Consider the following 57671-nt stretch of genomic DNA (forward strand, 5'->3'; position numbering starts at 1 on the left):
ATTTCTGGAAACCCAGAGAAGGTTACTACACCTGGACTTAAAAAAGTCTACCGTATTATTAACCTGACGAGTAATAAGTCAGAAGGTGATTACATCGCAATGGATGATGAAAAACCAGAACAACAAGAAAAGTTGAAAATGTTCCATCCGGTTCATAAGTATATCAGTAAGTTCGTAACGAATTACGAGGCTAAAGAACTTCATCATGACATATTTGTGGATGGTAAACAGGTATACGAATTACCAGGAATATTAGAAATCCAACAAGATGTGAAAGAAAACTTGTTGTTCCTATGGGATGAATATAAAAGACTTCTGAATCCCGAAGAATACCCCGTTGACTTAAGTCAAAAATGTTGGGATAACAAAATGGTTAATATTCAACAGGTGAAAGAAAAAGTAGAGGCACGCTAAATAAAATATGTTAAGACAGTTTAACTACTATTGAATATGTGGAGGTAATCTAATGGCTAAGATAGGAATTTATGGTTCGTCTTTTGATCCCATTACCAATGTCCATCTTTTTACAGCAAGTACAATAGCAAATCGTTGCAAGTTAGATAAGGTCATCTTTTTACCTTGCTCCAACAAAAGAAAAGATAAAACGATGAATACAGAAGACGAACATCGCTGGAATATGCTAGAAATGGCGATTAAATCGGATGAAAAATTCACTTTAGATAATTTTGAAATGAAGCAAGATGCCTGGAAAATCTCCACCTATGACACAATGAAGCACTTAAAGACAGTATACCCAGAGGATGATTTATATTTCATTATGGGAGCAGACTTATTAGTGGATATCGGAGATGGTAAGTGGGGAAGTGCAGATAAACTAGTGAGTGAAAATAAATTTATTGTCATGGCTAGAGATGGTATTGATATGCTGAAAGCGATAAGTGGTTCTCCTTTGCTGCGAAATAACGACGATGGGAGCACTTTCCACTTAATCGATAAGGGTATTGCCATGGAAATTAGCTCTACTTATATTCGTGATGAATTTGCAATTGGGGGAGAAGCAAAATACCTCTTGCCTACAAGTTGCTATAAGTACATTAAAGAAAATGAATTATATGGATGGAAAAATTCGTCAAAGGAAATTGGATCAAAATAAATTATAAAATTTATGCTGATCTTAATAGTTAGCTTGTATAAAAAAGTAGGCTCGGAAAAGTATTTCCGGGTCTATTTTTCTTTACCAATGTATTTTTAATCTACTATATCCCAAAATTGAGCGGCCACTTTTGAGGTAGGTGCATTTTTTAGTTTTAAGATGATAGGTTCCACACTATGGTTAAACTGTTTCAATTCGAAAAGGGTGAGATTTTCTAGAAAGGTAGATGCATAATCCATATTTGGAATAATCGATACTCCTAAATCTTTACTAACAAGTGAGGCTACCATAGCAATATCTTTACACTCAATTATAATATTTGGTACTACATGATGTTCTTCAAACGCTCTATGTATTTCTCCATGAAAAGAATGTCCTTCTATTGCACCCAACATGATAAAAGGTAATTTAGCAATCTGATTAAATGTTATATGTGAATCTAAAAATGATGTCGACCAGTTAGTTGGGACAATTACAACATAAGGTTGTTTTTTTAATACTTTTATCTCATATTGTTCACTGGTGCTCAGACGTAAAAGAAATGCCAAGTCTATTTCTCTTTGTTCGAGTCGTTTTAATAATTCATCGGAGTTACCGTTAACAATACTAATTTTAACGTTAGGAGATTGTGTTCTAAATGTTCTTACGTAATCAATCATCATATTCGAGCATGCGGAAGAAACACCGATACGGATCGTTCCGGCTTTTCCTTGTTCTACTTCTTGAATTCGTCGCTCAACATCCTGTCTTTGCATTAGTGTTTGCTCCGCATATTGATACAATATTTCTCCTGTTTCAGTCAGTTCCCATTTTTTTCGATATCGATGGATTAAAGTTGTGCCAAGGTCATTTTCTAGTTTCTTTAAAAGTTGACTGAGTGGTGGCTGTGCTATATGTAGGGCTTCTGCAGCTTTAGAAATACTGGAATGCTTTACGATTTCTCTAAAGTAATGTAATTGTCGAATATCCATCCGTACACCTCATTATATGTATTTTCATATGAATAGTTTACCATATATATATTTTTAGTATCTTGAATTGGATGATATGATGGATAGGAGATTAAAAAAGGAAGCGAATTACTTATGAATCATAAGAATGTTACGATGAAGCGCCTTACTTTATATATAGGTGGCTTATTTTTTTTGACACTTGGTGTTAGTTTATCAATTCAAGCAGGACTTGGTGTATCACCTGTTTCTTCTCTGGCATATGCACTTGTCTTAACGTCAGGCTTATCAATCGGTATTACCACAGTCCTTGCAAATATATTATTTATACTTGTTCAAATCATTTTAAGCAAACGTATGGATATAAAAGATTTAATGCTTCAATTAATTATTTCGGTTGTATTTGGTTTCTTTATGGATGCTACATTATTCCTCGTGCAATTATTGCCTACACCTGAATCTATAGTATTGCGTTGTGTATATTTGATTATTAGTTTATTTGTCGTATCAGCAGGATTAATCGGATATTTCACCGCAAAACTCCCTCTAATGCCCTACGATGCGTTAACGTATGTTATTAGCGAACAGTTTAAAATCAAGTTTAGTAAAGCAAAGATTACGGGTGATTTAATAAATGTTTTTGTCGCAGCTATAATGGGTTTAGTTTTTATACAGTCCTTTGGAGCAATTGGTATCGGTACTATAGTTGCCGCTTATTTTATCGGAAAAATATTGGGGTGGATGATATCACGCTTTCAAGAACCTCTGCAACAGTGGGTAAGTCAAAATGAAAAAGTAATTCTCTAATTGAAAATTTGAAAAAACGGGCATCATCAGAATAGGTGTCTGTTTTTTGTATTCAATTATTTATTGTTTGAAAAGAAAAGTGATATATTGCTCAAATATATATTAGAGTTAATAAGTTATTATGACTCATATATTAGTACTTTATTTCTAAAAATAATAAAATTTCTATTGACCTAGTTCCTTGGAAGTAATAAAGTTATTTTAGTGAGTCTTTTTATTTATTTTGGAAGGGGAATAAACTAGGTGAAAGTATCTATAAAGAAGAAAATGTGGACAGGATTTGGATCTGTTCTTATTCTATTAATTGTTGTTGGGTTAATAAGCTTATACTCAGTAAATCGGATAAGTGGGGAATATAAATCATTAATAGAGGATCGAGTGGAACCAATACTATTACTCGATGAACTTACTGGTTTTCAAAAGGATATGACAACGGTAAGTCTAGCTTTAGCCTTGGGTGATACTAAAGTAGAAGGTTTAACGGATCAATTCGACAAAGGATTCCAAGAAACTGCTAGCAGAATTAATGACATGAAATTAGCGGCGGATGGCCAAGTCCTGCTAGACAGAATAATAGAATTAGAGAATCATTATGCCTCATTAAACAAAGCTATTACTAGAGATGCAATACCTAGCGATGACGCAGAGATTGCAAAGCTTGATAGCAAAAGTGTAGTAGAAGAGTTAATGGCTGCTATTGCAGACATGAAAGAATATATGATGGAATCAGTAGAAAAAACAACCATAGAACTTGAAGAGTTAGCAAAACTAACCCTTACTTTGATACTAGCTCTAATAGTAGTAGCAATTGTGGTAGGAGTTATTATTTCCTCTGTCATAAGTCAAGGTATAGCTAGACCGGTTAGTAAAATGACAGCTTCGATGAAAGAAATTTCAGAAGGAAACTTACAAATTGATCACGTCATCATTAAAAATAATGATGAAATTGGTATATTAGCTAGTACGTTCAACAAGATGTTAGAAGACCTAAAAGGAATGGTTACACGAATGAGAGATTCATCTGTAGAACTTGCATCGAGTGCTGAGCAACTTTCAGCAAGCTCAGAAGAGAGCCTTGCATCTTCTCAAATGGTAGCAACAGCTGCTGAACAACAAATGATGGGTAGCGAACAACAACTACGCATCGTAGATAAAAACAATGATTCACTGTCAGATATGAGTCACATTGTTGACCGAATTTCTGTGAGCAATGATGAAATGGAACATGCTGCAAATACAGTTATAGAATTGGTTGCAGATGGATCAGAGGTAGTTTCCAAAGTATCTGATCAAATGAATACCATTGATGCAACTATTAAAGAGTCATCTGATATTATTAAAGAAATGGAACAGCACTCGAATGAAATACAGAAAGTTACTGCATTAATCACCGAAATTTCAGAGCAAACTAATTTACTTGCGCTAAATGCAGCGATTGAAGCAGCTAGAGCTGGGGAATACGGTAAGGGCTTTGCAGTAGTTGCTGAGGAAGTGAGAAAACTTGCGGAGCAATCCAAAAATTCAGCCTCGGAAATTGAATCAATGGTTGGTGTTATACAATTGGCAGCGGGAAAAGCAGTTAAATCGATTGATATAGGTGGAGAAAAAGTAAAAGAAGGACTAAATGCATCCAATCAATCTCGTCAAGTTTTTGTAGAAATTGAAACTGCGGTTGGAGTAGTGGGATCCAAGATTGAATCTGTCTCAACTGCGATAAAAGAAATACAAACTGTGTCTGAAGCAGTGACAGTAGCTTCAAAAGAAATACAACTCCTAGCACAACAAACTGCTGACGGTGCAAATGATACGAGCGCTGCAACAGAAGAACAACTGGCTGCAAACCAAGAGATTTCTTCTAGTGCACAATCATTAGCAAACTTAGCAGAAATATTACAAAATGAAGTAAGTCATTTTAAAATAAATTAAAGTATATATAGTGAAAAAAGGGACACAACTAAACGTTGTGTCCCTTTTTGGCATCCTTCAATTAGTAAGATCTATCCCTCTCACTCATATCACGTCGATTTGGAGACATTGAACCTTGCTTTGGTGTTAAATAACCAAGTTCAGCCAACTCTAGAGAAATCTCTTCTTTCTTACTAGTTGCAGGTCGTCTCGCCATAGAACCTCTTTTATTAGCCCCTAGATGAGTACCATTTCTCATAAGAAAACCCCTCTCGACGTTTTTTGATGCCTACTTAATATGGTTTGAAATACAGGGAAAATACAATTTTTACGATAAGAATAAATATAGTTATTCTGATTCTTTATATATAAAGTAATCAAAATCAGCAGGGATACTTTGACCAGAAGTATCCTGACATTGCATGCCGACGAATGCCCCCGTGAAGAAACCACCGCCTTGAATATAATCATCTGATAATTTATGTGATGCGAGTTTAATAGGAATTAGTGTCCAATTTTCACCATCAAATGAATAGGAATATTCATAAATAGATGTTTGGACATCTACTCTAAGATAAACATATTCCTGCTCAGCTGGAATTACAATTTCATTTCCTTTAAGTGGTTGGTCGAAGGTGAAGTTATCACATGTGCTTAACTCAAGAATTTTTCCTTTTTCCTCATGCCAGGAAATCTGAAGTGCCGTCCAGTTTTCGGTATTATAATAGTTGACCAGGCCAGCAGATTGCTGAAATGTATTTGGATTAAAAGCTACTTTTGTTTCTGCAGTAAAGTTGAAATGCTGCCAACGTCTTGCTATAAATGCTTGAGTAAATTTAGAAGTAAGAGATTCTTTCCCATATAGTCGTAAATGACCAGGCTTGTCTTTTAGCGAAACAATCTGTTCACCAAGAGGTATACGCAATGATTGGAAATGATTGTTTAATCGTTCTTCATTAAAATCATCCTTCTCTTCAAACTCCTTTTCCCAAACAACTTCCTCCATAGAAGGTCCTTCGATTTCAAGTGATGGGCCATTCCCGTTTACAACATATGGCCAGTCATTTTCCCATTCGACTCTTTGGATAGCAGTCTCTCGTCCAAGTGGACAATATCCTCGTGGATCCAATAACGCTTGGTTGTCTTTAGGTAGTGGACGACCAGTTAAATGAACTAAAAACCATTCATTTGTATGTGTTTGGACGATAGAAGCATGACCTGCCTTTTGTAAAGGGTTTCTCGGATAGGGAAAAGACGTGATTAACGGATTATCCGGATGTACCTCGTAAGGACCCTCTAAGTTTCTGGAGCGTGCAATAGTAGCAGCGTGGTCGTATTTTGTGCCACCTTCAGCAGTTAGCAAATAGTAATAGTCATTTATTTTATATAGATGAGGAGCTTCCACTAATTTAATATCTGTACCTTTAAAGATAATAGTAGAGTCCCCAACTAATTTCTGCTGTTCCACATCATATTCCTGAAGTGCAATACCATAAAAATTATGATGGTGGAGACGATGATCCCACTTCATATTCACTAAATACTTCTTACCCGATTCATCATGATACAAGGATGGGTCAAAACCAGAGCTGTTTAAATAGATAGGCTCTGACCATTCCCCATCAATGGTATCGCAGGTTACTAGGTAATTATGACAATCCTTCCACTGCCCCTCAGTAACCTTTACATCGGTGAATATTAACCAAAACTGTCCATCACTGTAGGACAAGGCAGGTGCCCAAACCCCACCTGAGTTAGGATTTCCCATCATGTTCAATTGACTAATACGATTAAGTGGGCGAGAAACTAACCGCCAGTTTTTTAAATCCTTGGAATGATAAATACCAACACCGGGGAACCATTCAAAAGTGGAAACGGCAATATAATAGTCTTCCCCAACTCTGCAAATACTCGGATCGGGGTTAAAGCCAGGTAATATTGGATTTCGTATAATCGTCAATTGTCATCATCCTTTGCATCTAGTTTTTCCCCATTTTAAGTTATATAGTTGCTAACAATACAAGCTAAATAATAGATTTCACAGTATTATTAATGCTCCTAATAATTCCTAAAATAGAATTTTTTTCAATATGTTAATACATATAACACTAGATTAAATAAAATGGCAAGTTATAATTTTTAGGTAATTTCCTATATTCTATTCCATTGCAGTATCTTGCTGTATACTGACGGACAAAAAGTTTTCGATGGGAAAAGCAGCAACACCTAATGCTGTAGACCTTGTTGATAATTCGGAAAAATCGATTTGAAGATCATTTTGTTGGAACCAAAGAGCTTGATTTGAAATTCTTTTGTTTAACGAATCCTTTAACCATTTTTCAGAGTAAGCTAATCTATTACCGATAATAACTTGTTGCGGATTAAATATATTTATGATGTTATTAATCCCGATGCCTAAATAGTCTCCAGTTTGTTCAAATAACGCAATGATTTCATCATTTCCACTCTCTGCGAGTGTCACAAGACCTTCTAAATCTTGCATATCCGAAGGGATATCTAGCTTTTCAGCCTGTCTAACAAGCGCTTGCTCTGACGCATATAACTCCCAACAACCTTCGTTTCCACAGCGACATTTAGCGCCTCCTGCTTGTATCGTCATATGACCTAGTTCTCCAGAAAATCCATTAGAACCTTTATAAAGAGAGTCATTAAGTATCAATCCAACACCAATACCAATACCTGCACTCACGTAAATAACATTTTCAAAATCTTTTCCTGCACCAAAGTTTTTTTCGCCATATGCACCAGCATTAGCTTCGTTTTCTATAATTATTGGAATATTATACCTTTCTTCCAGAACTTCTTTTAGGTTTATATTTCTCCAGTTTAGGTTCGGTGCTAACAGAATATTATCATCCTTATCGACAATACCGGGTACTCCAACACCAATTCCTATTACACCATGTGGAGATTCAGGAGTGGACTTCAGAAGATATTCTATTGTCTCAAATAACTTAATCTCAATCTCTTCATAATTTAAATTTTTAAATGTTATTTGCTTCTCAGTGTGAATATTTCCGTTAAGGTCTGTTAGTACTCCGAGTAAATAGTTTACGCCTAGATCTATTCCAATGGAGTAGCCAGCTTTTTCATTGAACAGCAACATAACTGGTCTTCTTCCTCCACTAGATTCACCCGGTCCAGATTCATAGATGAGATGTTCCTCTAGTAAATCATTTACTAAAGAGGAGACAGTTCCTTTGTTTAATCCGACTTGGCTTGCAACTGAAGCTCGGGAGATAGGGGAGTTGTATTTTATTTTATCGAGAACTAATGATTTATTGCCTTTTTTTACAACATGGTGATTCCATGTTTGATGGGTACTCATTTTCATCCTTCTTCAGCTCTTTCTCTCTTTTTCATCATTCTAACATATAAAACATGAATAAAAAAACTTTGTTCATCCACTAGACTAACTTAGTTTTGTTTGCTACAATGAAAACGCATACAATATTCAGAATATTGTTGTAAAATAATTGGGGTGGGGGAAATAAGAATGAAAATCAACAAGATGATTAAAATTCTACTATTTGCTTCTGTATTTTTTTTATTGGCAGGGTGTTCAGATTCAGGTGACTCGTCATCAAGTTCAAGCGGTGACAAAGAAATTAAGTTTATGCATTTATGGCCAGAAGGAAGCTCCAAACAGCATTATGATGTTGTAAATGAAATTATTGCTGATTACGAAAAAGAACATGATGGAGTTAAAGTAGATTTGGAAGTGTTGAGTAATGAACAATATAAAGACAAACTAAGAGTTTTATCAACATCTAAAGAACTTCCAGATGTAGGTATGACTTGGGCAGCAGGGTTTTTAGAGCCTTATGTTGGTGGTAACATGTTCGCTCCATTAGACGATGTTATTGAAGAAGAACTTAGTGATAGCTTTGTATCAGGAACTGCAGAAGCTTATGCACTAGATGGTAAGACATACGGTTTACCATTAGAGCTTAACATTGTGACACTTTACTATAATAAAGCAATGTTTGATGAACAAGGTTTAGAAGCACCAAAGACTTTTGAAGAATTAGAAAGTGTTGTAAAAGCTTTTAAAGAAGATGGAATTGATCCGATCGCTTTAGGAAACAAAGATGCTTGGACGGGATCACTTTGGTATATGTATTTAGCAGACCGTTTGGGTGGAGCGGATGTTCTAAATAAGGCAATCGATCGCTCAGGAACATTTGAAGACCCTGCATTAGTAGAGGCAGCGCAAAAGGTTCAAGACCTTGTTGATATGGGTGCTTTTGTAAACGGATTTAATGGACTAGCAGATGAAGAAGCAAAGAGTATGTTCATGAGTGAGCAAGTGCCGATGTATTTAATCGCAACTTGGGATTTACCGAACTACACAACAAACGAAACTGTACCACAGGAATTTAGAGATTCTGTAGAATACTTAAAATTCCCAACGGTTGATGGAAACGGCGATATGAATAGCTTTGTTGGAGGTCCTGGAGTTGGACTATTCGTAGCAGAGAATTCTAAAGTAAAAGAAGAAGCGAAAGATTTTGCTGCATACTTTGTGAAACAGTGGGGTGAAAAAGCGGTTACTCAAGCCGGCGTAATACCTGCTACTAAAGTGGATGCTGATTCTTTAGATCTTCCAGAAATGTATATTGATATTTTAAATGAATTAAATGAAGCAAGTAATATTACGTTATTTGCTGACGTTCAAATGAGTCCAGATGTCGCACAAGTGCACTTAGATTCGATTCAGGCTCTTTTTGGAAAAGAAATGACTCCAGAAGAATTTGCAAAAGCGCATGAGGAAGCTCTTTCAAAATAGAAATGAACGAGTCAATTTCATAATTAATTTATTATAAAGTAGACTTCGTTGATTGAAGCGGTGCCCACGTAAAGCATCCGCCTGGAGCGAAAATCAACTTTGTTCGAATTTTACTGTTATTAGCTTCTTTATGAAATTGGCTTAAATAGAAGGAATGTAATGAAAAACAGAGGGTTATCCTGCCTAGTTGGATAGCCCTTCTCTACCTGGTAAGGAAGGAGTTGAATGTTATGAACAAGGTAATGTCTAACAAACTACTAATAGCATTATATATTTCACCTGCGCTGTTACTAGTTCTAGTATTAGTATTCATACCACTAATTCTATCAGGCTATTATGGCTTAATGGAGTGGGATGGAATAGGAGATAAAACATTCATTGGATTAGAGAATTATATAAATGGGCTTCAGGATATGAAGTTTTGGAGTAGTGCCTATCATTCGTTTTTACTGGCTATATTCTCGACACTGAGCTTAGGTATTTATTTGGTAATATCCTTTATATTAGCATCCAAGATAAAAGGATCAGATCTACTGAGAAAGATATACTTAATACCGATGTTACTGTCATCCGTTGCGATTGCACAGCTATGGATTAAAGTGTATAACCCGTCGAATGGTATTTTAAATGTATTTCTGAAACAAATAGGAGTGGAAAATCCTCCTGCTTGGTTAGCGGATCCATCCTTAGTTTTATTTGCAATTTTCATTCCAATTTTGTGGCAATATGCGGGCTTTTATATTTTGATTTACTATGCTGCATTAAAGAATATTCCAGAGTCATTAATCGAAGCTGCAAGAATCGATGGTGCTTCTGCATTCCAAATTGCTACGAAGATTAAGTTGCCTTTGATCAAGGAAGTCGTAAGTGTAACTGTCGTATTAGCAATAGTTGGGTCGTTAAAATACTTTGATCTAATCTATGTGATGACTTCTGGTGGACCGAATGGTGCAAGTGAAGTAATGGCGTCTTATATGTATAAGTTAGCCTTTTCAAGCTATAACTTTGGGTACGGAAGTGCGATTGGGTTCCTTCTATTAATCATTACATTAATCGTAACTTTTATCGTTCGTAAACTAACTACACCCAAAGAGAGAATAGAATATTAAAGGAGGTTTGTATATGAAGCGCGTAGGCTACTTTTTTCTATATTTTAGTCTATTGGTTGTAGCATTGTTTCAAATCGTCCCGCTATTATGGTTATTCATCTTCTCCTTAAAAGACAATAGAGAAATTTTTGCGGGTTCACCGTTCGCATTGCCTTCGGAGTTTAGATGGGAAAACTATTTAAAAGTATGGGATGGCGGTATAGGTATTTACTTTTTTAATAGTGTTTGGATTACCACGCTAGCGATCGTATTAACCGTTCTTTTCGCAAGTATGGCTACTTTTGCAATTACGCGCATGAGATGGAAACTAAGTGGGGCCGTTCTTAGCCTGTTCATCATTGGGCTTATGATTCCTATTCATTCGGCATTGATTCCACTGTACAGTATGTTTTTAAGTGTGAATTTAATCGATAATCCGCTCGGAGTAGTTATTACATATACAGCCTATAATTTACCCATAACGATGATGATTTTGCTTGGATTCTATTACACGCTACCAAAAGAAATTGAGGAAGCTGCTGTTATCGATGGTTGTTCCGTCAATCGAATGTTTTTCCAAGTTATTCTTCCGATGACAACACCAGTAATGGCTACCACTGTAGTGATTAATATGATTTATAACTGGAATGAGTTTGTGTTTGTTAATACGTTTATCAGCTCTGAGAAATATAAAACATTAACAGTTGGCATCCAAAATTTCATTGGTCAATATATGACCGATTGGGGTGCAATAGGGGCAACTCTAATCATTAGCGTTCTACCAATTATTATTGCTTTCATTTTCTTTAGCAACAAAGTAGTGGAAGGTATCTCTGCAAGTGCGGTAAAAGGCTAAGAAGACTGGGGCAAGTGGAAAGTTAGGCCATGGAGTTAGACAATAAAAATAGCTTCCACAATGGGAAGCTATAATTCACTGCTCACTTTTAAGGCTTCTTGCTTGTCGCTCACTTTCTGAAATGCATGTAGGCTAAACCTCATCGATATAAAAGCGTAGACACTTCCGCCAAATATAATTCCAATGGCTGGAAGTAGGCTTATTAAGTAAAAGAATGGCAACAGGCATAGGAAGATTAATAGAGTTGTAATTGGATTAATAAGCATAATGAAAAAGGAATTTTTTATAATCGGTCCTAATTTTAAATTAAAGTGGACGAAGGACGGAAACAAATAAAACAGGAACATGATGAATAATAACATAAAAGCAAATAATGGTAAGTATGTCCAAGTTAACAAATCACTATTAGTATATTGTATGTAAATAATATCTAATCCAATAATGACTATAATGAGCGTAACAAGGACTCCTAACAAATTACTTTTCATGAATTCCTCTTTAAAATGTTTCCAAAAGGTACTAAACAATGGTATTTCTGTTTCACCTTTCAACCATTCTCTCACTATGGCGAACATTGAAGTAGTAGAGGGGAAAAATCCGAAGATTACTCCACCCAGCAATGTAAAGAAGACCCATAGCAAATTTAAATAGGCAAGTCTTGTAATCCATTCAAGTGCATTATATATAAAACTACTTATTGCATTCATGAAGAACCATCCTTTGTTTTCAATTTATTTGAAAGAATTGGAGAATTATTAATAGCATACACTTTTTAATTATGATAATACAACTTTGTTCGGTTAATTAACAAACAAATTAAACAGTTGAATCTCATGCAAAAGCCATTGGCCAATTTGTAGAGATAAAATTCAGGAGGTCAAAATAATGGTGTATTTCCAAAATGTCGAGAAAATTAAATTTGAAGGTGCAGCTTCCAAAAATCCTTATGCGTTTAAATTTTATAATCCACAAGAAAAAATTGGCGGTAAAACGATGGAAGAGATTTTGAGATATGCCGTTTCATATTGGCATACGTTTACGATGGATGGATCAGATCCTTTCGGCGCAGGGAGTATGAACCGACCTTGGGATAAATTTAGTGGATTGGATCTAGCAAAAGCAAGAGTAGAGGCCTCATTTGAATTTTATGAAAAGATGGATGTCCCGTTCTTCTGTTTCCATGATATTGATATTGCTCCAGAGGGAAGCAACCTTAAAGAAAGTAATCAAAACTTAGATGTAATTGTTAGCATGATAAAAGATTATATGAAAAATAGTAAAGCTAAATTACTTTGGAATACGGCGAATAACTTTACGCATCCACGCTTTGTGCACGGGGCAGCAACTTCAAGTAATGCAGATGTTTTTGCCTACTCGGCGGCTAAAGTAAAAAAAGGTTTAGAAATTGGTAAAGAGCTTGGTGCTCTAAACTATGTATTCTGGGGTGGACGTGAAGGTTACGACACTTTACTAAATACAAATATGAAACTAGAATTGGATAACTTATCTCGTTTCTATCATATGGCTGTAGATTATGCGAAAGAAATTGGTTTCGAAGCACAGTTCTTAATCGAGCCAAAACCAAAAGAGCCTTCCACACACCAATATGATTATGATGTTGCAACAGCTCATGCATTTTTACAAAGTTATGGCCTGGAAAATTCATTTAAATTTAATATCGAAGCAAACCACGCTACACTTGCTGGTCATACGTTTGAACACGAACTGCATTATGCGAGGATTAATAATATGTTAGGATCCGTAGATGCAAACCAAGGTAATCCACTTCTTGGCTGGGATACAGATGAATTCCCAACAGATTTATGGACTACAACTCTTGCGATGTACGAGATTTTACAAAATGGTGGATTAGGCAAAGGTGGTTTAAACTTTGACGCGAAGGTTAGAAGAGCATCATTTGAACCAGAGGACCTGTTCCACGCACATATTGCTGGAATGGATGCTTTTGCCGTAGGTTTACGAGTTGCACAAAACTTGATTGATGATAAAGTGCTTGAAAATGTGGTGGACGATCGCTACAAGACGTACAAAGAAGGTATTGGATTAGATATTGTAGAAGGTAATACTGATTTCCATAAGCTAGAAGCGTATGCCTTTGGACTTCAAGATATTAAACAGACTTCTGGCCGTTTGGAGCAGATCAAGGCGACGATTAATCAGTACTTATTGCAGTCATTCAACAAATAATTGGAATGCATTTGGTAGGAGCTGAAGTGATGAAATATGTTATTGGGGTAGATTTAGGAACTAGCGCTGTGAAGATATTGCTAGTCGATACTAGTGGGGAAGTCATTCAAAGTGTATCGAAACCCTATCCTTTAATACAGGAAAAAACGGGTTATAGCGAACAAAATCCCGAGCACTGGGTGGAACAAACAATAGTAGGTTTAAAAGAGTTATTAAAGGATTTTCCAAGCGATATAGCGAATATTGAAGGGATGAGTTTTTCGGGACAAATGCACGGCCTTGTTCTGTTAGATGAACAAAATGAGGTATTACGTCCTGCAATTCTTTGGAATGATACACGCACTACAGCTCAGTGTCAGCAAATCTATAATGTAATTGGTGAAGATAAACTGCTTCAAATAACAAAAAACCCTGCTTTGGAAGGTTTTACGTTACCCAAGATATTATGGGTGAAAGAACATGAGCCGCAAGTATTTGAGCAGGTAAAGACTTTTGTACTCCCAAAGGATTATTTACGGTACAGATTAACAGGTCAGCTTCATATAGATTATTCGGATGCTGCGGGAACTCTTTTATTAGATGTTGGTAGAAAAGAATGGAGCACAACTATATGTGCTTTATTGGATATCAACCCAAGTATTTGTCCGCCATTGTTAGATTCCGATGACGAAGTTGGTACTATTTCTTTAGATATTGCACAAGCAACTGGTCTATCAGCTACAACTCGAGTGTTTGCAGGTGGTGCGGATAATGCTTGTGGTGCAATTGGCTCTGGAATTTTAGAGGATGGAAAAACGCTTTGTAGCATAGGGACATCGGGTGTTGTATTATCTTATGAGGCAACCCCAGATAAGAATTTTAATGGGAAGGTTCATTATTTTAATCACGGGGTCTCGGATGCTTTTTATACAATGGGTGTAACGCTTTCTGCGGGTCATAGCTTGACGTGGTTTAAAGAGGTTTTCGCAAGTGAAGAATCTTTCCAACAATTATTGTCTGAGGTAAATACTGTTCCGGTAGGTTCAAATGGATTGTTGTTTACCCCTTATTTAGTTGGAGAAAGAACACCTCATGCAGATGCAATAATTCGTGCTAGTTTCATAGGAATAGATAGTTCGCATCAGCGCAAGGATTTTGTTCGTTCTGTTTTAGAAGGAATAACATTCTCTTTACATGAATCTATTGAAATCTTTCGGAAAAACGGGAAGTTGATAGATACTATTGTATCAATTGGTGGTGGAGCTCAAAATGATGATTGGCTTCAAATGCAAGCAGATATTTTCGATGCGAAAATTGTCCGACTAACTAGCGAACAGGGACCAGGAATGGGAGCAGCGATGCTAGCAGCTTATGGCTGTGGATGGTTTAATTCATTAAAAGATTGTGCAGCTAACTTTTTAAATGAAGATAAACAGTTTAATCCTATTCCCGTAAATGTGGAAAAATATAAAAAGTTATTTCTTATTTATCAACAGGTTTATGGTCAAACAAAAGTTCTAAATAAAGGACTTTTGGAATTCCGCAAGTAAGTGTTATAACGAGTCTCAACTACATAGTTGAGGCTCTTATTTACAAAGGGAGAGGAGTGGCGAAATGAATTATCGTCAAATTGGTAGCACAGATTTAAAGGTAAGTGAACTTAGCTTCGGAACTTGGGCAATAGGTGGAGCATGGGGAAAAACAAATGACGAGGAGTCTTTAAAAGCATTAGATTATGCAATTGGCAACGGGGTTAACTTTTTTGATACAGCCGATGTATATGGGGATGGTCATAGTGAGGAGCTTTTGGCCAAAGCAACGAAAGGAAAACATGGAGAGATTCATATAGCTACGAAATTTTGCAGAGCGGGTGATGTTTATGATCCTAAAACATATTCCATGGAAAGTGTTACAAAGTACTGTGATGATAGCTTAAGACGTCTTGGTAGAGATCAAATTGATTTGTTGCAAATTCATTGTCCACCTCTAGAAATTTTAAAAGATGGTCAAGTATTTGAAGTGCTGGATCTCTTAAAGAAACAAGGTAAAATTCGCTATTATGGTGTTAGTGTGGAGACGGTTGAAGAAGGGCTACTATGCTTAGAACAACCAAATGTTGATAGCCTACAAGTAATATTCAACATTTTCCGCCAAAAACCATTGGATCAATTATTTCCAAAGGCTAAGGAAAAGGGTGTCGGAATCCTTGCGCGTGTTCCGCTTGCAAGTGGACTACTAACTGGAAAATTTAATATAGGTACTAAATTTGAATCGGATGACCATCGTAACTTTAACCAAGACGGAGCTGCATTTAATGTGGGTGAAACTTTTGCAGGATTAGGGTTAGAAAAGGGTGTGGAGTTAGCGGGTAAACTAGAATGGATTGCGGAAGGTAGAGAAAATATGACTCGAGCTGCATTAAAGTGGATACTGGAGCATGAAGAAATTTCATGTGTCATACCTGGTTTTAAAACAGTTGCTCAAGTAAAGGATAACCTACAGGCAGTTAATGTTAGTGCTTATACAGGAGAGGAAATGCAAAAATTAGCAAAGTTTTATATGCAAGAAGTCCATAGTGAAATTAAAGGAGTTTACTAGTATTACTTTTGTTAATAATTTGAGTCTGAAGGTAAAGGGAGATGACTGAATGGAGAACATTAGATGGGGAGTATTAAGTACGGCAAATATTGCGCAGCAACAACTAATACCGGCAATTGGACGAGCAGATAATGCGGAGTTAATAGCTATCTCGAGTAGGGGAAGTCAAGTGCATCCATTAGCTTCTAAGCTAGGTATCCCTAAAGCTTATGAAAGCTATGAAGAACTTCTCAACGATTCCGATATTGAAGCTGTTTACATCCCGCTTCCTAATCATTTACATAAGGAATGGGTATTTAAAGCAGCTAAGCAAGGTAAGCATATACTATGCGAAAAGCCAGTAGCTTTAACAGCCCAAGAAGCAGAAGAAATGGTGGAAGTATGTCGAGAGAGCAATGTAAAGTTTATGGAAGCCTTCATGTACCAGCTACATCCACAGCATCAGCGCGTAAAAGAAATAATAGCATCGGGTGAAATTGGGGACATAAAGCTTATAAAATCGAGTCACTCCTTTCACTTACAATCCCGTGTAGATAAATTTAGAATGGACAAAGCAAAGGGGGGAGGCTCTCTTTATGATGTGGGTTGTTATAGCATTCATGCGATTCGTTATTTGTTAGATGCCGAACCAGTTTCTGTGCAATGCTTTGCGGAACTTGACCCTGAAACAGGTATAGATTTGAGCACCTTTGGATATTTGAACATGGGCGGTGGAGTACGTGCCATATTTGACTGCAGTTTTGATATGACTGGAAGAAATGAATATGAAGTAATAGGTACAAAAGGAACGATCAAAGTGCCTTTTGCCTTTCGACCAGATAATAACGGTGGAGTAGGGAAGGTAATAACACAAGTGGCAGACATAGTGCGTGAAGAGAATATATACGGAGATCTATACCGGCTAGAAGTGGAGCACTTTTCGGAAGTGATACAAATGAATAGTAATCCAGAAATTACAGGAGTTTCTACTATTAATAATATGCGAGTGATAGAAGCGTGTTATCATTCTATACAAACCGGAGAACTTATAGAGATGAAGTAATAATAAGAAAGGATTGGGTTGCTAAGTGTCAGTGCAAGAAAAGCTATTTGGGTATATAAATGGACTACCGGTTACTTTATTTACAGTTAGAAATAATAATGGTTTTGAAGTATCCTGTATGAATTATGGATGTGTAATTACAAAAGTTTTAGCTTCTGATAGAACAGGACAATATGAAAATGTTGTTCTCGGATATGATACGTTAGAGGAATACGATCATAATCCAAAGTACTTAGGAGCAGTTGTAGGTCGAGTTGCTGGTCGCATCCGTGGAGACTCTTTTTGTATAGGAGAGGATATCTACAGTCTCCAAAAAAACGATAAAAATAATCATATACATGGAGGTCTCAATGGATTTAGTCATACAATATGGAATGCTACTGTGCTGGAAGGAGACCAAGATACTACAATTGAGTTTACCTATTTAAGCGCAGATGGGGAAGAAGGATACCCTGGTAATCTAGAAATGAAAGTAAATTACACCATTTTACACGAGGAAGACACGCTATTAATTACATACACTGGTATTTCTGATAAAGACACATTAGTAAATGTAACGAATCACTCATATTTTAATCTTAGTGGGAATTTGAAAAGGGATGTATTAGGCCATGCACTAACGATGGGTAGTCCTTTGTATTTAGAGTTAAATGAGGAGTTTCTTCCAACCGGAAATATAATACCGGTTGAGAACTCTGTATTTGATTTTAGAGAAGGCCGTAAAATAATGGATGGAGTGGCCTCTGTTCATCCACAAAATGTATTAGTCGGAAACGGTTACGACCATCCATTTTTATTTACTGAAAACGAACTTAATGCAATGTTATTAACAGAAGCAGAAAGTGGTCGTAAACTAGTAGTAGAAACTACAGAGTCTGCAGTCGTTTTCTATACAGGAAATAACATGGGCAATACGGAAACTATGAGAGGCGAAGAGCTAAGAGATTATTTAGGTTTATGCCTGGAAACGCAAGGGCCACCTGATTCAATTCATCATCCTCATTTCCTTTCGTCTATTCTACGAGCAGGGGATGAGTACAAGACTACAACAATTTATTCTTTCGGAGTTATAGCAGAAGAATAATACATGAAAAAAGCCGAGAGAAGTTTAAGACACTTCTTCCGGCTTTTTTTATTAGAATTGAATTTCGTCTGGGTCAGGACCCATACGAACATTTGTAGCTAGTTTAGCAATTGCGTCCATATCTTCAGACGATAATTTGAAGTCAAAGACATTAAAGTTTTCTTGAATACGACTAGGAGTAATCGATTTTGGTAAAGCAACTCGTCCTAATTGTAAGTGCCAACGAAGCACAATTTGTGATGGAGACTTCCCATATTTTTCAGCCAACTGGTGGAATAAATCAAAATCTAAGAATTTCCCTTGCATAAGGGGACTCCAAGCTTCTACATGAATACCTTTGTCGGATAAATAATTCACAAAGTTCTGCTGTGGTAATTGGGGGTGTAGCTCGATTTGATTGATCATAGGCGTCATCAATCCAGCTGCCTCTAATTTCTCCAAGTGATGTTCTTTGAAGTTAGACACACCAATTGACTTTATTTTTCCTTCATTGTAGAGCTCAACCAGCGCACGCCAAGCTTCTACAATACCGTCAACTGGCCAATGGATTAAGCATAGATCTAGATAGTCCGTGTTTAAACGGTTAAGGGACTCTTGAAATGCTTCTTTTGTACGGCCTGCACGAACGTCATCGTTCCAAATTTTTGAAGTTAGGAAGATATCTTCACGAGCAACACCAGAAGCAGCAATTCCTTTTGCCACTCCTTCTTCGTTACCGTAAGTAGCTGCAGTATCAATATGACGATAGCCGACGCGAAGAGCCTCTTCTACAGCAGCTGGAGCTTCTGTTTCGTTATCAACTTGCCAAACACCAAAACCAATTTGAGGGATTTTCAATCCATTACTAAGTGTTAGAAATTCCATGTATATATCTCTCCTCTCTAAAAATATAATATTACCATTCGGATTCCTTTGTATCCAACAATAAGTGCATCAAACACCAAATCTCTGTCTATATCCACACTTTCTGCACATTTCTTCAACTGCTTCTCTTCTAGTAAATCCATCATACAAATTATTTGCTCGTTCACTCTCAATAATATCAGAGAAAGAATTGTTATGAATATTACCTAAGTCAATCACACCTTCACCATCTAGACAGCATGGTACAACGGTTCCATCTACAAGAATAGCCGCTTGGTTTCGAAGAGCGTGGCAGAATCCTTTTCCATCATCCTCCGGTGCAAGTAAACTTGGCCATTGAAACTCATGATCCTGGTTCAAATATATATTATGTGCAATTTTGATGCCTTTGCCGGGTTGAACTTTTTCTTCAATTTTATAGTCTAAGTTATATTCTTTCTCAAGTATTTCCAACGTTTCGCGATTTCTACGTTGTGCAATTTCTGAAACCTGTTCTCTCTGTAAGTTCCATAATCGGAAGGAAATAATGATATTATGTTCCTTGGCTTCTCGAACAAAATCTAGAATATCACCTAAATATTTTTCTCGATTTTCGGATCCCTCATGACCATCGAAACTATGTAAAGAGAAATTGATTTGACGAAGTGCTGGTTTACCTAATAGTTTATGTCGATTTTTATTGATAAGCGTACCATTGGTTGTAATATTAACTCTAAATCCCTTGGCATGGCTAGCTTCTAATAACTGATCGACTCTTGGATGTAAAAGTGGCTCTCCTTTAACATGAAGGTAAATATATTTTGTATGTGGTCGTATCTGATCTAATGTTTTATTAAATGCATCTAGTTTAAGGATATTCTTTGCTCTACTTGTCGGTGGACAGAAACTACAAGCAAGATTACAAACACTCGTAATTTCAATATACATTTTTTTGAAGGTTTTCAAGGTATGTTCTCCATTTCATTTCTGTTTACTTTCATTTTATCAGAATATCCCCTTTTGTTAATGTCTTTAAGCATAATAAAAACCCTCAAATGGCAACTTGACCATTTAAGGGTAAAAATCATAAATCTATAATTTCATCGTATCCGACCATTCTATCCATATGACTAGCAATCATAGCTATAATAGTACTGGCTTCGTCCTTCTTAAAAGTGAAGGTGCTTTCGTCCTCAAGGACGTCATCGTCTGTCCAAAGCCTATTTACTCTTCGAAGAACACCATCGCCATTAGCGTTATCTACCCCGAACTGATAGGTAACTTCAACGTTATCTTCAATTAGAAAAGCGGTAACCTCAGGAGTTTCCCATTCTACATCGATTTCCTCAATAGTAATTTCATCATCCTCGTCATCACTATCATCATCCAAATAAACTAACTCACTATCACTATCGTGTGTAAGAAACTCGTGAAAGCTTTCATGAACAGCTTCTATAATATCCGTAATATCGTGCAATATAATTCTGGTAGGTTGAAGAAGTTCGACATCGAAGCTTTCTACATAGAACTCTTCGTTATATGGATCAAACAGAATGGTACAAAAATAATCTCGATCATCATCTTCAGTACTAACAAAAAATTCAATTCTTGGATGCTTAGAAGCACGATTAATATTCATATGCCCAATTTGGTCATACTCCTCACAAATCGAATTTAAGTGATCCTGTAGCTCCTCTGTTACTCTGTCAAACCATTCTGTAGTAATAGTCATTACCGCCCTTCTTCTTTTATTCCTATTTATCTTGTCCTAAATGGACAAGATTATTCCATTCATTATAAGAAAAGTTAGTGGAGTAAAATTTTAGAGAGGTATGCGACAAATGAAAGAACATTAGAAATCCTTAATGAAAGTTCTACGAAGATTAAAGGAAATATTGGATATTCTGTAAGATCAAATTGTCATTTGAAGGACCTTTTCTTCAAGAGCGAGTAAAGCACATCAAGGCTTTTCATCATTTAGCTGTTGGTATGAATTAAACATCTACTAATAAGTTTGTATAATGTTTGTATAATTGTTTTAAATAAACTTTGACATTTATTGTTTTTTTATGTTAAATAGTAACTAGGCCATGACGTGATTCCTAAGTTCTATAAAAGAGCAAATTATAGACTGTAAGATAAAATTCTTGCTCCTTTAGAATGAGGAAAACTTTTTGTGGATGAACGGATTGTATTGAAATCGTTAATAACTGATAAACAAAGAATATTCTACAAGTGTTGATAGAAATAGATAAAGTAAATGGGATGGGGCATAGACGAATATGATAACAGTAAATAATAATGTGACGGACGAGCTTGTAATGAATGCGATTAAAAATAATCTAGCTATTATTAGGTTTGATATGAATAGGAAGGTTGCATATGTCAATGATCTGTTTGCGCAAACCTTAGATTATACAATAGAAGAACTGTATGAGAAGAGTCATGAAGAGTTTTGTTTTCCAGCTTTTGCGAAGAGCACCGATTACGAAAAGTTTTGGAGGAATCTGTTATCCGGAAAAAGTTTTCAGGACAAAGTGGAGAGAATGGATGCTTCAGGAAATCGTGTTTGGTTAGAAGCTACTTATATGCCTGTCTTTGCAGAAGGAACTAGAAGAAAAGTCATTGGAGTTTTAAAAATAGCAACCGATATTACTAACCGACAAAATTCAATTGTACAAGTTGCAGATGACTTGAAACAAATGTCAGCGGAGTTATTCAATCGCTCGGAAGTTGGTATAACAAGAAGTGAAGAATTAGGAGATACGATCAAGCGAATTGCCGCGGATTCTCAAGGGAATCTAGATAACTTGGTAGGATTACATAACCAGACTGATTCAATAAAAGGAATTGTTAAGACGATTCGACAAATTGCTTCGCAAACTAATCTATTGGCGTTGAATGCTGCTATTGAAGCTGCAAGAGCAGGGGAATTTGGCCGAGGGTTTGAAGTAGTAGCAAAGGAAGTAAGAAAACTCTCCGTTCAAGTAGAGCAATCTATTTCAGAAGTAAAAGAAAATATTGAAGGGATTGTACGAGAAATCGAACAAGTGACTGAGAATATCACACGTGTATCTGATAACGTAGAAAAAACGCATCAGCAAATTCATTTAGCTATACAAGATTTTGCTGAAATTTCTTCGTCTGCTGAGGCTCTTGATGACCGTGCACATAAATTCCAGGAGCTCATTTAAAGTCAAGATCTCCAACTCCTGAAGCCTTTAGCGATATTTAACTGCATATGTACTTTGTTCCCCATGCAGTTAACGAAGGATAGGAAAAAGCCTGGAAGTGCTCCTCCAAGCTTTTTTTGAGTTTTAACAAAATTACCTATGATTTACCTACCTCTGAATAATTTTAGAAATATAGGAGACGATAAATTATGTGTGAAATAACAAGGAGGAATTGAAGTGACTAATACCAATAAACCTAACCCAGATGACCGATCAGATAATGCGAAAAAACTGAAAAAAATGGTGAAGAATACAATTGAAAATATGGAGGCTGCCGAAGAGACAATGGAACACACCATTGGAAATAATCAGGAAGCCATCCGGGAGAAGAATGAGCGTCGAAAAGAAAGTATCGAAGGTTTCCGAAAAGAAATATTAGATGAAGCAGAAAATAGAAATAAATAATAAAAGAAGACCTATTGATCAAATGATCAATAGGTCTTCTGCAATTCAAGAAGCGGGTGAAGAGAATCGAACTCTCATCATCAGCTTGGAAGGCTGAGGTTTTACCACTAAACTACACCCGCATAATATGGTGGCTCAGGACGGAATCGAACCGCCGACACAAGGATTTTCAGTCCTTTGCTCTACCGACTGAGCTACTGAGCCACATCAGTTTGCACTAAGCTTCGCATCTCTTCGTCAACTTCAGTCGTTCAATTAGTCACGTACTTGAGTACGCTCCTTCTTTCACTCGTTCGTTTCCTTGACCTGCTTGCTTATTCCAAACTTCTAGTTTCAAAAAAAAATGGCGGTCCCGACCGGGATCGAACCGGCGATCTCCTGCGTGACAGGCAGGCATGTTAACCGCTACACCACGGGACCATTTGGTTGCGGGGACAGGATTTGAACCTGCGACCTTCGGGTTATGAGCCCGACGAGCTACCACTGCTCCACCCCGCGACAATAATATACTTACAAACACCATGATACTGCCCTCAAGAAAAGTAGGACACCTGCGACAATAAAAAGTTACAACTACCAACAATAAAATAAAAATGGAGGAGGAAGAGGGATTCGAACCCCCGCGCGGTATGACCCGCCTGTCGGTTTTCAAGACCGATCCCTTCAGCCGAACTTGGGTATTCCTCCGTGATTAACAATTGACTGGATAAGTTCCGAATCATTTGCGACTTTTATATTATATAGCATTATTAACTAGAAAGGCAATAGTTTTTTATGAAAAAAATAAATTAGTTTCTAAAACAGTAGATTTTCTAGGTTATTTTTTCAATTAGATTTCAAAAACATCGCGTGTCTAAAGGATTGTTAAGTCAATTTCTCTTTATTTAGAAACTTAATCATACACTTCTACTTTTGGGACATCCTAAGGAAAAGTATTCTGAGGTGATGGAAATGATTATAGAAAAGTCATCGGAATGGGCAGAGGGCTTGACTAAGCGATTAGAAGGTATTGAACCGTGGGATAATTGGACATTTTATAATATGAGCTATCGTATTGCGCAAAATAACTTAATCACGGAGTTCACAGGACTTCAATCTCCGAAGTATTTAACTAATTTAAAGCCACTTGAACATCAATTGAAGGTTGCAGAAACAGTTATTGAAAGAATGAATGGAAAAGCAATTTTGGCTGATGAGGTGGGACTTGGTAAAACCATAGAAGCTGGCTTGATATTGAAAGAGTATTTAGTTCGCGGGCTAGTAAAGAAGGCTTTAATATTGGCTCCCGCTTCACTTATCAATCAATGGGTGGAGGAGCTGCATTATAAGTTTTATATACCCGCTGTAGCTTATAAGAAAAATACTCCTTTAGAACATTGTGAAGTTGTTGTTCTGAGTATGGATACCGCCAAAAAAAGTCCTCATAGAGAACTTATCTTTGCACAGGATTATGACATGATCATTATTGATGAAGCACATAAGTTAAAAAACCACAAAACTAAAATCTACGAGTTTGTGCAAAGTTTAAAGAAGAAATTTTGCTTATTGTTAACTGCTACTCCTGTTCAAAATGATGTGTTTGAACTATTTAATCTTATTTCACTATTAAAACCTGGACACCTAGGAAATTATGAGACGTTTCAATCAGCGTTCTCTGCAAGCAAGCATGATTTAGAGCATGATGACTACCTGAAAGAGCTGGTAAACCAAGTGATGGTCCGAAACCGAAGACAAGACACGGGGATAGAATGGACGAATCGTCAAGTGAATATTATTCCCATACAGTTTACAGCGGAAGAAAAAGAAGTGTATGAACTAATCTTAGACTTGAAGAATATTTCTCCTGTTTTTTCAGGAGCTTTTTCGATGATTACACTACAGAAGGAAATGTGTAGCAGCAAGGAGGCAACATTCCTTACATTAAATAAAATGCGGCAAAATTGTACAAGTTTAGAGGAAAATAATTCTGTAGAAAATGTTATGCAAAAGTTAATGGCATTAGATATAAACTCAAAAGCAGAGAAAGCATTTGAGATAGTATCTAAAGCTCAGGATAAAGTAATTATTTTTACGGAATATAAAGCAAGTCAAGCATACTTGCAGTGGTTTTTACACACAAAAGGTATTACAAGCGTGCTTTTTAATGGGAAATTCAATAAAAATAAACGAGATTATATGAAGCATTTATTCAAGGAACACGCGCAAGTATTAATAGCAACGGAATCAGGTGGAGAGGGAATAAACCTCCAGTTTTGTCACCATGTGATAAATTATGATCTACCATGGAATCCAATGAAATTGGAACAACGTATTGGGCGTGTACACCGGCTAGGGCAAGAACATGATGTTCATATTTACAATTTAGCTATTGATAACACGATTGAGATAGATATATTGCAACTACTTTACAAAAAAATTGATGTTTTCGAAAAGGTCGTAGGTGATTTAGATGATATATTGTCCGCTTTCAAACAGACGATTTAAACGGGGACATGTAAAGGAGGATATATATGTACCCACAACAGGTTCAGCAATATTTACGAACTTTTTTCTCGGAAAATAATTGTCAGTTTGTAAATGATACGGATCATTATCTCACGGTTCAGCTGACAATAGATATGGATAAACGCATTATGAATAGGCCTTACTATTGGCAATATGTAGAAACTACTGGTGGAGTACCTTGTCCGGCACAGCTTACATTAATAACGGATCAAACAAAGTTGACTGAGAATATTAAGGGCGAGTTAGTGCATTTTGGATCACCGCGTTTGAGTCAACTTTTTCAAGTGACGCATGATATGGGTTCTTTTATCCAAATGTTTGAGCAGGTAGAGGGAACCATTAACCGACCAATACTTACTCCATGGCTAGGAGTGAATTATAAAGTATCCTATTACAGCAATCAAACAAAAGAATTACTTCATTCCCTTGGTATTAACTTGATGAATGGCAATATAATATCCAACTTTCATACTTCTTTAAACGAGATGAATATTGCTCCTTCTATGCCACCAAATGCCTTTTTACTACCTTATGTTATTAAACCAAATCGCGGTTTAGAGCGTTTAGATGGAGTAGTTGAAAATGCGATTCAGCAGGACGACCATTCGTGGGCTGAGCAAGCGAAAAAAAGATGGCAACGAGATATGCGGGTGTTAGAATTCTTCTATGAAGGTGTGGAGGTAAGACCTGAGAGCTACGAGATGGAAAAAACAGCACTGGAACAACAGTATGAAGCGCGGATAAAGATCGAAGTTATAAACGGAGGTATCTTTTATTTAAAATAGCCTTCCTGTAAAAGTCCATAATATCACCGAGAAAAGAGAGGCTGGACATGATGTTAGTCACGTCTAGCCTCTCAAAAAATTATAGGTACTAATAGAGCCAAACGTCTGTTCATAACACTTCACTTCAAACCGATAGAAACAGATTTTGAAATTACTGAACCGAATGTCTTATTGTTCGGTTTATTATTTCTTTTGAACAGTTATAGTCCATGCGGCATCGCCAACCTGTTCATAGTTAGTAACGTTATGCCCTTCTTCCGCAGCCCAACGAGGAATTGTATCTGTAGCTTGTGTACAATCAAATTCTATTACTAGTTCATCTCCTGAGCTTAACTCTGCGATTGCTTCTTTTGCTTCTACTAAAGGGAAGGGACAAACCATTCCCATGACACCTAATACTTTTTTCATGTATGACACTCCTTCTTTATGCTGTTGTTATGCTTGTTTGAACAGTGGCGTTACTTTTCTTTTCCTTTCTTCCACGGATGAAGACGAAGTAAACAGCTGTCCATGTACCAAGAATCATGAAGATTAATGCAATCCAACCCTGCCAGGTCATTAGAGCCGTCATAACCAACCCGTTCCCAATAGAACAACCACCTGCCAAGCTTGCTCCAAATCCCATTAAGTTACCGCCAGTAAAACTAGTTAATCCTGTTTTTACATCAGGCATTCTAAAGCGGAACTCATTGCTTGCTTTAGCGGCAACAAATGATCCTACCAAAATACCAAGAACTAAAAATACTCCCCAGTTAATGAATGCCAAATCTCCTGTAGTTAAATATTGTAGGATATTTGCAGAAGGAGTAGTAATGCCTAAACCTGCGATTCGCCCAGTTGCTGAGCTTAATGGCCAAGCGAGAATTGCAATAAGTCCAACTAATAATGCAGTCAAAAATGGATGCCAGCGCTTTTCAAATAAAATGTGTGCCAACCCTGTTTTTTTCGGTTTAAGTGTTGGGATAACTACTTTTGGTTTTGTAACTTCTTTATAAATAATCCAACCTACCACAGCTAGTAATAGTGCAATTAAAAACCAAACGTTTATTCCGAGAGTATCTGCCATAGAATTCGATGGTAATTGAGGCTGTTGGATTTTTAGATTTAACGGACTGAGTGGGCCTGTTTTCATAATTGTGCTCATAAGTATATAACCAGCTAATGCAATCCAACTGCCTATTAAACCTTCTCCAGCACGGTACCAAGTTCCAGTAGCGCAACCACCGGCTAGCACAATACCGATACCAAATATAAATGATCCCAAAATAATTGCAAATAACGGTAAAGTACCTGTGCTAATTTGAATGACTTCAAGTGCGACAAGTGTATAAACACCTACACTTTGTACTGCAATGGCAATTAGTAAAGCATAGAACATACGATTGTCTTTCGTTAAATACATATCACGAAAGCCACCAGTCAAACAAAATCTTCCTCGTTGCATAACAAACCCTAACAAAGCACCGCACAACAAACCAGTAATAATCATTTGTACCAAATAAATACCCTCCCTTTAAATCCGACTAAACTAATAGGGTTATAATATATTATTCTATTATTGATTTCAATAGTAATTTTGGAGGAGAAAATTATTTTCATAGATAAAGTGAAGAATTTTGATGATGCAAATGAAAATTAATAAGATAGAAGAGGGCTATTTAGTTTAACTCGAGTATTACGTAGAATCTCTCATAAAAAAACTCCCGAAATTGAGATTTCAGGAGACTGTAAATTACTCTTTTTAATACAGCATAGATTAATTTTATAGAAACTATATCTTGATTATTTATCGTTCTTACATTCTTAATTTATTCATATAGAGTATCTTCTATTGAGCCATCTTCCTCATAAATAGTAAGAATACCGTTTTGATCATTTACATATGGTTTTGCTTTTTGAAGTAATTCTGCTTTCGTTTTCTCCACAATAATAGAACGTTTACCGTCTGCTTTCCTCAAAACCCAGTCGGTTTCACGCGAAATAACTTCGTATGTAACACGTTCCTCTTCATCGCCGTGGATGGCTTTTCTTGCCTGAGAAGTAGCGATAGAAATTGCTCGTCCCTCCTCATAATTATCTTCTAACAAGGCATTGGCGATCTCAATAGCTTTCTCTCTTACATCGGTTTCTAAATTTTTCATAGAATCGGGATAATCGTCTTTATTCCATGGCATTTTTAACGCCTCCTTAGCATTCGTTTTCCCGTTTCTTAAGGACTGAAACGTATTTGCATCATCAAATGCATTTTTGGACAGGCTAGGGTATGAAAGGAGGGAGGAAGTTGAGATTTCAAGCTATCTCTAAAATACACATTAGCCTATTTGCTATTGTTCTTGTCGTTTTAATATGGTCAGCTATTAAACCATTCGATTATGCTGACTGGCTAGCGGAAGTAAGCCCGGGTGTGATTGCTATAATTTTACTGGCCATAACTTATAGGAAGTTTCGATTTACCACGCTTTCCTACTTCATCATAGCCTTTTTATGTATTCTTACATTTATAGGGGGGCATTTTACATATTCTGAGGTTCCGTTGTTTAATTGGGTGAAGGACGAATTTGACTTAAAGCGAAACAATTACGATCGTATGGGGCACTTTTTTAAAGGTTTTGCTGCAATCGTAGTGAGAGAATTATTCATACGCCTTAGCCCGTTAACAAAAGGTGCTTGGTTATTTGTATGCACGACCAGTATTATTTTATCCATTGCAGCTTTATACGAAATTATTGAATGGTTAAGTACGAAACTTACAAAAGGAAGTAAGGCTACTAAAGACTTTCTAGGTATGCAAGGAGATAAGTGGGATGCTCAGTGGGATATGAGTTTAGCTTTAGCTGGTTGCCTATTAGCTTTGCTCATCTTATCAAAATGGCATGATCGGATATTAAAGAAGTAATATTACAATTGTTGCATTTTGTCGAATCCTGTCACTTAAATGATATTTCTTCCTAATGAGAATGCAATGGTTCTGTCATATATAGGTGGTATGATGAATCTCGTTAGTGAAAAGGAGGAAATTCATTTTATGAAAAAACACATTATTGCACTAACTGCAATTGTAACACTATCAGTAGGAACGGCAGGTCAAGCGTCTGCATCAAGCGTTCATACGGTAGAAAAAGGTGATACACTTTGGTCTATTTCTCAAGCGGAGAATGTAAGTGTACAAGATTTACAAACATGGAACGATCTCAATTCAACAGTTATATATCCATCTCAACAATTAAAAGTGGAGGAAGCTGTGCAAACGTATGTTGTTGTTACAGGTGATACATTATTTAATATAGCTGAAAAATATAATATGACTGTAAATCAATTAATGACAAACAATCAGTTAACTAGTGATTTAATCAAACCGGGAGATAAATTAGTACTAGATGGAGCAAAGGTGATACAGCCTAAGGTAAGTGCAGCTACGACGACAACTTCTGTTACTTCTAATGCTCCAACTTCAGAGACTAAAACACCGGCTTCTGTTGAGAAAGAGTTAACGATGACAGCAACAGCTTATACTGCGTCATGTGCTGGTTGCTCGGGAATCACAGCTACTGGTATTAACTTAAAAGCTAATCCAAACCAAAAAGTTATTTCTGTCGACCCAACTGTAATTCCATTAGGTTCAAAAGTATGGGTAGAGGGCTATGGAGAAGCGATAGCTGGTGATACTGGCGGAGCCATCAAAGGAAATAAAATAGATATTTTCATCCCAACGAAACAAGAAGCACTAAATTGGGGACGTAAAACAGTGAAGGTAAAAGTTCTAAATTAATTTGTTTTAACGGAGAGACCTAATGGAGTTAATTCCACTAGGTCTCTTTGGCTTTGTGGGAAATCAGGTTTACAGAGTTCTATCGTTAGTATTCCACTCTACGCTATGTGAAAAACTTCATTAGTAAAAATATAAAGTGTACCCAGATAATTTGCTAATGAAGTTATTCTCTACAAATTTGAATTCCAGCATAATGTTTAAGTTAGGCCGGGAAATCAACTAAGGAAATTCTACGGCAGTCTGCAACTACCAAACCTCCGTCTTCTTCTCTAAAGTAAGCAAGGTAAGTGTCTTCTTCTAGGTTGATAAAACGAAAAACATCTTCATTAAAACCGTCTACAACAATCTCATTTACTCGATAGTTTGGGGGTAAAGTCGCTAATAAACCACAAATACCATCTCTATTATTATTCAAATATATTCACCTCCATCTAAAAGGACTTCCACTCTCACAAGAGGGGATATTATATTTTATGTATTGTTATAATCTATCGATAGGTTAATATCTCGTTAAGAGAGATTTAATCATTGGAAACAGAAACTATGTAGCAAAGAAATCTATTTTACAGTAAAAATGGTCGGACATGACGTAAGTCACGACCAACCATTATATAGGATAAGTATCTAAGAGATTTTTATTTTTAATCCCAATGAATTGCTTCTATTTTTTCAAGATCAAAAGAGATCGTTTCTATGCCATTTGAAAAAAAAGCGATACCTGTTTTTTTATTGATTGAAATTAGTTTTTCTACTGCGATTGGCACACCCCCAACAATAATTTGTTTAAGAGGATAATCTGGTGGAAGCTTAGATAACAATATACCTAAGTTACCCTTTATATCTAGTAGTCTCTCTATGGAATCCTTTACATCTGATAGAACTTCAATCTGTTGAGCATCTACTTCTTTAATACTTTCCAGGCTAACTTTAACTTTTTCAAGTTGTCGATCTTGATTGTCTGATAACTGCAGTAAAAAACCTTGCTGTCTATTTAAGCTATCTTGTAGATAATTATATATATCGTCCTGCTGTGTTATTTGATGTTTAATTTCCTCAAATATTAATTCATCCATCTCCTCAGAAAGCTCCAGTTTCTCATTTACCTGATTATTAAAATGGTTTTGCTCTTTAAATTGACTTGAAAAAAGCTGATACTGATTGTTTTGAGTTTCAGATAAATTATTTAGAATTTCTTTTTGTTTATTAAATTGCTCGTTTATTTGTTTTACCATTTCTTCCAGATGAGTTGGAGATGTTAACTGTTCTTCTTTAGCAGAATATATTTTATGCAAAAGGTTCTGTTCTTCCAAATTTTTCGATACTATAGTAAAAAACCGCTTTTGTTCTGTTAGCACACTTTGAATGATTTCCAATTGCGTATCTGTCTTACTTCCATGTTGATGTAGTTGACCTTTAATATCTTCTAAAGAACCGTTTTGTTTAATAGCAAAATTGTTAAGAAAATTTCTTTGCCTATTCACACTTACTTGTAGTTTTGTTAGTGCTCTCTCGAAATTGTTTGTTTTCTCGTTATTTACTTCGTTAAGTTCAGAATGGTTATTTAAAAGTACATTGATGGATTGAAGTGATTGCCCTAGGTTTTGTAATTGGTACTTGGATTCTTTTGAAGTTTGCGCAAAATTGAACAGTATCTTTTTGATATTGCCATAATCATATCTGTGATTAGTATTTAACTTATTAAGGACTGTGCTTTGATCACGTAATTCACGTAAAATGGTTTTACTCGATTGGTCCAACTGTGAAATAGATTTCATTAAACGACGATTTACGACTATTTGTTCTTCTAGAAATTCTGCATTGTGATTGGTATAAAAATGTTTTTGGCTGTTACTCTTTGCCAAGGCATCAGAAACTAAATGGACCTTCGATTCTTTCACTTCTTCATACTCCTTTATACAGAAAGTCATTATGCCTTATTTTATGAACATTATTGTTATATGTGATGAATTAGGTTGTGTTGGTATAAACATATAAAAGGTGGTAATTGAATGTTGTATGCAGGTATTCCATCTCTTTCAGTTCCTATGGTGAGAATAATCACCGTAACTGGCAGGGGGGTAAAAGAGGTTGCACCAAACTATGCTCAACTCCAAATAGAAGTAAGAACGCAAGGGAAAGAGGTACAACAAACCCAGGCAGAAAATGCCCAAGTGATGAATCGGGTAATACAATCCTTATTGGCGTTAAATATTCCAAGGGAAAACATACAAACAGCAGCTTTTAATATCTTTCCGCAATATGATTTTATAGACGGAAAACAGGTATTCAGAGGTTATGAGGTGACGAATGCTATTACAGTAAAACTAGAGGATCTTGAAAAAGTGGGTAGTGTAATCGATACTGCGGTGGCAAATGGGGCGAATAGTGTATCGTCTATTCAGTTTGGTTTAGATAACCCAGAGGTTGTTTACCAACAGGCGCTTCAGAAAGCACTTCAACATGCTCAAGTTAATGCTCAAACAATTGCTCAGACGATGAAGCTCACATTATATCCACAACCAATTTCTATCGTGGAGGAGCACCAGCAAAATGGACCAGAACTGTATAAAACACTCTCGATAGCTAGTTCGCAGATGGGAACACCTATTGAGCAAGGAGAAATTTCTGTAAGTGCAACCGTTACTGTCAAATTTCAGTATTAATAAATGAAAGACCAAAAATCCCCGTATGTTAGTTTATACACGGGGATTTTTGGTCGTACTAAATATTAAATTTGGAAACCCTAATTTGTAAGTCCTCGGCAAGATTTGCTAGAGAGACAGCTGCTGCTGTTACTTCTTCCATTGAGGCTAGCTGCTCTTCTGAAGCCGCAGCAACAGAAGATGAACTATCAAATGTTTCACTTGCTACTGTAGACATATTATTAGCATGGTTAGCAACATCTTTAACAATTATATGAATGTTATTTGTGATGGATGATATATCTCCAACTTGTTCTTTTACTAGTTCTACCGATGTCAGGATATCATGGAACGTTACTTCCGTGTGATGGGCAATTGTAAGCCCAGAGTCAACTTTTTCCTTTACTCCATTAATGGATGTTACTGTTTTCTTTGTCTCACTTTCAATTTCGGTAGCAATTTCGGAAATATCAGAGACCGATTTTCTCGTTTGTTCGGACAGTTTCCTCACTTCATCTGCAACTACTGCAAAGCCTTTACCCGCTTCACCAGCACGTGCTGCTTCAATGGCTGCATTTAGAGCAAGCAAATTCGTTTGGTCCGCGATGTCTGTAATAAGTTTGAGGATGTGCACAATTTCTTTAGAACGGTCATTGAGTGTGACAAGCGCCTGATCTGTTTCTAATACAGCATCATTTATTAATCTCATCTGTGCTACTGTATCTTGAACGAATGCAGAACCTTGCAAGGTTTTCTCATTAGTTGCAATCGTTATTTTCATTGTATCTTTTGCTTTTTCCGCAATTTGAGTAATTGCATTTGCGCTTTCCTCTGCAGAGCGAGCAGATTCTTTTGCCATATTTGTTTGATGCTCTGCTCCTTCAGAAACTTGTTGGATAGAAGAGGATATCAATTCAGTACCCTTCATCGTCTCATCTGCACTTGCCATTAGTTCTTCTGCAGAAGCGGCTACTTGATTGGAGCTATCAGAGACGTGCGTAATGACTTCTCTTAAATTCATAGTCATTTGTTCAAAGGACTTTTGCAGTGTTGCCACTTCATCTCGAGTTTTTACTTGTACAATATCGACAGCAAGATTCCCGTTGGCAATTTCCTCTGCATTCTTAGTAATGTCACGGATTGGCCGAACAATTCTATTGGTAAAGATAATCACCAAAGTGATACTACTAACTAACAACAGCACTACTAAAATAATGGAAATAGAAATAATACCATCAATTTTGGTTTGCAAATTGCTCTGCATAATCGAATATTCTGTAGTAATATTTCTTTTTAATTGAATAACGTCATTTATAAGTCCTTTTGTACGCGTTGATTGTCGCTTAATCTCGGCAAGGTTTTGTTCCGTAATTGCTTGATTGGAATAACTTAATATTTCTTCATACTTTTTAGAGATATTAGTATTCAATTGTTTCTGTTCCGATGTTGTTAGGGAAGATGATAGTTCATCATTGATCGATTGAGTAGAAGCTAAATCGACCTCTATATCATTTTTATTGCTTTCTGATATATTTAGCGAGTATACACTTAACGATTTTTGTAAGCTTTTTGCTGAACTATTTAACTCTTCGACTTTCACTAAAGCTTTTACAATTTCTTCTGTCGACGATTTTAATGCCGATAGTTGAATTATGTTATAGCCGATAATACAGGCAGATAGTAGCAACGGGATAATAGATATCATTAATATCTTCTGTTTAAGCTTCATATTCTAGTCACCTTATTTCTATTGTAGTATTGTTATAGAACCATTTGCGATATCTTCTTGTAGTTTAGCTATCCGATTTTTCTCAGCGGCCGATAATTCGATTACACGAATAGGTGCAATACTTACACCATTTTCCTTTATGCCTAGTATTTGATTTTTCTCAGATATTTTACCGTCTTCGACTAGTTCTTGTATGGTATTGAAAATAGCAATGTCCACTTGTTTTAGCATAGAAGAGACAATCGAATTCTCCGCCAAGTAAAACTGATCGCTGTCTACTCCAAATGTATAGATGCCTAAGCGTTCAGATTCCTTTATAACGCCAACTCCTGTGAAGCCTGCAGCAGGGTAGATATAGTCAGCTTTGGCTGAAATCATTTCTTTTGCAATGCTTTCACCCAATTTATCATTGCCGAAGTCATTCGCGTATTCGGATAACACTACTGCCTCTGGATTTTCAGATTTTACACCTGCTGTAAAGCCTTTTTCAAATTTATGGATGAGCGGAACATCCTCACCTCCAACAAATCCAACAACATTACTTGTTGTTTTCATACCAGCTATTGCTCCTAACAAAAACGAGGCTTCCTCTTCTTTAAATGTTACGTTGTTGACATTGGGTAGGTCTGATTGAGCATCTATTAGTAAAAATGATGTTTCTGGATATTTCTTTGCAATCATTTCAAGGTCTTCTTGGACGGAAAATCCAAGGCCAATAATTAGATCGTTACCAGATTTCACTAGCTGCTCTAGTCCTTTTGCATATGTCTCTGTTTCTTGGATTTCTTTATACTCAAATGAGATATTCAGCTCATCCCGTGCTTTTTCTAAGCCTGCAAAACCTAAATCAGAGAATGATTGATCTCCAAGTCCTGCATTCGAAAGCATAATCCCAATTTTTAATTGCTGATTCTCTAAAGTGGGTTCCTTCTCCGTGCATCCCGTAATAATTAATAAAGAGATAAATATTAATGAAATAATAAGACCTTTGTTCATACAGACACTCCTAATGATAAATAATTGATATTCTTGACTAATATCGTCTCATAATCAAGATACTTAAGCTGTTTTATGTACATTAATAATTCAGAAATTTAGGTAGAACAATAAAAAAAGAGCCATTTGGCTCCTTTTTTGAGAAAGTATAAATTTGGTTTTATTGTTGATTCCAAACAACAAGCTTTGTCTCTGTCATTTCCTGAATTGCATATTTTATGCCCTCTTTACCAGTACCGCTATCTTTCACACCACCATATGGCATTTGGTCGACACGGTAGGTAGGGATATCATTAATCATGACACCCCCAACTTGTAGCTCTTTGGAGGCTTTAAAAGCAGTCGAAATATCATTTGTGAAAATACCAGCCTGAAGGCCAAAGTTGGAATTGTTAATAGCATCAATACCCTCATCTATAGAAGAGATGCGGTTTACTAAAACGATTGGAGCAAAAACTTCTTGGCAAGACACCTTAGAGTCTGCACCCACATTAGTTAAAATTGTAGGCAAGAAAATACCATTTTCTATCATGCCTCCAGAAATAACCTTAGATCCTTGTTCCACTGCTTCTTGTACCCAACTTAGCGCTCGTTCTTGTTCGTCCGGGTGAATCATAGCAGAAATATCTGTTGACTCATCCTCTGGATTTCCAATTACCAACTTGTTCGTTAAAGTAGAAAATTGCTCGATAAATTCATCGTATACTTCATCCATTACATATGTGCGTTGTAAAGAAATACAAACCTGACCTTGGTTAGAGAATGCACCCATCACACATTTTGGAACAATTTGGGCTAAGTCTACATTTTTGTCGATTATCAATCCGGAATTAGAGCCTAGTTCAAGTGCTACTTTCTTCAATCCTGCTCTATCCCGAATCCCTTTTCCGACTGCAGGACTACCAGTAAAAGTAATCATTTTTACTTTATCACTTTTTATTAGGGCATCTCCAATTGTTTTTCCGCTACCTGTCACTACATTAAAGGCACCCTTTGGCAATGCTGTTTGATCGATTAACTCCGCTAAAAAGAGTGCAGAAAGGGGAGTCTGTGAGGCAGGTTTCAGAACAATTGTATTACCCGCAGCAATGGCAGGACCGACTTTATGTGCCACTAAATTTTGAGGGAAATTAAATGGTGTAATCGCACCAACTACTCCAATTGGCTGCTCAATAGTATAGCCAAAACGGTTCGCTCCATTTTGAGCAGCATCCATAGGAATCATTTCTCCAGTTAGTCGCTTAGCTTCCTCAGCGGCAAATTTATAAGTTTCTATAGTTCGGTCAATTTCCCCTAAAGCATACTTAATCGGTTTTGAAGCCTCTAAGGAAATAATTTCCGCAGCCTTTTGACGATGATCAATAAACAATTGTGCAATATGCTCTAAAACTGCAGCTCGTTCATATGCAGTTAAGGCAGTCATTTGTTTTCTTGCTTCATCTGCTATGTCAAATGCTATATCTACTTCCTGCTGAGTTGCTTGTGGAATCTGTGCTATTACTTCCTTCGTGTGAGGAGAGTGAAGCTCCTTATATTTATTTGAAGATACCCATTTACCATTCACATAATATTGCTTTTTCATCGAATCATCCTTTCAAAATTCTACTTTCTGTAGTTAATCCTTATAGATCTCATGATTCTAACTATAACTTTACTATACCCATTTATAACAGTCATAAAAAAAGCTTGATGGATATCCATCAAGCGGTAACTATTATTATTATTATTATTATTAATCGTCAAAACGATCGTCGTCATTATCAAGCTCCGACTCTAGAATTTCTCCAGAGCTAGCATCGATTGTGAACTCTGCATTTCCTTTATCAGTACGAAGTTCTAATTCATATTCATATCGACCATCATCAGAATCTAAACCGATTTCTACTAATGTACCTTCGAATTGTTTTTGAGCAATTTCAATTGCTTCAGCTTCTGTAATAAGTTTAGTATTTGCTGTTATATTATGCTGAACATCGTCGGCATCATCTTGGTTGTCGTTATCTTCTCTTACATTTAAGATCTTTGCGTTATAGGCATCTATTCGTACTTCGAATTCTTTTGACTTTTCTCCATTTATATCTACTTCATAAAATGTTTTTCCATTATTTTTTTCAAGATCTATACTTTCAATTGCGCCTTTAGCTTCGTTCAGTGCTACTTCTTTAGCTTTTTCGAAACCGATTAATTTTTCACTTTGCGTTTTACTAAGATTCAGATTGTCGTCATCTGCCAAAGCATTAATCCCAATTCCACCACTAATTATAAGTACAGCTGCTAATGAACCAATTACTAATTTTTTCATTTTATTGTCCTCCTATGTTTTGTTTGCCTTACATGTATTACTATATACAGCAAAAAAGAAAGGACGGGGAGCGGAAGGTTAAAATTTGGATAGAATTTAACATTATACTCATAAAAGGTTTGGATGAAATTCCGGTTTCGCGAGTAATCACCAACATTCACTAAACTAAACATCATTTGAACGACGTCATCGCAATAAAAACATGCTGTGTAGTAAATTTAACAAAAAAGAAAGGCTGGTAGCGGCAGTAGCCACACCAACCTTGTCTAACTAGTTCTCCCAATTTACCGATTTCACCTTACCTGTATATGCGTCAACTTCGACAACTGCTTCACGATCTTCTTCTTCTCCATTTTCAATCTCAACTTCTACTAAATAATAAGGTGGTTGACCAGTAGGTTGATGAAGTTCTGCATCATCATCGGCGGTACCTTTTAAATGAGTAGCAGCTATAGTAAGTGCCTCTTTCTCAGTGATTAGGATATTTTCAGTTGAGACAGGATCTTCTATTGGAGACTGCGAAGAATCTATTATGGCACCATTATAGGGATCCACTTTTAGATTGAATTCAACATTTTCCTTGTGAACAACGACTTCATAGTAAGGATTCTTTTCATTTATAAAAAGTACGGATTGAATCTCACCTTGAGTAGCAATTTTCTTTTTGATCTGCGCTTCCGTAAGTGTTTCAACAGCTAGGGGCACTTCCTCAGTAGCTATTTGTTTGAGGGAAAGAATAGTTCCATTGTTGGTATCCATGCTAATAGCATAAACTCCGTTTTCCATTTGCATGTCAATTTCATATTCGTTCTCCGATTTAGTCGTACGAATTATTTCGCCAGGGTATTTTGTAAGTGCTACGGATTTCAATTCCTCTTCTGTAAGTGACTTAGAAGAAAAAGGGGAAAGCCAAAGCACACCAACTACTATCAAAATAATTAGCGTTACTCCTCCGATTATATAACCGTTCTTACTTATTTTCATCGTGTCTCACCTCATGGTTAAGTTTGTTGGCTATAGTATATAACGCAAAAGTAAGAATTTGGGGAGAGCAGCTATTTATCTTTTGGCAGAAACAGCGTCACAGTTGTTCCTTGTTTTTCTTTACTGTTTATTTCAATTCGTGCACCGAGTGCATCAGTTATATCTTTTGCCATAGTTAAGCCGAGACCGGATCCACCTTGCTTACGACTTCGTGCCTGATCAACGCGATAAAATCGATCAAACACTTTAGGTAAATCCTCATTAGGAATGCCAACTCCTCTATCCTGAATTTGAATAGTCAAATCTTTATCTGTTTGACCTATACGAACAGTAATCTTACCATCACTGTATTTACGTGCATTGTCTAAGAAGATAAACAGTAATTGCTTTAGTTTTTGAATATCTGTGTAACCGACTGTTTGATGGTTACCTTCCATCTCTACTTCTCGCTGATAGGTAGTTTGGAACGTGGTTACTGTCTCTTGGACAAGCTGGGTAATATTAATCTGCTCTAATTGAATATTCCATGGCTCCTGCTTTGCTATCGACAATAGCTGTTCTGTCATTTCTCGCATTCGTATAGCTTCGGAGTGGATAGCATCAATGGATTCTTCAAATAAGTCAGGACGTTCTAAACCTCGACGCTTCAGTAAGTCTGCATAATTTTCGATAATAGTTAGGGGAGTCCGAAGTTCATGAGATGCATTGGAGACAAATTGCTCCTGCTTTTCGTAGTTCGTTTGGAGCAACTCCATCATGTGATTGAACGTTTTACCCATCTCGACTAGTTCACCTTCGTTAGTATCCTCTAACTTCAGTTGCTGAAATTGGCCACTTTTTTGAATTTCCTTCATTGTGTTAATCATTGTACGGATAGGTTGAATAATTAAATTGCTTAAAATTCGGCTAGAAATAAGGGTCGGTACAATTGCGATAACTGTAACAACGATTAAAATAATAGCTAAGAGGTGGATCATCTCATTAGTAGCAGCTATGCTTGTTGTCACTTGTATATTCACGACGGACCCGTCAATCCAAACAATAGGTACTGATACGAAAACATACGGTGAACCCTCATACGTTATCAACTTACTAACTTCTCCTGTGTAAAAGCTACTTACCCGCGCACCTAGTTTTTCTTCAGTAGGGGAGGTGAATTTACCATCACTTGTTAAATCCTCTTTTAACAATTGAATCATTCCGTCTACGGGTACGTTAGCGCGTAAAAGCTCTCTCGGCGCAATACGGTCAACGGCACCTCTAATATCGGTGACGACCCTTTCAACCTCGGCGTGTGTACGCTCGAGTTCATTTTCTTTTATCAAATGACTGAACACAAAATAGATAGAAGTGTTCATAATTAGGAGCAGCACGATAAATAATACCGACGTGTATAAGTTTATTTTATTGCGTAGCTTCATGTGGCTTCCTTCAGGACATATCCTACGCCTCTAACTGTATGAATGAGTGAAGCATCAAAATCTGCATCGATTTTTTTACGCAAATATCGGATATAAACGTCGACGATTTTTGTATCACCATAATAGTCATAGCCCCAGACAGCCTCTAGAATTTGTCCACGTTCTAACACTTGTCTTTGGTTTTTCAATAAATATAGAAGTAAATCATATTCCTTTGGTGTCAAACTGACGTTTAAATCATTTCTAATAACTTCCCTTGTTTTATCATTTAATCGTAGATCACTAACTTGAAGCCACTCTTCATCAAGCGGACTTGAAGCGGGTGTTGCTTGGCTCATCCTAAGCACAGCACGTATTCTAGCAAGTAATTCTTCCATTCTAAAAGGTTTTGTTATGTAGTCACTGGCACCAAGGTCAAGACCGGAAACCTTGTCCTCAATAGAGTCCTTGGCCGTCAATAATATTATTGGGACAGATGAATTTTTCCCTCGAATGCGTCGAAGTAATTCAATTCCGCTCATACCTGGCAACATTATATCTAATAATATCAAATCCCATTTTTGGGAAAGGAACATTTCAAAAGCTTCAATTCCATCCAATGCCTTACCTGTTTCATAGCCTTCATATTCTAATTCAATTTCGAGTAGCCTAACAATTTTTTCTTCATCTTCTACAATTAGAATAGATTCTTTAGACAAAATAATCCCACCTTTCGAATCTTTATGTAATCCCATTATATCAATAATGGTTGACTAGTGAGAACGTAAGGGATTGCGCATCCTTAAACTAGAAATATGAATAGCTTTTCACTTTTTATCTTTATCGTTGCTTAAAGGTTTACTTGGTGTAATAGGTGGTTGGATTCAATCACCTGAAGGTTTTTTATGGTTTATTTTCTCACCATTGGCTTTTGCCATCAGCGTTCCATGGAGGGAAGCAGTGCAAGCAGGTTCATATATAGGTCAAAAACTTAAATAATTTGTGCCTATTCATCATTTGCACTTATGTAAATATAAGTTCTCAACTATCTATAAACAGTTTAGATCCAAAGTTTAAGGGAATAATTAGTTAAGAATAAGTCTATGGAAAGTGAGGAGAATTATTTTGCAAATGTCTTATGAAGAGTGCATCAAGGCATGCCAGGAGTGTTTAGAGGCATGTAATAATTGTTTTCAAGCCTGCCTAGGTGAAGATCACGTACAAATGATGGTGGATTGTATTAAGCTAGATCGTGAATGTGCGGATATTTGCAGTTATGCTGTTCAGGCAATGACTCGTAATAGCCCATTCGTCCAGGAGATTTGTGCTCTATGTGCTAAAATTTGTGAGGATTGTGCAGAAGAGTGTGCAAAACACGACCATGAACATTGTAAACGCTGTGCAGAGGCTTGCCGAACATGTGCTGAAGCTTGTCGTCAAATGACTGCATAAACATAGTTATTCGAACCCTTCCGCTTTAAGCGGAGGGGTTTTTATATGTATAAGTTTTAATCAGGTCCAATAGGGAAAAGATGAGGAGGAAAGTTCTAGAAGAGAGGATGATTGGTCATGAATAATAGTTTTCCACGTGAAGAAGGAATGGACCACAGTCTGAGTTTGTTAAGAGAAGGATATATGTACATTCCAAATAGAAAGAAAAGTTTCGCTTCCAACATATTTGAAACACGATTATTGGGACAAAGTGCAATTTGTATGAGTGGAGAAAAAGCAGCAGAATTATTTTATGATGAAGAAAAATTTATGAGAAATGGTGTAGCACCGAAACGTTTGCAAAAGACACTGTTTGGAGAAGAAGGAGTTCAAACATTAGATGATGAAACACATCGACATCGTAAGTCGATGTTTATGTCATTGATGACAAAGGGCCGCCTTGAAGTATTACATGAGATTACTGAAGTACAATGGCAACTTGCTGCAAAGAAATGGGAGCAAGTGGAACAGATCATCTTATATGATGAGGCAAAAGAAATCATGTGTAGAGTAGCATGTGAATGGGGAGGAGTCTCGATTAAAGAAGAGGAATTTAAAGAAAAAGCGGAGCAGCTAGCTGCCTTATTTGAATCTCCAACCGCTCTTGGCCCTCAGCATTGGAAGGGAAGACATGCCCGTAAACAGATAGAACAGTGGTTAGGTGGGTTAGTTAAAAAAGTTCGCGATGGAAGTCTTACTCCGCCCGAAGGTACTGCTCTACGTGAAATCTCTTTGCACAAAGACTTAGAAGGTAAATGGTTAGATGAAAAAGTTGCTGCTGTTGAGGTAGCAAACATATTAAGGCCAATTGTGGCAATTGCCATTTATATTAACTTTACTGCATTAGCAATTCACCATTACCCAGAACAAAAAGAAAAACTGGAAACAGCAGGTGCTCAGTATTTTCAAATGTTTGTTCAAGAAGTAAGACGTTTTTATCCGTTCTTTCCGATGGCTGCAGCTAAAGTTAGAAAAGACTTTGTTTGGGAAGGGTATTCATTTAAGGAAGGAACATTGACGTTACTTGACTTGTATGGAACAAATCATGATGCAGAACTGTGGGAAAATCCAGATTTATTTAATCCCTATCGGTTTTCTGGATGGGATAAAAGCCCATTCGATTTTATACCGCAAGGTGGGGGAGATTATATGATGGGGCACCGTTGTGCTGGGGAATTTGTGACTATTGAAATAATGGAAGTATCCCTAAATTATTTAGTTAATCACCTAACTTACCAACTTCCAGATCAAGATTTGAGTTATAGCCTAGTTAGTATGCCTAGTATCCCGAAAAGCGGGATTATCATGAAAAGTGTTCGAGTAAAATGAAGTAATCGCGCTCTATAAAAAACGGGCTAACAAACACTCGTTCTTAAACCTAATTTTATATTTTCGAGAATGCTCTGGACATACTTATTTCCATAGTAATCCTCTTAGGAACAGGTAAAAAGATACTATGTTATAAAAAAATCCCGAGTGTTAAATATACACTCGGGAACCAATGGAAGATTACTGAAAATATTAGCTCAAACCAAATTCATTAATTAGTGATGCTAAGCCGCCTTGGAATCCGCTTCCAATTGCATTGAATTTCCACTCATTATTGTGGCGATATATTTCTCCTACAACAAGTGCTGTTTCAATTGAAAAGTCTTCACCTAGGTCATAGCGAACAATTTCTTCGTTCGTATCTTCATTAACAATTCGTATAAAAGCGTTTGAAACTTGGCCGAAATTTTGTTTGCGTTGGTCTGCATCATGAATAGTTACAGTAAAAACGACTTTTTGCACAATACTAGGAACAAGTGGTAGTTTAACTAGTAGTTGCTCATCGTCCCCGTCCCCGTCCCCAGTACGGTTATCCCCAGTGTGGATAACTGAACCTTCTTCACTTTGGAGGTTATTATAAAAGATAAAGCTTTTTTCGTTAAAGGCTTTACCATTTCCGTCTACAATAAACGCGGAAGCATCTAAGTCGAAATCCTCTCCACCACTATATCTATTCGTATCCCAGCCTAGTCCAACTAAGACATTCGTTAATCCTGGATTCGTTTTCGTTAAATCAATTTTTTGTCCCTTTGAAAGGTTAATAACTGACATTTTGTTTCCCCCTCATCCAATTTTAAAGTTATTTTCTTTGTCCGTTTTCATACTTCTTTTGTAATTCTTCTAGGCGAAGACGACCTTCTTCTCTCATTTTACGATTTTCTTCTTCGATTGCTTTAGTTTCGTTCATCCCACGCATAATAGTATCCCATGTTTGCTCAATTGTTTCGATTTTAATACTAGGCTGCCCGGACATTCTAGCGATATCCACACTTTGCTTGGATATATCATTAGCATTACGAAGTAACATTTCATTTGTTCTACGATCTAGCTCACTCATAGATTGGGCCACTAGATTTTGTCTTTTCGCAGAAATGGCATTAATAAGTCCTGTTTTAAAAATTGGAATAGTTGTTACGAATGCTGAATTTATCTTGCCGATCAACTTCGTATTGCCTCGCTGAAGCATTCTAATCTGTGGTGCTGATTGATAGGAGACCTGTTTAGCCATTTCCAAATCATAAATACGTTGATCTAGAAGTTCAATTGCATTTTGTAAAGAATTCAGTTCCATTAATACTAGCTGATCACCATTTTCAGCTTTTTGCTGTAGGTTAGGCACTAGCTGTCTTAATTGGTTTACTTTTAATTCTCCAGCTACAATATATTTTTCCAATTCCATAAAATAGTTGAAATTTTTGTCGTACAAGTCCTCTAGTGTTACAGTAGATTTTTTCATTTCTGTCTCATACTTCGTTATCTCCACAAATACCTTATCGATTTCGCCGCCCATTGTTTGATACTTGTTGAATAGCTTTTCGATTATTTTCTCACCTTGTTTAAAGATTTTACCGAAAAGAGAGGGCTTTTGAACAAAATCTTTTTTGTCGAACTTATCCATAATTTTGCCGAGTTGTTTTAAAAGTTCACTAGATTCTTCCATACTACTAGACTTAATCGTGCTTAAAATTTGTCCTGTAAATTTGGAGATTTCATCTGCCGGCTCACGACCGAATTCTAATAGTCCAATCTGATTTTTAGGGTCTATTTTTGCAACAAGCTGTAATACTTGTGGGTCACGTTTCAACTTAGCTTTTAAATCATTACTTTCTTCCATCATTTGTTCTTGTTGTTCAATTTCTAACTTTTGTAATTCCATATTTTTTCCCCCTATTTCTATAGAAACTTCTTGAAAATTTTATGAACTACACTTGGCTCCTTAAAAGGATCGTTAAAACTTCGGTCGTCCATCCAGTGTATATCAAAGGTACCTTCCTGAACCCATTTTTCGATATCAAGATGTCCTTTCGGATTTACGATAATAATATCTAGCCCTAAATGATGCATCATACATAAGGCGTTGGCGTCAGATCTGGAAAGTTCAGGACCTTTCTCCTCATTGTAGATGAATATAGTAGGCACAAATTGAGGATAATCGAATGTTTGTAATAGCCGGATAACAAAATCAGGTAGTACCATGGATTGAGCAAAAGCATATAACTGCAAGTCTTCCGTTGTTTCATTGGACTGTCGATTAAGTATTGGTTCGTTCACATGTTTGGCGATAGTCTCTCCAATGGCGGTTTGCGTGCCAAGTGGAAGTTTGTCGTATGTCCACCAATTGGCAGCTTTCATTTTCTCAGGATCTAACATACCATCTGCTTTTAAAGCATCTCGGTAATGGAAAAGCTGATTGGTTTTTTGTTCCTTCGTGAAAGGGAACTGACGAATAACATGCGTATCATCTCGTTCTGTTAACGAGTGAACATTATTCCAAAAACGTTTTCTATTTTTGTCTATTCCTAACAGTTTCGCGAAAACTACAGGAATTGTAACTTGTTGGTTACTAACCTGGAAATGGGGACGAATCATTGCTCTTTCTTTAGATATTAAGAAAGCTTCATCTTCAGTTGTTTTCAAACGGATAGAATTGATGGAATACGATTTAAATTGGAATGGCTTGTAAAGACCCGAATCATCATGATGTAATAGCTCGTTAATCTCTTGAGTTGCTTTAAATGCAACAGTCCCTGCAATTTTTGGCATCTCTTCTGGCAATAGTTTAACATCTTGAGAAACCTTTGGAAAACGATAACTTAGGTCATCCTCAATGGAGAGTAAGGTTTTTGGCCAAGACTCGTTAGTAGGGTTAAAAATAACCACATGGAATCCAAAGTCAGCTAAATATGTAAGAAACCATTTTTCACTAGGGGTTGCAGTACCATACCAAAGAAAAGCTGGCATCCCCTGTACGAAATCTATTTCTTTTAGTGCAGGTTCTACATGATTGGATATCCATTTCACAAGATCTGTAGTTATCCGACGATATTCATGATGGAGAGTACCTTCTGTGTAGCTTTTTTGTAACTTTTTCAATAAATCAATTAAAACTGTTTTAATTCGTCTATTTAAACCAGGATCTTTTGAATCTGGTAGTAAAGAATAACCATCCAGAAAGGCGACCATACGATTGGGGGAGAGTCCTTTTTCTTTTTTGTGCAAGTCAAATAACTGATTGAGGGATCTTAACTTCTCGGCAGAAATTTTTTTGTTAAGTGCACCAGTCAAAATGCTTAGTTTTCCTAAGGAATCATTGACTTGTGTATGCAGAATCGAGAAATATTCATCTTCATCTAGGGACATGCCAATATATTGGCAAACTAGTTGAGGATACGTTAAGTTCTCTCCGTCCACTGTTACTTGCGAAGAGTCTCCTAAAGAATCTTTCAACCATCCTCCTATATTAGATGAATCCCACGACTTCATCCTAATGGGATTTAAATTAACCATGGGCTTTCCCTCCTATTCATACATATTATAACAAATAATCGCTTACCTTTTTTAATATTTCTTCTCCAGCTAATACCCCTGCATGATTTGTTATAGAAACGTGAGAGGGGAGATGTCCGCCTTTATGAATTGCTTCGCCGTGAGAGGGGATAAAGCCATAATCGGCATTTAAAACCATATCGAAGTCGAGCATGGAATCTCCGGCGGCAATTACTGTATTTGCAGCAATTCGCTCTTTTACAAATTGAAGAGCTGTAGATTTGTTTATGCAGGTTGGCATGATATATACTTTTCTCCCCTGGTGAGAAAGAGTGAAACCTTGCTGATAGAAGATTTGCGAAAGACTTTCAAAATCTTCGATTGAAAATGCTTGTTCATCAATAATTAAGTACACAAACCATGATTCTGCTTGCATCACTTTAAGAACAAATTTGTTTTTTGTATAGGTATCGAGTTGGGGTAGTACGTCTTCTATGGAGGTACGATTATGCTGCATTTGAGCAATAACTTTATCTGACCATTCTTTAAGGGGTTTACCGTCCTCTAATATGACTGCTCCGTTGGATACAATTGCATATTTGGGTTTTTCTACTGTATTAAATAACCCAGTAATTCGATTGTATTGTTCAGCTGTTCTAGTTGTTACGGGCAAAAAAGTAATAGAGGGGGAAATATCCTTAAATAGCTGAAGCCCTTTATTGGTCATAAATGCAGTGGCTTTTTCTTCTACCCATTCTACAGCTGTAAAATCTTGTTCGCTAACTTCTTGACCTCGTGAATTTTTACTATATATAAGTGTTCGATCTAAATCACTAGCAAATAGGATTGTCATAGCCGATCCTCCGATTCTATCAGTCCGATGGCAAGGTAAAAAAGCCCAGGTACAATTTCTGTAGGAATATTTTTTTCCTTACATAATAGAAGGATATGACGTAGAGATGGGTGTTTATCATCACTAAGTAATATTTTAAAAGGCTTCCTTCTTAATAACACTCTAGTCGTTTCTCCTACACTTGGCTTTACTTTACTAATATCAGCATTTCTATAGAACTTGTGAGCAATCGCTTCTACTTCTTGCATGCCTCTCCAAGTTCGTTCGTTTTTAATGGGAAACTCTTTGCTAAGTTCTTTAATAGTAGGTTCTTGCTCTTGGAATCGACTGGAGATATTAGCGATGAATTCATTGGATACATCCACTTCTTCCAAGTTAGCGTAATACTTTGCTCCGTGATAATCGTCTGCTGCTTGAAAAGCATTATTTAGTACAGTTCGACTAACTAATCCAGAGACTGTTGAGTTCAAACAAGCGTTTGGGATTAGAAAGTCCTCTCTAGTACCGAATAAGGTAGCACATTCGCCAGGGTCTGTTAAAACCGCCAGGTCATCATTTAAATTAAGGTTATAGGTTGCATTTAACTTTTGAATGGACTTTGTTAGCTCATTTTGAATAGCGCCTTTCCCTGTCCAACCATCGACGAATTGTATATGACTTTTTGGGTGAAGCTCTCTAATAGTGCGAACAGCCTGCTCATCGATTCCTCTTCCTCTTAGTATAGATATACTAAAGTGGGGCCACTTAAGTTTCAAATACTTTTCCGCATATCGTTTCATTAAAATCCCGATTGGACTTCCTGCTCTTGCAAGGGAAACGATTACTACGTCATCTGTACCTGCAAATTTTCTAACCCGTCTACTTAAAACCCCGACTAATTGTGCGATATGATCTGCCGAATCATACAAAGCCTGTTGGTATAGCTCTGTATATTCAGATGTCGGTCGTTTTTCAATAGGTAAAGATTCGGAGTAGTGACTACCTCTTTGGAATAATTGTTCTCTAGATTCTACGGAAGACTCAATTTGAACATTTGATAAATCCTTCAGTAAAAAAGTTATATCTTCTGAAGGGTAGCTCGATTTAACCAATCCATCTGTACTAAAAACCATTATATTTCACCTCTAACTGGCATAGTGAGAGACAACCATGAAACAGGTGCTAACGTCTCTAAATGGGAGAGAAGAGGGAACCAAGTAGCGGGGTCCTGAACTGATTCAGAAATAACAATAATTTGTTCCCAATTTGTTTCGGACAGATTATATAGATATTGATCAATACCATTGGAATCCGGCAAACTAAATTTACACTTATGCTGGATAGGGTATAATTCATCGGTTTTTGCTAAGATTGGACTTCGTGTCGTAGTTTGTACTTTAGTGTTATTACCAAAGGTGAGTGCAAATCTAAGTGGGAAATAGATGTTTTCGCCAATACCTATAACTAAAGTAGATTTATCCCTGTCTAGATTCGGGAGCTTATGGATAAATCTTTCTATCCAACCATCCATTTCTATATGAAGATCACTTGCTAAACCAAATCTTCCCGTGAAGTTGCAGTAGCTACCATGTTCACTCTGATATTTAGAAGTAATTTCTAAAGCTAATTCTTCATCAGCAAACACAGTATGTGATTGCTTATCATCTAAAAAGGGAATTTCTTTTTCTTCAATCGTTGCTTCATTGAGCAGTTTAAATTGACCACCCATAATAGTAATAATATCTGCAGAAATATTATGTGTGTTCATGAGGTGGATAAAATCTTGTTGATGCACTTCGGTTCTCCAGTCCAAAATAGAGAGGATTTTATACCGTTTACCAGGAAAAGAGACATTTAATGCAACGATTAAATTGGATAGTGTAAGACCAGTCGTTATTTCATCATCTATTAACACAATAGTTTCTGCTTCCTTTAATGTCTGTTCAGGTGCATAAACACTGTGAGATGTTGCATGGGAATGTTCTTCTTCAAAGTAAAAGGAAGGTTCCATATGTAGGATTTCTTCTCTAGTAGTATGGATGTAATGAGCATTTTCAAAGTGATGAAATACTGCATGGCCAAGGCCAGTTGCCGTTTCAGCAAATCCAATGAATACGGTCTTGTTTGGCAATTCAGTTTTATATGCGAGAGAGTCCAAGCTCAGTTGTCGATTTGGAATCTCTGAATTAATCAGCTGAATAATTTCATTTACTAATGGATGACCGTCTAAACCTTCATCCTCCATAAGCATAGAAGCCAAAATAGTGCCTGTTCCAAGTGAAATTGCTGGATCCACTGCTAAGTGTTTACCGAGGAGTCGACTTACGAATAAAAATTGTCGTTTTTTGTTTATTCTCACAGCCATTTGGAAAAGAGATTCCGGAGAGAAATTATATGGATTATCTTTAATGTCGATTTCTAGTTTCAAATCTCCGTGTAAATTATAAGTTTTTAATGTATTGAAGGAAGTCGAGTGATGTAACATGTTCTTTTAACACCCCATAGATTTCTGCTTGGGCAATAATCTTCTTAGCCCAGCTATAGTGAGGTTTTACCTCATTCATTTTGTTTCTAGCAGAACTTCGCAAAACTCCGTTTGTTCTGGATTCATTTTCTACGATTAAACACGCATCTTCAAATAACTCTTTAGGTACTATATATCCACTATTTACAATATTAACCTGTGAAGGATGAATACAGGTTTTACCGTAAAAGCCATTTAAAAGGTCTTGCTGAACCTCAGACCAGAGAATAGACTCTATACTATTTGGATCATTGAATAGACGAAAAGAATCCTGAGATTCAAAGTATTCATAAACTGGACCAGAAACAACAAAGTTATCCTCTTTGCGATTGAATTTATTAAGTATATCGGTCAAACAGTTTGTGATGAGTAGCAACTCATATATTGTTCTGTTTCCTGGTCGTCGTAGACTGAATAGGCTAGTAAAATCTGTCGCACCAACCCGTATAGTCAGTATAAGTTCCTCGAATTGCTTGAAAACTGTATATAGGTTGGAAAGTTCTTGTTCTCTAGTCTCCGTGTAAATAATTTCTTTTGTTTCTAAAATAGGTAGTGCATATAAATGAATAGAGTGTAGACTGTTTAAATTTTGTAGACATAAAAAAAAGTTTGTTGCATTAGAAGAAGTACACTTTGGAAGGACAATTCCTGTAATAAAGCGAATGGTACTCCCTAATAAAGAAGCTATTTTGTCTAAATGTTGAACGGTTCTTACTCGGATAAATAAGAGAGGAATCTCATGTGTATCTAGTGAGCCATTTTGTACTTTCTGTTCCATTGACTTTAATTCACTTACAACATTTAGTTCTGCGTCTAAAAGTTCTGAATCGGAAACAGCATCTTCTAAACAAATGATCGCGCTAGTTAAGTTCTTTAAATTATTATTCGATAGTTTATAGGTGAAATTGGGCATTGAACCTGGTAAGTATAAAGCTGCTCCCATAGCCATCCCTAATTTTTTTCTCTCCATATTGCTGGAGAAGTCGCTAGGTGGTATATGAAAGAATTGACGTATCTCTTTCTCACTAACCCCTCTGAATTGTCTCATATTTTCCACTCCTAAGAATGAAGAAGGGGAGTTATTAGGTATACCCAAATACCTCGGCATTCTTCAGATACTAAAACCTAAAACAAAAAGCAAGGTAGCATGCCCTTGCTTTTTGAGAGAAGTTATTAATTCAAGCCGAAATCTGAAACTAATGCTCCAAGACCGCCTTGGTATCCACTTCCGATTGCGTTGAATTTCCATTCGTTATTATGGCGATATAACTCACCGACAACAACTGCAGTTTCAATGGAGAAATCTTCCCCAAGATCATAGCGAATTATCTCTTCTTGTGTATCTGCATTTAAAATACGTACATATGAATTACTTACTTGACCAAAGTTTTGACCTCTGTCTTCTGCATCGTGAATAGTGATACTAAAAGCAATTTTATCAACAGATGATGGTACAGTGGATAAGTTTATGTTCACTTGCTCGTCATCGCCATCTCCATCACCTGTACGGTTATCTCCTGTATGAACGACAGAACCATTACCACCAGTCGCATTATTATAGAAGATGAAGTCTGCTTCAGTAGCGCATTTTCCATTACTGCCTAGAAGGAATACGGATGAGTCTAAGTCAAAGTCTTTCCCGCCATCGTATTTATTAGTGTCCCAACCTAATCCAACTGTTACATTTACTAAGCCTGGGTTCGATTTTGTTAAATCTACCTTTTGTCCTTTTGATAAGTTAATACCCATTAATAACCACTCCTTATAAGTATTTGTTTGCTATAGAACCGATATCTAAATCTGATGTACCTTCGCCAATTGCGGAGAACTTCCATTCTGATCCATGACGATATAGTTCACCAGGGAACAGGGAAGTTTTCCCGGCGTAGCTTTCCGTCAAGTTATAATGTATCAATTCTTCTTTACTCCCGCTATCTACTAAGCGGATGAAGGCATTTTGAATAAGCCCAAAATCTTGTTTTCTTTGTGCTGCTTGATAAATATTAACTACAAACACCAACTTATGTACAGAAGGTGAAATAGCACTTAAGTTTACATTTATTACTTCATCGTCACCATCGCCATCACCCGTACGGTTATCGCCGGAATGGACAACACTGCCATCTTTACTAGTTTTGTTTCCAAAATAGACTAAGTTTTCTTTAGATAATAATTTACCTTTTTCATCTAAAAGTATTACGGAGGCATCGCAATCTATTTCAGCGCCAGCAGCACTGCCGCCACCACCCAATAGTCCACCTAAAAATCCACTTTTTTTCTTTTCTTTTACAACTGGATCCCAACCTAATCCGACCATAACACCAGATAAGGAAGATCTGCCTTTTGTTAAGTCAATTTTTTGACCTTTAACTAAATTAATACCCATTTCTTTACCTCCATTTTCTAGTCATATAATATATACGACGAAATGCTGTAATAAGTTTCAAAAACCAAAGCTTTTATTAGCAGAGGATAGTGTAATTTTATCAGAATTTTTCACCTTTAGCTATTATGTTGAATGATATACATCTAGTTAATATAAATGGAATGATGCATTCGTAATAAAAGTAGAGGAGAAGCAATATGTTTCTGGCAACATATCGCTTCTCCTCTATTATTATTAGTTCTTATTTAAAAACTCTAGTAAGTCTTGATGATTCTCTGGTGTTACTCCGTGCCCATCAGTATACGTTTTAAAAGTCACATTGGCTCCCGTAGTTTCGAAATACTCCTTACTACCTTGTCCCCATTGTGATGGAATTACGTAATCATAGTCCCCATGAGATATAAATATGGATAAGTGAGTAGTGCTTTGCTTACTATATTCTGTTTTTACAAAATCAGGTATATACCCACTTAATGCGACAACTTTACTGATTTCAGGTCCCATTGTTAGTGCTACTGTTTGAGCAAGGATAGCACCTTGACTAAAGCCTAGTATTGTAATGTCCTTAGGATCTAAGTTGTACTCAACTATTGCTTCTCGAATGAAAGCTTGAAGATGCGTGACAACTTTATCAAATACATCTCTTATAGGCTTTCCAATTTCTTCAATCAGGAAGAATGAATAGCCAGGTTTATGTACGATAGGACCCCGTAAGCTAAAAATATGATGCGTATTTTCAAAATCCTTTACTAGCTGAGGTAAATCTTCTTCATTACTCCCCATACCGTGTAATAAAAATAAGGCTGGTTGTTTTTGATCAGCATTGTTAGGTGCCGTATGGTTAAATGTAAAAGGAGATTTCATATATTATACTTCCCTTCAATTAGAGTATGTCTATCTTATCATAGGTAGGGGGCGAAGCTTGTGGTGAGAGCTTTAACTGATGTTTTTTGCCGTACATATTTACAAGAATGACACTTGCAATAGCAACGAATCCTCCACCAATAGATAGGGCAGAAGGTAGCTCCTGCAACCAAATCCACGTTACAATAATTGCAACGACTGGCTCCAAATACAATGAGTTTGAAACGGAGCTTGCCTCACTATAAGACAACGCCATGGCCCATGTTAAATAAGCAATTGCAGTTGGGAATATCCCTATATAGACTGCAGAGATATTAGCCTCTAACGTTGCGTGTTGTATTCCCTCGAGAAGTCCAGGTGCAAAGAATAAAAAAGGTATCGTACCTACCCAAGTAAAGTAGGCAGTCAATTCAATGGCAGTATACTTTTTATATAAAGGTTTCTGATAAACAAAAAATATTGCGGTAGAAAAGGCTGCCATAATAACGAGAAATACTCCTGGTGAGATACCTAAAGATCCTCCACCTGTCCCTAAAGCAATCATTAGAATGCCGACAAATCCAAATGCTAATCCAAACCAACCAATTCTGCCGAGTCGTTCTTTTAATACGATGATCGCAATAATAGTTGTGAAGATAGGGGCGGAACCAATTAGCATACCTGCGGTTCCTGCAGATATCGATAGTTGCCCAAATGTAACACATAGATGGTATACACTAATCCCGATCAAGCCGAGAATGACTATTTTAAATAGATCTTCCTTGTGAGGTAATCGAAATTGGACTCCAGGCCACAAGGCAATAATAAAGAATATAATAGAAGCAATCAAAAATCGAACTAATATTAAATGCCCTGCAGTATATCCTCCCTGCAAGCTAGCACTAATGGAAGCGAACGAAGAACCCCAAATAGTTACTGAAAATAATGCCAGTATTAACGCTTTTGTATTCAAATATTTCACCAAACTTCCTAAACGGTCTTTAATCCTGCAAACAACTAATCCTACAATAATTTTATCATTCGTACAATAGGTGCTATCAACAAGCGAAAACAAGACCTGAGAATCTAGCCGATTCTCAGGTCTTGTTTCACTTCAAATGGTAGTTAATCGCAGCAATTCCTAACGTTTTTGCAGCTACTAACATTGCACGTTCATCAAAATCGAACTTGGGGCTATGATGTGGGAAAACATCTCCTTCCGGCATGGCCCCCGTAAAGAAGAAAGTACCTGGAATTTCTTCTAGGTAATAACCAAAGTCCTCGCCGATCATCAATAACTCAGATTCAATCACTTCGCTTACTCCTGGAACAGTTCTAGCGATTTCTGCAACATAGTCTGTTTCTTCTACATGATTAATTACAGGAGGATAGCCTCTTTCATATAGGAAAGAATAAGAGCAATCCGCTGTATAGCAGTTGCCTTCTAAGACGCGTTTTAATTCATTTTCCATTAAATCTCTAACGTCAGGTTTAAATGTGCGAACGGTACCGGTCATTTTCACCGTATCTGCAATAATATTGAATGCGTTATCAGCGATGAAAGATCCTACAGAAAGCACTGCGGATTCAGTAGGGTTTACTCGTCTAGAAACTAATTGCTGTAAGTTTACAACTAACTGTGAGGCAACTACGATAGAATCCTTTGTGTCGTGTGGATTTGCACCATGGCCGCCTTTTCCTTGGATAGTGATTGAAAAACGATCTGCTGCTGCCATAATGGGGCCACTTTTATATTCAATGGTACCCAGGGGCGTTTGAGACCATAAATGGGTGCCAAATATAACATCTACACCTTCCAAACAACCAGCCTCGATCATTGGTTTAGCGCCACCAGGAGCATATTCTTCCGCATGCTGATGGATAAATACATATTCACCTGCTAGTTGATCTTTAAATTCATTTATCGTCCGAGCAAGTATTAGTAATGCAGCGGTATGTCCATCGTGACCACAAGCATGCATGACTCCTGGAACTGTTGATTTATAAGGGACATTTTTTTCGTCTTGGATGGGAAGAGCATCGAAGTCTGCTCGCAATGCAACAGTTTTGCCTGGTAAAGTTCCTTTTACTCTTGCAACAACCCCATTGCCGCCCACATTTGCTTGGAAAGGTATTTCTAATTCTGTATAGAATTTTTGTATATATTTTGCTGTTTCGACTTCTTGAAACGAAACTTCCGGATGCATATGTAAATAGCGCCGAATACTGACCATTTCATCGTATGATGCCTCAAGCTGTTTAATAATATCCATACTCATTTTTAATATTCTCCCCTTATCTGATTTTTCAATAAACAAAGTATATCAGAGATTGAAGTCATTTTTATGAACTTACGCATATTTCCCATTAAATAGACCAAGCTATTTTTATAGCAAATCAAAAGGAGGAAAGAAAAAGTGAATAGATTATTCAAACTAGTATTTATGATGCTTCTCATCGGATTACTGACTGCATGTGGTAATAATAATGATGATGAAGCGAAAGACAACGGGACAGATAAAACAACAGAAAACACCGATATGGTAGATGAAGACATGAATGGTACAGATGCAGGTACTACAGATGGCAATGCTACAAATGGCGGTACAACAAACGATACTAATGCACAAGATGTAGAAGTAGCCGATCAAGTAGCAGATAAAATTACAGAGTTAGAAGAAGTAGAATCGGCAAGTGTATTAGTAACAGACAATAATGCATACGTGGCAGTAGAACTAAAAGAAGGTACGGAAGAGACGGAAGAAATAAAAACTAAAATTTCAGATGCTGCTAAGAAAGAAAATGCTGACTTCAAAAATGTGTATGTATCAGCCAATCCAGATTTATCGCAACAGTTTAAAGATTATGGAGACAGAATAAGAGCAGATGAGCCAGTAGAAGGGTTCTTTAATGAATTCACAGATACAGTGGATAGAGTATTCCCGGACCGAGCAGAGTAATTATAAAGGAAAAAAAACCGATTCCCAAAGGAATCGGTTTTTTTACGGAAACAAGTTATTTTAAACCAATATTTGCTTTTACATCTACTTCTGCATATTTTCGTTGATCTGCTCGAGCACCAAAAAGTGTGCCGATCCAACCACCTAAGAATCCAAGAGGGACTGAAACTAAAGCTGGATTGGTGAGTGGGAAAAGAGCTTCCCCAGTAAAGGCCATTGAACCGTCCGCAGCCCATAAGTTAGGGCTTATTGCCACAAGTATAAGAGCGGAAAGGAGACCAGTGATTATAGCGGTCAAAGCACCAGTGGTATTAAAGTTTTTCCAGTAAATTGTATAAATGATTACTGGCAGGTTTGCACTTGCTGCAATACAAAATGCAAGAGAAACTAAGAATGCCACGTTCATAGACTGTGCACCGAGTGCTAGCAGTATAGAGAAAGCAGAAACCCCAACAGAAGCAAGACGCGCAGCGTTCATTTGTTGTTTTTCTGTTGCTTTACCTTTTTTGAAAATTTGTCCATATAAATCATGTGCAAATGCGGATGCTCCTGAAAGCACCAAGCCAGCTACAACGGCTAAGATTGTAGCAAATGCAACTGCTGAGACAAACGACATTAGAATATCTCCACCTAAAGCCTGTGCTAATAAAGGAGCAGCCATATTTCCAGCCGGATTAGCAGCTATGATTGCATCAGAACCTACAAATGCAGCAGCACCAAATCCTAAGAAAATAGTTAATACATAGAAGATCCCTACAATCCAAGTAGCGTAAACAACGGAGCTACGAGCCGTTTTTGCATCTTTTACAGTAAAGAAACGCATTAGAATATGTGGTAAACCAGCAGTTCCTAGCACTAATGCAATCATCATAGATATCGTATCTAGTCCGTTTGTATATTTCACACCAGGATGTAAATATGCTTCACCATTAGCGGTTATGGATTTCATTTCTGTAAACATGCCTAGGATATTAAAGTTGAATTTCCACAATACTAGGACGGAAATAAGCACAGTGCCGACCATCAACAAGGCAGCTTTTATGATTTGTACCCAGCTAGTTGCAGCCATTCCACCCCATAGTACATAAATAGTCATCATGACACCGACTAAAAGAACAGCAACCCAATAATCAATTCCTAATAATAATTGAATAAGTGCACCTGCACCTACAAGCTGTGCAATCATATAAAACAAAACAATAGTTAATGTACTTATAGCAGCCGCTGCACGAATTTTCTTTTGATCGAACCTAGCAGTAATCATATCTGCAAGAGTATATTTCCCGAGATTTCGTAGTGGCTCAGCTACAATATATAACACAACCAAGTAAGCTACTAAATAACCAATGCTGTAAAAGAAACCATCAAAACCGAAAAGTGCGATTGCGCCTGCGATACCTAAGAAAGAAGCAGCGGATAAGTAATCTCCAGCAATCGCAATTCCATTTTGCCAGCCAGTTAATCCGCCACCAGCTGTATAAAATTCACTGGCTGAGTTTGTACGCTTGGAGGCTATATATGTAACAAATAAAGTTAGTCCAACTATTGCTACAAAAAATGCCAATCCTATTACATTCATTTATAGTCACCAGCCTTTTCTTTTTCAAAAATAATCTCTGCTTCTTTATCAAAATCATTGGCACGGCGGACATAAACCATGCATAATACCCATGTCATTACAAAGAGTGAAAGAGCATAAATCCAAACCCAAGCGATGTCACCAAATGCATTATTATTTAAAATAGTCGTATAAGAAGTCAAAATGGGAAGCAAAATATAACTCAGT

General features: G+C 36.8%; 57 protein-coding genes and 5 tRNA genes (2 of these 62 only partly in view). 23 read left to right on the plus strand and 39 right to left on the minus strand.

Features of this window, described 5'->3' with window-relative positions; genetic code table 11:
* Together MHI40_RS01735 and nadD are read left to right on the plus strand one after the other, a co-directional pair.
* A protein-coding gene (locus MHI40_RS01735) for a nicotinate phosphoribosyltransferase (protein WP_340761272.1) crosses the window boundary here: on the plus strand, positions 1-414 show its 3' end. 1047 nt of this gene lie to the left of the window's left edge; only the last 414 of its 1461 coding nucleotides appear in the window; its start codon lies beyond the left edge, outside the window; it ends in the stop codon at positions 412-414.
* Positions 415-466: 52 nt separating this feature from the next.
* Positions 467-1114: a nicotinate (nicotinamide) nucleotide adenylyltransferase gene (gene nadD, locus MHI40_RS01740; protein WP_340761273.1), complete on the plus strand. Its 648-nt coding sequence runs from the start codon at positions 467-469 to the stop codon at positions 1112-1114.
* A gap of 95 nt (positions 1115-1209) precedes the next feature.
* Here nadD and MHI40_RS01745 read toward each other — a convergent pair whose 3' ends face one another.
* A complete protein-coding gene (locus MHI40_RS01745) occupies positions 1210-2085 on the minus strand; it encodes a LysR family transcriptional regulator (protein WP_340761274.1) in 876 nt (291 codons plus the stop codon).
* Between the two features lie 114 nt (positions 2086-2199).
* Between MHI40_RS01745 and MHI40_RS01750 the strand changes: the two genes are divergently transcribed.
* Together MHI40_RS01750 and MHI40_RS01755 are read left to right on the plus strand one after the other, a co-directional pair.
* Positions 2200-2871: a YczE/YyaS/YitT family protein gene (locus MHI40_RS01750; protein WP_093536252.1), complete on the plus strand. Its 672-nt coding sequence runs from the start codon at positions 2200-2202 to the stop codon at positions 2869-2871.
* 243 nt (positions 2872-3114) lie between these two features.
* Positions 3115-4797 (plus strand): methyl-accepting chemotaxis protein, encoded by a 1683-nt coding sequence (locus MHI40_RS01755; RefSeq protein ID WP_340761275.1) that lies wholly within the window; start codon positions 3115-3117, stop codon positions 4795-4797.
* 61 nt (positions 4798-4858) lie between these two features.
* Here MHI40_RS01755 and MHI40_RS01760 read toward each other — a convergent pair whose 3' ends face one another.
* The 3 genes from MHI40_RS01760 to MHI40_RS01770 form a co-directional block, all read right to left on the minus strand.
* Positions 4859-5035 carry a hypothetical protein gene (locus tag MHI40_RS01760; RefSeq protein ID WP_175496217.1) on the minus strand — a complete coding sequence of 59 codons (177 nt, stop codon included), beginning with the start codon at positions 5033-5035 and terminating at the stop codon, positions 4859-4861.
* Between the two features lie 90 nt (positions 5036-5125).
* A complete protein-coding gene (locus MHI40_RS01765; RefSeq protein ID WP_093536250.1) occupies positions 5126-6736 on the minus strand; it encodes a glycoside hydrolase family 43 protein in 1611 nt (536 codons plus the stop codon).
* Between the two features lie 198 nt (positions 6737-6934).
* Entirely contained in the window at positions 6935-8125 is a 1191-nt protein-coding gene (locus MHI40_RS01770; RefSeq protein ID WP_340761276.1) for an ROK family protein, read from the minus strand.
* Positions 8126-8293: 168 nt separating this feature from the next.
* On the opposite strand from MHI40_RS01770, the gene MHI40_RS01775 reads away from it, so the two are divergent.
* The 3 genes from MHI40_RS01775 to MHI40_RS01785 all read left to right on the plus strand — a co-directional run bounded on the left by MHI40_RS01775 (position 8294) and on the right by MHI40_RS01785 (position 11530).
* Positions 8294-9586: an extracellular solute-binding protein gene (locus MHI40_RS01775; protein WP_340761277.1), complete on the plus strand. Its 1293-nt coding sequence runs from the start codon at positions 8294-8296 to the stop codon at positions 9584-9586.
* Positions 9587-9816: 230 nt separating this feature from the next.
* On the plus strand, positions 9817-10695 hold the full coding sequence (locus MHI40_RS01780) for a carbohydrate ABC transporter permease (RefSeq protein WP_093536244.1): 879 nt from the start codon (positions 9817-9819) through the stop codon (positions 10693-10695).
* A gap of 13 nt (positions 10696-10708) precedes the next feature.
* Entirely contained in the window at positions 10709-11530 is an 822-nt protein-coding gene (locus tag MHI40_RS01785; protein ID WP_340761278.1) for a carbohydrate ABC transporter permease, read from the plus strand.
* 68 nt (positions 11531-11598) lie between these two features.
* Here the strand turns inward: MHI40_RS01785 and MHI40_RS01790 are convergent, their stop codons facing one another.
* Positions 11599-12237, minus strand: coding sequence for a YesL family protein (locus MHI40_RS01790; protein ID WP_340761279.1), 639 nt, complete (start codon positions 12235-12237; stop codon positions 11599-11601).
* Between the two features lie 178 nt (positions 12238-12415).
* Here MHI40_RS01790 and xylA point away from each other — a divergent pair, with 178 nt between their 5' ends.
* The 5 genes from xylA (at position 12416) to MHI40_RS01815 (ending at position 18441) form a co-directional block, all read left to right on the plus strand.
* Positions 12416-13738 (plus strand): xylose isomerase, encoded by a 1323-nt coding sequence (gene xylA, locus MHI40_RS01795; protein ID WP_093536238.1) that lies wholly within the window; start codon positions 12416-12418, stop codon positions 13736-13738.
* 29 nt (positions 13739-13767) lie between these two features.
* Positions 13768-15267 (plus strand): xylulokinase, encoded by a 1500-nt coding sequence (gene xylB, locus MHI40_RS01800; protein ID WP_340761280.1) that lies wholly within the window; start codon positions 13768-13770, stop codon positions 15265-15267.
* A 64-nt stretch (positions 15268-15331) separates the two neighbouring features.
* Positions 15332-16315, plus strand: coding sequence for an aldo/keto reductase (locus MHI40_RS01805; protein WP_340761281.1), 984 nt, complete (start codon positions 15332-15334; stop codon positions 16313-16315).
* Positions 16316-16364: 49 nt separating this feature from the next.
* Complete coding sequence (locus MHI40_RS01810) at positions 16365-17357, plus strand: Gfo/Idh/MocA family protein (protein ID WP_340761282.1); 993 nt, start codon at positions 16365-16367, stop codon at positions 17355-17357.
* A 31-nt stretch (positions 17358-17388) separates the two neighbouring features.
* A complete protein-coding gene (locus MHI40_RS01815; protein ID WP_445678319.1) occupies positions 17389-18441 on the plus strand; it encodes an aldose epimerase family protein in 1053 nt (350 codons plus the stop codon).
* A 51-nt stretch (positions 18442-18492) separates the two neighbouring features.
* Here MHI40_RS01815 and MHI40_RS01820 read toward each other — a convergent pair whose 3' ends face one another.
* The 3 genes from MHI40_RS01820 to MHI40_RS01830 form a co-directional block, all read right to left on the minus strand.
* Positions 18493-19305 (minus strand): aldo/keto reductase, encoded by an 813-nt coding sequence (locus tag MHI40_RS01820; protein WP_340761285.1) that lies wholly within the window; start codon positions 19303-19305, stop codon positions 18493-18495.
* Between the two features lie 69 nt (positions 19306-19374).
* Positions 19375-20250 (minus strand): radical SAM/SPASM domain-containing protein, encoded by an 876-nt coding sequence (locus MHI40_RS01825; protein ID WP_093536226.1) that lies wholly within the window; start codon positions 20248-20250, stop codon positions 19375-19377.
* Between the two features lie 118 nt (positions 20251-20368).
* On the minus strand, positions 20369-21010 hold the full coding sequence (locus MHI40_RS01830; protein WP_340764352.1) for a hypothetical protein: 642 nt from the start codon (positions 21008-21010) through the stop codon (positions 20369-20371).
* 556 nt (positions 21011-21566) lie between these two features.
* Here MHI40_RS01830 and MHI40_RS01835 point away from each other — a divergent pair.
* A complete protein-coding gene (locus MHI40_RS01835; protein ID WP_093536224.1) occupies positions 21567-22478 on the plus strand; it encodes a methyl-accepting chemotaxis protein in 912 nt (303 codons plus the stop codon).
* A gap of 216 nt (positions 22479-22694) precedes the next feature.
* On the plus strand, positions 22695-22922 hold the full coding sequence (tlp, locus tag MHI40_RS01840; RefSeq protein ID WP_093536222.1) for a small acid-soluble spore protein Tlp: 228 nt from the start codon (positions 22695-22697) through the stop codon (positions 22920-22922).
* A 51-nt stretch (positions 22923-22973) separates the two neighbouring features.
* Here the strand turns inward: tlp and MHI40_RS01845 are convergent.
* From MHI40_RS01845 to MHI40_RS01865, 5 genes are all read right to left on the minus strand, one after another.
* A tRNA-Gly gene (locus MHI40_RS01845) sits at positions 22974-23044 on the minus strand.
* Between the two features lie 6 nt (positions 23045-23050).
* A tRNA-Phe gene (locus tag MHI40_RS01850) sits at positions 23051-23126 on the minus strand.
* A 140-nt stretch (positions 23127-23266) separates the two neighbouring features.
* Positions 23267-23342: transfer RNA gene (locus MHI40_RS01855), tRNA-Asp, on the minus strand.
* Positions 23343-23345: 3 nt separating this feature from the next.
* Positions 23346-23420 (minus strand) — tRNA-Met (locus tag MHI40_RS01860).
* A gap of 96 nt (positions 23421-23516) precedes the next feature.
* Positions 23517-23609, minus strand: a tRNA-Ser gene (locus MHI40_RS01865).
* Between the two features lie 258 nt (positions 23610-23867).
* Between MHI40_RS01865 and MHI40_RS01870 the strand changes: the two genes are divergently transcribed.
* Positions 23868-25406 (plus strand): DEAD/DEAH box helicase, encoded by a 1539-nt coding sequence (locus MHI40_RS01870; protein WP_411748340.1) that lies wholly within the window; start codon positions 23868-23870, stop codon positions 25404-25406.
* 26 nt (positions 25407-25432) lie between these two features.
* Positions 25433-26212 carry a YqhG family protein gene (locus MHI40_RS01875; RefSeq protein ID WP_340761286.1) on the plus strand — a complete coding sequence of 260 codons (780 nt, stop codon included), beginning with the start codon at positions 25433-25435 and terminating at the stop codon, positions 26210-26212.
* Positions 26213-26395: 183 nt separating this feature from the next.
* On the opposite strand, the gene MHI40_RS01880 is transcribed toward MHI40_RS01875, so the two are convergent.
* From MHI40_RS01880 to MHI40_RS01890, 3 genes are all read right to left on the minus strand, one after another.
* On the minus strand, positions 26396-26620 hold the full coding sequence (locus MHI40_RS01880; protein ID WP_093536219.1) for a sulfurtransferase TusA family protein: 225 nt from the start codon (positions 26618-26620) through the stop codon (positions 26396-26398).
* Positions 26621-26636: 16 nt separating this feature from the next.
* Positions 26637-27701 carry a YeeE/YedE family protein gene (locus MHI40_RS01885; protein WP_340764356.1) on the minus strand — a complete coding sequence of 355 codons (1065 nt, stop codon included), beginning with the start codon at positions 27699-27701 and terminating at the stop codon, positions 26637-26639.
* A 319-nt stretch (positions 27702-28020) separates the two neighbouring features.
* Entirely contained in the window at positions 28021-28386 is a 366-nt protein-coding gene (locus MHI40_RS01890; RefSeq protein ID WP_340761287.1) for a DUF2188 domain-containing protein, read from the minus strand.
* A 107-nt stretch (positions 28387-28493) separates the two neighbouring features.
* Here MHI40_RS01890 and MHI40_RS01895 point away from each other — a divergent pair, with 107 nt between their 5' ends.
* Positions 28494-29108, plus strand: coding sequence for a DUF2238 domain-containing protein (locus MHI40_RS01895; RefSeq protein WP_445678320.1), 615 nt, complete (start codon positions 28494-28496; stop codon positions 29106-29108).
* Between the two features lie 129 nt (positions 29109-29237).
* On the plus strand, positions 29238-29981 hold the full coding sequence (locus tag MHI40_RS01900; RefSeq protein ID WP_340761289.1) for a LysM peptidoglycan-binding and 3D domain-containing protein: 744 nt from the start codon (positions 29238-29240) through the stop codon (positions 29979-29981).
* Between the two features lie 202 nt (positions 29982-30183).
* Here MHI40_RS01900 and MHI40_RS01905 read toward each other — a convergent pair whose 3' ends face one another.
* Positions 30184-30396 carry a hypothetical protein gene (locus MHI40_RS01905; protein ID WP_340761290.1) on the minus strand — a complete coding sequence of 71 codons (213 nt, stop codon included), beginning with the start codon at positions 30394-30396 and terminating at the stop codon, positions 30184-30186.
* Between the two features lie 226 nt (positions 30397-30622).
* Positions 30623-31879 carry a hypothetical protein gene (locus MHI40_RS01910; protein ID WP_340761291.1) on the minus strand — a complete coding sequence of 419 codons (1257 nt, stop codon included), beginning with the start codon at positions 31877-31879 and terminating at the stop codon, positions 30623-30625.
* A gap of 111 nt (positions 31880-31990) precedes the next feature.
* Between MHI40_RS01910 and MHI40_RS01915 the strand changes: the two genes are divergently transcribed.
* Positions 31991-32644 carry an SIMPL domain-containing protein gene (locus tag MHI40_RS01915; protein ID WP_340761292.1) on the plus strand — a complete coding sequence of 218 codons (654 nt, stop codon included), beginning with the start codon at positions 31991-31993 and terminating at the stop codon, positions 32642-32644.
* Between the two features lie 58 nt (positions 32645-32702).
* Here the strand turns inward: MHI40_RS01915 and MHI40_RS01920 are convergent, their stop codons facing one another.
* The 7 genes from MHI40_RS01920 to MHI40_RS01950 form a co-directional block, all read right to left on the minus strand.
* Positions 32703-34352 (minus strand): methyl-accepting chemotaxis protein, encoded by a 1650-nt coding sequence (locus MHI40_RS01920; protein ID WP_340761293.1) that lies wholly within the window; start codon positions 34350-34352, stop codon positions 32703-32705.
* A gap of 18 nt (positions 34353-34370) precedes the next feature.
* Positions 34371-35348, minus strand: coding sequence for a BMP family lipoprotein (locus tag MHI40_RS01925; protein ID WP_340761295.1), 978 nt, complete (start codon positions 35346-35348; stop codon positions 34371-34373).
* 160 nt (positions 35349-35508) lie between these two features.
* Positions 35509-36930 carry an aldehyde dehydrogenase family protein gene (locus tag MHI40_RS01930; protein WP_340761296.1) on the minus strand — a complete coding sequence of 474 codons (1422 nt, stop codon included), beginning with the start codon at positions 36928-36930 and terminating at the stop codon, positions 35509-35511.
* Positions 36931-37080: 150 nt separating this feature from the next.
* Positions 37081-37650, minus strand: coding sequence for a PepSY domain-containing protein (locus MHI40_RS01935; protein ID WP_340761297.1), 570 nt, complete (start codon positions 37648-37650; stop codon positions 37081-37083).
* A 270-nt stretch (positions 37651-37920) separates the two neighbouring features.
* Positions 37921-38634: a PepSY domain-containing protein gene (locus MHI40_RS01940; RefSeq protein ID WP_340761298.1), complete on the minus strand. Its 714-nt coding sequence runs from the start codon at positions 38632-38634 to the stop codon at positions 37921-37923.
* 71 nt (positions 38635-38705) lie between these two features.
* The gene (locus MHI40_RS01945) at positions 38706-40055 is read right to left on the minus strand and encodes a sensor histidine kinase (protein ID WP_340761299.1); all 1350 of its coding nucleotides are present in this window, start codon (positions 40053-40055) and stop codon (positions 38706-38708) included.
* Positions 40052-40753 carry a response regulator transcription factor gene (locus MHI40_RS01950; protein WP_340761300.1) on the minus strand — a complete coding sequence of 234 codons (702 nt, stop codon included), beginning with the start codon at positions 40751-40753 and terminating at the stop codon, positions 40052-40054. The genes MHI40_RS01945 and MHI40_RS01950 overlap by 4 nt, the downstream gene beginning before the upstream one ends.
* Positions 40754-40880: 127 nt before the next feature.
* Between MHI40_RS01950 and MHI40_RS01955 the strand changes: the two genes are divergently transcribed.
* The 3 genes from MHI40_RS01955 (at position 40881) to MHI40_RS01965 (ending at position 42854) form a co-directional block, all read left to right on the plus strand.
* Positions 40881-41033, plus strand: coding sequence for a hypothetical protein (locus MHI40_RS01955; protein ID WP_340761301.1), 153 nt, complete (start codon positions 40881-40883; stop codon positions 41031-41033).
* A 132-nt stretch (positions 41034-41165) separates the two neighbouring features.
* Positions 41166-41486, plus strand: coding sequence for a four-helix bundle copper-binding protein (locus MHI40_RS01960; RefSeq protein ID WP_411747325.1), 321 nt, complete (start codon positions 41166-41168; stop codon positions 41484-41486).
* Between the two features lie 117 nt (positions 41487-41603).
* On the plus strand, positions 41604-42854 hold the full coding sequence (locus MHI40_RS01965) for a cytochrome P450 (RefSeq protein WP_340761303.1): 1251 nt from the start codon (positions 41604-41606) through the stop codon (positions 42852-42854).
* A 192-nt stretch (positions 42855-43046) separates the two neighbouring features.
* On the opposite strand, the gene MHI40_RS01970 is transcribed toward MHI40_RS01965, so the two are convergent.
* The 12 genes from MHI40_RS01970 to MHI40_RS02025 all read right to left on the minus strand — a co-directional run bounded on the left by MHI40_RS01970 (position 43047) and on the right by MHI40_RS02025 (position 55204).
* Positions 43047-43625, minus strand: coding sequence for a TerD family protein (locus tag MHI40_RS01970; protein ID WP_093536187.1), 579 nt, complete (start codon positions 43623-43625; stop codon positions 43047-43049).
* Positions 43626-43653: 28 nt separating this feature from the next.
* On the minus strand, positions 43654-44730 hold the full coding sequence (locus MHI40_RS01975) for a toxic anion resistance protein (protein WP_093536185.1): 1077 nt from the start codon (positions 44728-44730) through the stop codon (positions 43654-43656).
* Positions 44731-44747: 17 nt separating this feature from the next.
* Positions 44748-46361 carry a YceG family protein gene (locus MHI40_RS01980; protein ID WP_340761304.1) on the minus strand — a complete coding sequence of 538 codons (1614 nt, stop codon included), beginning with the start codon at positions 46359-46361 and terminating at the stop codon, positions 44748-44750.
* A gap of 25 nt (positions 46362-46386) precedes the next feature.
* Positions 46387-47193 (minus strand): HAD family hydrolase, encoded by an 807-nt coding sequence (locus tag MHI40_RS01985; RefSeq protein ID WP_340761305.1) that lies wholly within the window; start codon positions 47191-47193, stop codon positions 46387-46389.
* Positions 47190-48305 carry a cysteine protease StiP family protein gene (locus MHI40_RS01990; protein ID WP_340761306.1) on the minus strand — a complete coding sequence of 372 codons (1116 nt, stop codon included), beginning with the start codon at positions 48303-48305 and terminating at the stop codon, positions 47190-47192. The genes MHI40_RS01985 and MHI40_RS01990 overlap by 4 nt, the downstream gene beginning before the upstream one ends.
* Positions 48305-49657 (minus strand): phosphoribosyltransferase domain-containing protein, encoded by a 1353-nt coding sequence (locus MHI40_RS01995; RefSeq protein WP_340761307.1) that lies wholly within the window; start codon positions 49655-49657, stop codon positions 48305-48307. The genes MHI40_RS01990 and MHI40_RS01995 overlap by 1 nt, the downstream gene beginning before the upstream one ends.
* A complete protein-coding gene (locus MHI40_RS02000; RefSeq protein ID WP_340761308.1) occupies positions 49614-50744 on the minus strand; it encodes an HpcH/HpaI aldolase/citrate lyase family protein in 1131 nt (376 codons plus the stop codon). The genes MHI40_RS01995 and MHI40_RS02000 overlap by 44 nt, the downstream gene beginning before the upstream one ends.
* A 125-nt stretch (positions 50745-50869) precedes the next feature.
* Positions 50870-51445, minus strand: coding sequence for a TerD family protein (locus tag MHI40_RS02005; RefSeq protein ID WP_093536175.1), 576 nt, complete (start codon positions 51443-51445; stop codon positions 50870-50872).
* 13 nt (positions 51446-51458) lie between these two features.
* Positions 51459-52082: a TerD family protein gene (locus MHI40_RS02010; RefSeq protein WP_340761309.1), complete on the minus strand. Its 624-nt coding sequence runs from the start codon at positions 52080-52082 to the stop codon at positions 51459-51461.
* 234 nt (positions 52083-52316) lie between these two features.
* Positions 52317-52946 (minus strand): alpha/beta hydrolase, encoded by a 630-nt coding sequence (locus tag MHI40_RS02015; RefSeq protein ID WP_340761310.1) that lies wholly within the window; start codon positions 52944-52946, stop codon positions 52317-52319.
* Between the two features lie 19 nt (positions 52947-52965).
* Positions 52966-53907 carry a DMT family transporter gene (locus MHI40_RS02020; RefSeq protein WP_322788066.1) on the minus strand — a complete coding sequence of 314 codons (942 nt, stop codon included), beginning with the start codon at positions 53905-53907 and terminating at the stop codon, positions 52966-52968.
* A gap of 127 nt (positions 53908-54034) precedes the next feature.
* The gene (locus tag MHI40_RS02025; RefSeq protein WP_340761311.1) at positions 54035-55204 is read right to left on the minus strand and encodes a M20 family metallopeptidase; all 1170 of its coding nucleotides are present in this window, start codon (positions 55202-55204) and stop codon (positions 54035-54037) included.
* A gap of 138 nt (positions 55205-55342) precedes the next feature.
* On the opposite strand from MHI40_RS02025, the gene MHI40_RS02030 reads away from it, so the two are divergent.
* Entirely contained in the window at positions 55343-55885 is a 543-nt protein-coding gene (locus MHI40_RS02030) for a YhcN/YlaJ family sporulation lipoprotein (RefSeq protein ID WP_340761312.1), read from the plus strand.
* A 55-nt stretch (positions 55886-55940) separates the two neighbouring features.
* Here the strand turns inward: MHI40_RS02030 and MHI40_RS02035 are convergent, their stop codons facing one another.
* The gene (locus MHI40_RS02035) at positions 55941-57464 is read right to left on the minus strand and encodes a solute symporter family protein (protein ID WP_340761313.1); all 1524 of its coding nucleotides are present in this window, start codon (positions 57462-57464) and stop codon (positions 55941-55943) included.
* Positions 57461-57671 carry the 3' portion of a DUF485 domain-containing protein gene (locus MHI40_RS02040; RefSeq protein ID WP_093536163.1) on the minus strand. It continues 173 nt past the right edge of the window, so only the last 211 of its 384 coding nucleotides appear in the window; the start codon falls outside the window, past its right edge; it ends in the stop codon at positions 57461-57463. Before MHI40_RS02040 ends, MHI40_RS02035 begins: the two co-directional genes overlap by 4 nt.

The sequence above is a fragment of the Psychrobacillus sp. FSL H8-0510 genome, assembly GCF_038008345.1.
Lineage (GTDB): Bacteria > Bacillota > Bacilli > Bacillales_A > Planococcaceae > Psychrobacillus > Psychrobacillus psychrotolerans.

Bases quoted from the DNA above. Each gene is read 5' to 3' on its own strand.
- MHI40_RS02005 (WP_093536175.1), bottom strand. From the start codon at position 51,445: ATGGGTATTAACTTATCAAAAGGACAAAAGGTAGATTTAACAAAATCG.
- MHI40_RS01900 (WP_340761289.1), top strand. From the start codon at position 29,238: ATGAAAAAACACATTATTGCACTAACTGCAATTGTAACACTATCAGTA.
- xylB (WP_340761280.1), top strand. From the start codon at position 13,768: ATGAAATATGTTATTGGGGTAGATTTAGGAACTAGCGCTGTGAAGATA.
- MHI40_RS01975 (WP_093536185.1), bottom strand. From the start codon at position 44,730: ATGGAATTACAAAAGTTAGAAATTGAACAACAAGAACAAATGATGGAA.
- MHI40_RS01880 (WP_093536219.1), bottom strand. From the start codon at position 26,620: ATGAAAAAAGTATTAGGTGTCATGGGAATGGTTTGTCCCTTCCCTTTA.
- MHI40_RS01780 (WP_093536244.1), top strand. From the start codon at position 9,817: ATGAACAAGGTAATGTCTAACAAACTACTAATAGCATTATATATTTCA.
- MHI40_RS01965 (WP_340761303.1), top strand. From the start codon at position 41,604: ATGAATAATAGTTTTCCACGTGAAGAAGGAATGGACCACAGTCTGAGT.
- MHI40_RS01970 (WP_093536187.1), bottom strand. From the start codon at position 43,625: ATGTCAGTTATTAACCTTTCAAAGGGACAAAAAATTGATTTAACGAAA.
- MHI40_RS01940 (WP_340761298.1), bottom strand. From the start codon at position 38,634: ATGAAAATAAGTAAGAACGGTTATATAATCGGAGGAGTAACGCTAATT.
- MHI40_RS02015 (WP_340761310.1), bottom strand. From the start codon at position 52,946: ATGAAATCTCCTTTTACATTTAACCATACGGCACCTAACAATGCTGAT.
- MHI40_RS01885 (WP_340764356.1), bottom strand. From the start codon at position 27,701: ATGATTATTACTGGTTTGTTGTGCGGTGCTTTGTTAGGGTTTGTTATG.
- MHI40_RS01930 (WP_340761296.1), bottom strand. From the start codon at position 36,930: ATGAAAAAGCAATATTATGTGAATGGTAAATGGGTATCTTCAAATAAA.
- MHI40_RS01750 (WP_093536252.1), top strand. From the start codon at position 2,200: ATGAATCATAAGAATGTTACGATGAAGCGCCTTACTTTATATATAGGT.
- MHI40_RS01835 (WP_093536224.1), top strand. From the start codon at position 21,567: ATGATAACAGTAAATAATAATGTGACGGACGAGCTTGTAATGAATGCG.
- MHI40_RS02000 (WP_340761308.1), bottom strand. From the start codon at position 50,744: ATGAGACAATTCAGAGGGGTTAGTGAGAAAGAGATACGTCAATTCTTT.
- MHI40_RS01770 (WP_340761276.1), bottom strand. From the start codon at position 8,125: ATGAGTACCCATCAAACATGGAATCACCATGTTGTAAAAAAAGGCAAT.
- MHI40_RS01980 (WP_340761304.1), bottom strand. From the start codon at position 46,361: ATGGTTAATTTAAATCCCATTAGGATGAAGTCGTGGGATTCATCTAAT.
- MHI40_RS02035 (WP_340761313.1), bottom strand. From the start codon at position 57,464: ATGAATGTAATAGGATTGGCATTTTTTGTAGCAATAGTTGGACTAACT.
- MHI40_RS01775 (WP_340761277.1), top strand. From the start codon at position 8,294: ATGAAAATCAACAAGATGATTAAAATTCTACTATTTGCTTCTGTATTT.
- MHI40_RS01760 (WP_175496217.1), bottom strand. From the start codon at position 5,035: ATGAGAAATGGTACTCATCTAGGGGCTAATAAAAGAGGTTCTATGGCG.
- MHI40_RS01810 (WP_340761282.1), top strand. From the start codon at position 16,365: ATGGAGAACATTAGATGGGGAGTATTAAGTACGGCAAATATTGCGCAG.
- MHI40_RS01985 (WP_340761305.1), bottom strand. From the start codon at position 47,193: ATGACAATCCTATTTGCTAGTGATTTAGATCGAACACTTATATATAGT.
- MHI40_RS01920 (WP_340761293.1), bottom strand. From the start codon at position 34,352: ATGAAGCTTAAACAGAAGATATTAATGATATCTATTATCCCGTTGCTA.
- xylA (WP_093536238.1), top strand. From the start codon at position 12,416: ATGGTGTATTTCCAAAATGTCGAGAAAATTAAATTTGAAGGTGCAGCT.
- MHI40_RS01915 (WP_340761292.1), top strand. From the start codon at position 31,991: ATGTTGTATGCAGGTATTCCATCTCTTTCAGTTCCTATGGTGAGAATA.
- MHI40_RS01945 (WP_340761299.1), bottom strand. From the start codon at position 40,055: ATGAAGCTACGCAATAAAATAAACTTATACACGTCGGTATTATTTATC.
- MHI40_RS02025 (WP_340761311.1), bottom strand. From the start codon at position 55,204: ATGAGTATGGATATTATTAAACAGCTTGAGGCATCATACGATGAAATG.
- MHI40_RS02010 (WP_340761309.1), bottom strand. From the start codon at position 52,082: ATGGGTATTAATTTAGTTAAAGGTCAAAAAATTGACTTAACAAAAGGC.
- MHI40_RS01870 (WP_411748340.1), top strand. From the start codon at position 23,868: ATGGAAATGATTATAGAAAAGTCATCGGAATGGGCAGAGGGCTTGACT.
- MHI40_RS01790 (WP_340761279.1), bottom strand. From the start codon at position 12,237: ATGAATGCAATAAGTAGTTTTATATATAATGCACTTGAATGGATTACA.
- MHI40_RS01820 (WP_340761285.1), bottom strand. From the start codon at position 19,305: ATGGAATTTCTAACACTTAGTAATGGATTGAAAATCCCTCAAATTGGT.
- MHI40_RS01745 (WP_340761274.1), bottom strand. From the start codon at position 2,085: ATGGATATTCGACAATTACATTACTTTAGAGAAATCGTAAAGCATTCC.
- MHI40_RS01925 (WP_340761295.1), bottom strand. From the start codon at position 35,348: ATGAACAAAGGTCTTATTATTTCATTAATATTTATCTCTTTATTAATT.
- MHI40_RS01890 (WP_340761287.1), bottom strand. From the start codon at position 28,386: ATGCCATGGAATAAAGACGATTATCCCGATTCTATGAAAAATTTAGAA.
- MHI40_RS01785 (WP_340761278.1), top strand. From the start codon at position 10,709: ATGAAGCGCGTAGGCTACTTTTTTCTATATTTTAGTCTATTGGTTGTA.
- MHI40_RS01990 (WP_340761306.1), bottom strand. From the start codon at position 48,305: ATGGTTTTTAGTACAGATGGATTGGTTAAATCGAGCTACCCTTCAGAA.
- MHI40_RS01960 (WP_411747325.1), top strand. From the start codon at position 41,166: ATGTCTTATGAAGAGTGCATCAAGGCATGCCAGGAGTGTTTAGAGGCA.
- MHI40_RS01995 (WP_340761307.1), bottom strand. From the start codon at position 49,657: ATGTTACATCACTCGACTTCCTTCAATACATTAAAAACTTATAATTTA.
- MHI40_RS01805 (WP_340761281.1), top strand. From the start codon at position 15,332: ATGAATTATCGTCAAATTGGTAGCACAGATTTAAAGGTAAGTGAACTT.
- nadD (WP_340761273.1), top strand. From the start codon at position 467: ATGGCTAAGATAGGAATTTATGGTTCGTCTTTTGATCCCATTACCAAT.
- MHI40_RS01935 (WP_340761297.1), bottom strand. From the start codon at position 37,650: ATGAAAAAATTAGTAATTGGTTCATTAGCAGCTGTACTTATAATTAGT.
- MHI40_RS01875 (WP_340761286.1), top strand. From the start codon at position 25,433: ATGTACCCACAACAGGTTCAGCAATATTTACGAACTTTTTTCTCGGAA.